The 57,671-nt window shown below is 44.1% G+C and carries 56 protein-coding genes and 1 other RNA gene (1 of these 57 running past the window's edge); 12 read left to right on the forward strand and 45 right to left on the reverse strand.

Annotated elements, in window-relative coordinates; genetic code table 11:
• Positions 1-152 precede the first annotated feature (152 nt).
• The 9 genes from ACVBIU_RS11080 to ACVBIU_RS11120 form a co-directional block, all read right to left on the reverse strand.
• On the reverse strand, positions 153-3,620 hold the full coding sequence (locus ACVBIU_RS11080) for a putative Ig domain-containing protein (RefSeq protein ID WP_447163833.1): 3,468 nt from the start codon (positions 3,618-3,620) through the stop codon (positions 153-155).
• A gap of 1,011 nt (positions 3,621-4,631) precedes the next feature.
• Complete coding sequence (gene der / locus ACVBIU_RS11085; protein ID WP_447161192.1) at positions 4,632-6,104, reverse strand: ribosome biogenesis GTPase Der; 1,473 nt, start codon at positions 6,102-6,104, stop codon at positions 4,632-4,634.
• Between the two features lie 85 nt (positions 6,105-6,189).
• The gene (bamB, locus tag ACVBIU_RS11090; protein WP_447161191.1) at positions 6,190-7,377 is read right to left on the reverse strand and encodes an outer membrane protein assembly factor BamB; all 1,188 of its coding nucleotides are present in this window, start codon (positions 7,375-7,377) and stop codon (positions 6,190-6,192) included.
• Positions 7,378-7,388: 11 nt separating this feature from the next.
• Positions 7,389-8,009, reverse strand: coding sequence for a YfgM family protein (locus ACVBIU_RS11095; protein WP_447161190.1), 621 nt, complete (start codon positions 8,007-8,009; stop codon positions 7,389-7,391).
• 14 nt (positions 8,010-8,023) lie between these two features.
• On the reverse strand, positions 8,024-9,298 hold the full coding sequence (gene hisS / locus ACVBIU_RS11100; protein WP_447161189.1) for a histidine--tRNA ligase: 1,275 nt from the start codon (positions 9,296-9,298) through the stop codon (positions 8,024-8,026).
• Positions 9,299-9,435: 137 nt separating this feature from the next.
• On the reverse strand, positions 9,436-10,551 hold the full coding sequence (gene ispG, locus ACVBIU_RS11105) for a flavodoxin-dependent (E)-4-hydroxy-3-methylbut-2-enyl-diphosphate synthase (RefSeq protein ID WP_447163832.1): 1,116 nt from the start codon (positions 10,549-10,551) through the stop codon (positions 9,436-9,438).
• Positions 10,552-10,573: 22 nt separating this feature from the next.
• Entirely contained in the window at positions 10,574-11,575 is a 1,002-nt protein-coding gene (locus tag ACVBIU_RS11110; RefSeq protein ID WP_447161187.1) for a RodZ domain-containing protein, read from the reverse strand.
• Positions 11,575-12,363, reverse strand: a complete 789-nt coding sequence (gene pilW / locus ACVBIU_RS11115; protein ID WP_447163831.1) for a type IV pilus biogenesis/stability protein PilW — start codon at positions 12,361-12,363, stop codon at positions 11,575-11,577. Before pilW ends, ACVBIU_RS11110 begins: the two co-directional genes overlap by 1 nt.
• 32 nt (positions 12,364-12,395) lie before the next feature.
• The gene (locus ACVBIU_RS11120; protein WP_447161185.1) at positions 12,396-13,517 is read right to left on the reverse strand and encodes a bifunctional tRNA (adenosine(37)-C2)-methyltransferase TrmG/ribosomal RNA large subunit methyltransferase RlmN; all 1,122 of its coding nucleotides are present in this window, start codon (positions 13,515-13,517) and stop codon (positions 12,396-12,398) included.
• A 159-nt stretch (positions 13,518-13,676) separates the two neighbouring features.
• Between ACVBIU_RS11120 and ACVBIU_RS11125 the strand changes: the two genes are divergently transcribed.
• Both ACVBIU_RS11125 and ACVBIU_RS11130 read left to right on the forward strand, forming a co-directional pair.
• Positions 13,677-14,750 carry a CNNM domain-containing protein gene (locus tag ACVBIU_RS11125; protein WP_447163830.1) on the forward strand — a complete coding sequence of 358 codons (1,074 nt, stop codon included), beginning with the start codon at positions 13,677-13,679 and terminating at the stop codon, positions 14,748-14,750.
• A gap of 199 nt (positions 14,751-14,949) precedes the next feature.
• Positions 14,950-16,737, forward strand: coding sequence for a bifunctional metallophosphatase/5'-nucleotidase (locus ACVBIU_RS11130; protein ID WP_447163829.1), 1,788 nt, complete (start codon positions 14,950-14,952; stop codon positions 16,735-16,737).
• A 99-nt stretch (positions 16,738-16,836) separates the two neighbouring features.
• On the opposite strand, the gene ACVBIU_RS11135 is transcribed toward ACVBIU_RS11130, so the two are convergent.
• The 3 genes from ACVBIU_RS11135 to ACVBIU_RS11145 all read right to left on the reverse strand — a co-directional run bounded on the left by ACVBIU_RS11135 (position 16,837) and on the right by ACVBIU_RS11145 (position 18,214).
• Positions 16,837-17,337 (reverse strand): GNAT family N-acetyltransferase, encoded by a 501-nt coding sequence (locus tag ACVBIU_RS11135; protein ID WP_447161182.1) that lies wholly within the window; start codon positions 17,335-17,337, stop codon positions 16,837-16,839.
• Positions 17,338-17,502: 165 nt separating this feature from the next.
• Complete coding sequence (locus ACVBIU_RS11140) at positions 17,503-17,805, reverse strand: NrfJ (protein WP_447161181.1); 303 nt, start codon at positions 17,803-17,805, stop codon at positions 17,503-17,505.
• 175 nt (positions 17,806-17,980) lie between these two features.
• Positions 17,981-18,214: a DUF3820 family protein gene (locus ACVBIU_RS11145; RefSeq protein WP_447161180.1), complete on the reverse strand. Its 234-nt coding sequence runs from the start codon at positions 18,212-18,214 to the stop codon at positions 17,981-17,983.
• A 592-nt stretch (positions 18,215-18,806) separates the two neighbouring features.
• On the opposite strand from ACVBIU_RS11145, the gene ACVBIU_RS11150 reads away from it, so the two are divergent.
• The 4 genes from ACVBIU_RS11150 to ACVBIU_RS11165 all read left to right on the forward strand — a co-directional run bounded on the left by ACVBIU_RS11150 (position 18,807) and on the right by ACVBIU_RS11165 (position 21,531).
• Positions 18,807-19,550, forward strand: a complete 744-nt coding sequence (locus ACVBIU_RS11150) for an AAA family ATPase (protein ID WP_447161179.1) — start codon at positions 18,807-18,809, stop codon at positions 19,548-19,550.
• Entirely contained in the window at positions 19,510-19,953 is a 444-nt protein-coding gene (locus tag ACVBIU_RS11155) for a CopG family transcriptional regulator (RefSeq protein ID WP_447163828.1), read from the forward strand. Before ACVBIU_RS11150 ends, ACVBIU_RS11155 begins: the two co-directional genes overlap by 41 nt.
• Before the next feature lie 215 nt (positions 19,954-20,168).
• Positions 20,169-20,993 (forward strand): M90 family metallopeptidase, encoded by an 825-nt coding sequence (locus tag ACVBIU_RS11160; protein WP_447161177.1) that lies wholly within the window; start codon positions 20,169-20,171, stop codon positions 20,991-20,993.
• A gap of 52 nt (positions 20,994-21,045) precedes the next feature.
• Positions 21,046-21,531: a nuclear transport factor 2 family protein gene (locus ACVBIU_RS11165; protein ID WP_447161176.1), complete on the forward strand. Its 486-nt coding sequence runs from the start codon at positions 21,046-21,048 to the stop codon at positions 21,529-21,531.
• A gap of 181 nt (positions 21,532-21,712) precedes the next feature.
• Here the strand turns inward: ACVBIU_RS11165 and ACVBIU_RS11170 are convergent, their stop codons facing one another.
• The 5 genes from ACVBIU_RS11170 to ACVBIU_RS11190 all read right to left on the reverse strand — a co-directional run bounded on the left by ACVBIU_RS11170 (position 21,713) and on the right by ACVBIU_RS11190 (position 29,712).
• Positions 21,713-23,188: an HDOD domain-containing protein gene (locus ACVBIU_RS11170; RefSeq protein ID WP_447163827.1), complete on the reverse strand. Its 1,476-nt coding sequence runs from the start codon at positions 23,186-23,188 to the stop codon at positions 21,713-21,715.
• Positions 23,189-23,573: 385 nt separating this feature from the next.
• A complete protein-coding gene (gene aceB, locus ACVBIU_RS11175) occupies positions 23,574-25,214 on the reverse strand; it encodes a malate synthase A (RefSeq protein ID WP_447163826.1) in 1,641 nt (546 codons plus the stop codon).
• Between the two features lie 1,402 nt (positions 25,215-26,616).
• A complete protein-coding gene (locus tag ACVBIU_RS11180; RefSeq protein WP_447163825.1) occupies positions 26,617-28,407 on the reverse strand; it encodes a tetratricopeptide repeat-containing diguanylate cyclase in 1,791 nt (596 codons plus the stop codon).
• 7 nt (positions 28,408-28,414) lie between these two features.
• Positions 28,415-28,627: a hypothetical protein gene (locus ACVBIU_RS11185; RefSeq protein ID WP_447161173.1), complete on the reverse strand. Its 213-nt coding sequence runs from the start codon at positions 28,625-28,627 to the stop codon at positions 28,415-28,417.
• 278 nt (positions 28,628-28,905) lie between these two features.
• A complete protein-coding gene (locus ACVBIU_RS11190; protein WP_447161172.1) occupies positions 28,906-29,712 on the reverse strand; it encodes an SAM-dependent methyltransferase in 807 nt (268 codons plus the stop codon).
• Between the two features lie 466 nt (positions 29,713-30,178).
• Here ACVBIU_RS11190 and ACVBIU_RS11195 point away from each other — a divergent pair, with 466 nt between their 5' ends.
• On the forward strand, positions 30,179-30,673 hold the full coding sequence (locus ACVBIU_RS11195) for an outer membrane protein assembly factor BamE (RefSeq protein WP_447161171.1): 495 nt from the start codon (positions 30,179-30,181) through the stop codon (positions 30,671-30,673).
• 102 nt (positions 30,674-30,775) lie between these two features.
• Here ACVBIU_RS11195 and ACVBIU_RS11200 read toward each other — a convergent pair whose 3' ends face one another.
• Both ACVBIU_RS11200 and ACVBIU_RS11205 read right to left on the reverse strand, forming a co-directional pair.
• On the reverse strand, positions 30,776-31,108 hold the full coding sequence (locus tag ACVBIU_RS11200) for an RnfH family protein (RefSeq protein ID WP_447161170.1): 333 nt from the start codon (positions 31,106-31,108) through the stop codon (positions 30,776-30,778).
• Complete coding sequence (locus ACVBIU_RS11205; protein ID WP_447163824.1) at positions 31,105-31,536, reverse strand: SRPBCC family protein; 432 nt, start codon at positions 31,534-31,536, stop codon at positions 31,105-31,107. Before ACVBIU_RS11205 ends, ACVBIU_RS11200 begins: the two co-directional genes overlap by 4 nt.
• Before the next feature lie 193 nt (positions 31,537-31,729).
• Between ACVBIU_RS11205 and smpB the strand changes: the two genes are divergently transcribed.
• Complete coding sequence (gene smpB, locus ACVBIU_RS11210) at positions 31,730-32,224, forward strand: SsrA-binding protein SmpB (protein ID WP_012154535.1); 495 nt, start codon at positions 31,730-31,732, stop codon at positions 32,222-32,224.
• 110 nt (positions 32,225-32,334) lie between these two features.
• Positions 32,335-32,690: a transfer-messenger RNA gene (ssrA, locus tag ACVBIU_RS11215) on the forward strand.
• Positions 32,691-33,485: 795 nt separating this feature from the next.
• On the opposite strand, the gene ACVBIU_RS11220 is transcribed toward ssrA, so the two are convergent.
• The 23 genes from ACVBIU_RS11220 to ACVBIU_RS11330 all read right to left on the reverse strand — a co-directional run bounded on the left by ACVBIU_RS11220 (position 33,486) and on the right by ACVBIU_RS11330 (position 51,284).
• On the reverse strand, positions 33,486-34,226 hold the full coding sequence (locus tag ACVBIU_RS11220) for a hypothetical protein (RefSeq protein WP_447163823.1): 741 nt from the start codon (positions 34,224-34,226) through the stop codon (positions 33,486-33,488).
• A gap of 12 nt (positions 34,227-34,238) precedes the next feature.
• On the reverse strand, positions 34,239-34,928 hold the full coding sequence (locus tag ACVBIU_RS11225; RefSeq protein WP_447163822.1) for a hypothetical protein: 690 nt from the start codon (positions 34,926-34,928) through the stop codon (positions 34,239-34,241).
• Positions 34,928-35,425: a baseplate complex protein gene (locus ACVBIU_RS11230; RefSeq protein ID WP_447163821.1), complete on the reverse strand. Its 498-nt coding sequence runs from the start codon at positions 35,423-35,425 to the stop codon at positions 34,928-34,930. Before ACVBIU_RS11230 ends, ACVBIU_RS11225 begins: the two co-directional genes overlap by 1 nt.
• A 130-nt stretch (positions 35,426-35,555) precedes the next feature.
• A complete protein-coding gene (locus ACVBIU_RS11235; RefSeq protein ID WP_447163820.1) occupies positions 35,556-38,423 on the reverse strand; it encodes a phage tail-collar fiber domain-containing protein in 2,868 nt (955 codons plus the stop codon).
• Between the two features lie 9 nt (positions 38,424-38,432).
• On the reverse strand, positions 38,433-39,095 hold the full coding sequence (locus tag ACVBIU_RS11240; RefSeq protein WP_447163819.1) for a hypothetical protein: 663 nt from the start codon (positions 39,093-39,095) through the stop codon (positions 38,433-38,435).
• Positions 39,096-40,292: a baseplate J/gp47 family protein gene (locus ACVBIU_RS11245; RefSeq protein ID WP_447163818.1), complete on the reverse strand. Its 1,197-nt coding sequence runs from the start codon at positions 40,290-40,292 to the stop codon at positions 39,096-39,098.
• Positions 40,285-40,638 (reverse strand): DUF2590 family protein, encoded by a 354-nt coding sequence (locus tag ACVBIU_RS11250; protein ID WP_447163817.1) that lies wholly within the window; start codon positions 40,636-40,638, stop codon positions 40,285-40,287. The genes ACVBIU_RS11245 and ACVBIU_RS11250 overlap by 8 nt, the downstream gene beginning before the upstream one ends.
• Positions 40,635-42,389, reverse strand: a complete 1,755-nt coding sequence (locus ACVBIU_RS11255) for a phage tail tape measure protein (protein WP_447163816.1) — start codon at positions 42,387-42,389, stop codon at positions 40,635-40,637. The genes ACVBIU_RS11250 and ACVBIU_RS11255 overlap by 4 nt, the downstream gene beginning before the upstream one ends.
• Before the next feature lie 44 nt (positions 42,390-42,433).
• Positions 42,434-42,571, reverse strand: coding sequence for a DUF6890 family protein (locus ACVBIU_RS11260; protein WP_447163815.1), 138 nt, complete (start codon positions 42,569-42,571; stop codon positions 42,434-42,436).
• Between the two features lie 50 nt (positions 42,572-42,621).
• Entirely contained in the window at positions 42,622-42,885 is a 264-nt protein-coding gene (locus ACVBIU_RS11265) for a putative phage tail assembly chaperone (protein ID WP_447163814.1), read from the reverse strand.
• Positions 42,882-43,148 (reverse strand): hypothetical protein, encoded by a 267-nt coding sequence (locus ACVBIU_RS11270; RefSeq protein ID WP_447163813.1) that lies wholly within the window; start codon positions 43,146-43,148, stop codon positions 42,882-42,884. The genes ACVBIU_RS11265 and ACVBIU_RS11270 overlap by 4 nt, the downstream gene beginning before the upstream one ends.
• Complete coding sequence (locus ACVBIU_RS11275; protein WP_447163812.1) at positions 43,148-43,720, reverse strand: hypothetical protein; 573 nt, start codon at positions 43,718-43,720, stop codon at positions 43,148-43,150. The genes ACVBIU_RS11270 and ACVBIU_RS11275 overlap by 1 nt, the downstream gene beginning before the upstream one ends.
• 10 nt (positions 43,721-43,730) lie before the next feature.
• Positions 43,731-44,279, reverse strand: coding sequence for a glycoside hydrolase family 108 protein (locus ACVBIU_RS11280; RefSeq protein ID WP_447163811.1), 549 nt, complete (start codon positions 44,277-44,279; stop codon positions 43,731-43,733).
• Entirely contained in the window at positions 44,276-44,482 is a 207-nt protein-coding gene (locus tag ACVBIU_RS11285; RefSeq protein WP_447163810.1) for a TraR/DksA C4-type zinc finger protein, read from the reverse strand. The genes ACVBIU_RS11280 and ACVBIU_RS11285 overlap by 4 nt, the downstream gene beginning before the upstream one ends.
• A gap of 13 nt (positions 44,483-44,495) precedes the next feature.
• Positions 44,496-44,945 (reverse strand): phage protein, encoded by a 450-nt coding sequence (locus ACVBIU_RS11290; protein ID WP_447163809.1) that lies wholly within the window; start codon positions 44,943-44,945, stop codon positions 44,496-44,498.
• Between the two features lie 22 nt (positions 44,946-44,967).
• Positions 44,968-46,086, reverse strand: coding sequence for a DUF2586 domain-containing protein (locus tag ACVBIU_RS11295; protein WP_447163808.1), 1,119 nt, complete (start codon positions 46,084-46,086; stop codon positions 44,968-44,970).
• Positions 46,087-46,118: 32 nt separating this feature from the next.
• The gene (locus ACVBIU_RS11300; RefSeq protein WP_447163807.1) at positions 46,119-46,766 is read right to left on the reverse strand and encodes a phage virion morphogenesis protein; all 648 of its coding nucleotides are present in this window, start codon (positions 46,764-46,766) and stop codon (positions 46,119-46,121) included.
• Entirely contained in the window at positions 46,763-47,263 is a 501-nt protein-coding gene (locus ACVBIU_RS11305; protein WP_447163806.1) for a phage tail protein, read from the reverse strand. The genes ACVBIU_RS11300 and ACVBIU_RS11305 overlap by 4 nt, the downstream gene beginning before the upstream one ends.
• A complete protein-coding gene (locus tag ACVBIU_RS11310) occupies positions 47,260-47,751 on the reverse strand; it encodes a head completion/stabilization protein (protein WP_447163805.1) in 492 nt (163 codons plus the stop codon). Before ACVBIU_RS11310 ends, ACVBIU_RS11305 begins: the two co-directional genes overlap by 4 nt.
• 110 nt (positions 47,752-47,861) lie before the next feature.
• Positions 47,862-48,551: a phage terminase small subunit gene (gene gpM / locus ACVBIU_RS11315; RefSeq protein ID WP_447163804.1), complete on the reverse strand. Its 690-nt coding sequence runs from the start codon at positions 48,549-48,551 to the stop codon at positions 47,862-47,864.
• 38 nt (positions 48,552-48,589) lie between these two features.
• On the reverse strand, positions 48,590-49,213 hold the full coding sequence (locus ACVBIU_RS11320) for a hypothetical protein (protein ID WP_447163803.1): 624 nt from the start codon (positions 49,211-49,213) through the stop codon (positions 48,590-48,592).
• 90 nt (positions 49,214-49,303) lie between these two features.
• Positions 49,304-50,338: a phage major capsid protein, P2 family gene (locus ACVBIU_RS11325; RefSeq protein WP_447163802.1), complete on the reverse strand. Its 1,035-nt coding sequence runs from the start codon at positions 50,336-50,338 to the stop codon at positions 49,304-49,306.
• Positions 50,339-50,387: 49 nt separating this feature from the next.
• Positions 50,388-51,284 (reverse strand): GPO family capsid scaffolding protein, encoded by an 897-nt coding sequence (locus ACVBIU_RS11330; RefSeq protein ID WP_447163801.1) that lies wholly within the window; start codon positions 51,282-51,284, stop codon positions 50,388-50,390.
• Between the two features lie 188 nt (positions 51,285-51,472).
• Between ACVBIU_RS11330 and ACVBIU_RS11335 the strand changes: the two genes are divergently transcribed.
• Positions 51,473-53,308 (forward strand): terminase large subunit domain-containing protein, encoded by a 1,836-nt coding sequence (locus ACVBIU_RS11335; RefSeq protein WP_447163800.1) that lies wholly within the window; start codon positions 51,473-51,475, stop codon positions 53,306-53,308.
• Positions 53,309-53,380: 72 nt separating this feature from the next.
• Positions 53,381-54,409 (forward strand): phage portal protein, encoded by a 1,029-nt coding sequence (locus ACVBIU_RS11340; RefSeq protein WP_447163799.1) that lies wholly within the window; start codon positions 53,381-53,383, stop codon positions 54,407-54,409.
• Between the two features lie 138 nt (positions 54,410-54,547).
• On the opposite strand, the gene ACVBIU_RS11345 is transcribed toward ACVBIU_RS11340, so the two are convergent.
• Entirely contained in the window at positions 54,548-56,491 is a 1,944-nt protein-coding gene (locus tag ACVBIU_RS11345) for an acyltransferase family protein (RefSeq protein WP_447163798.1), read from the reverse strand.
• Between the two features lie 212 nt (positions 56,492-56,703).
• Here ACVBIU_RS11345 and ACVBIU_RS11350 point away from each other — a divergent pair, with 212 nt between their 5' ends.
• Positions 56,704-56,955: an ogr/Delta-like zinc finger family protein gene (locus ACVBIU_RS11350; RefSeq protein WP_447161160.1), complete on the forward strand. Its 252-nt coding sequence runs from the start codon at positions 56,704-56,706 to the stop codon at positions 56,953-56,955.
• Here ACVBIU_RS11350 and ACVBIU_RS11355 read toward each other — a convergent pair.
• Positions 56,879-57,091, reverse strand: a complete 213-nt coding sequence (locus ACVBIU_RS11355) for a hypothetical protein (protein WP_447163835.1) — start codon at positions 57,089-57,091, stop codon at positions 56,879-56,881. The two genes, ACVBIU_RS11350 and ACVBIU_RS11355, sit on opposite strands and share 77 nt — an antisense overlap.
• Positions 57,092-57,401: 310 nt before the next feature.
• Positions 57,402-57,671, reverse strand: the 3' end of a protein-coding gene (locus ACVBIU_RS11360; protein ID WP_447163797.1) for a replication endonuclease. 2,034 nt of this gene lie beyond the right edge of the window; 270 of the gene's 2,304 nt are visible here — the last part of the coding sequence; its start codon lies off the right edge, out of view — the gene reads right to left on this strand; it ends in the stop codon at positions 57,402-57,404.

Below are 57,671 nucleotides of genomic sequence, written 5' to 3' on the forward strand. Positions count from 1 at the left end.
GTTTAAAAACACTCGGATTTTGCCATCTTATAAAGATCGGTCAACCGATCAATAAACTGCTAAATGATCGGCATTAAACCCTAGGGTTCCTTTTTAAATGTCACTTGAACTATTTTGTTAATCGACAAACAATTGCCATTTAAGCTCTGAGTCTACAGTTTGTAACCTTTACGTCTAATGAACAACGAGATAACCGCTACCAGTATAAATAAGGGGCCAAAACTACCACCACTTGATTGATTAGTATCTGTATCTGTATCTGTGTCCGTATCAGTGCTTGTGACGGTGATAGTAAAAGCAGTTAAACTTGCACTTGCGTCAGAACTATCTTTAACACTGATGACGATACCTGAGGTCGTACCAATGTCGCTTTGTGTTGGTGTCCCCGTTAATGCCCCTGTTGAAGTATTAAATGATGCCCAAGTTGGCTTATTGATAATACTAAATGTTTTAGTATCTCCAATATCAGCATCAGTTACTGTTGGTATAAAGCTATACAAGGCACCTTCAGCCACTGAAGTTGCTGGAACCCCTGAAATGAGCGGTGCAAAATTAACATTTACAACCGTCACTACAACGTAATCGTTAACGCTTGCACCATCCTGGTCAATTGCTGTCACGATAACTGTTGTGCTTCCTACATCTTCTTGGGTTGGTGTCCCCTTATAGTTATTACCTTCGAGCTTCATCCATGAGGGAATATTTGTGAGGATATAGCTTAAATCATCGCCATCAGGATCTGTAAAAGCCCCGTCTGGAGATGGAAAACTATACAGCTCACCTTCTCTTGCCAATTGGTCTGCTATAGGGCTATCGAGAACTGGCGCATCATTAGTATTCAATACGGTAAGGTCAAAACTCACAAGGCTATCTGTTGCACCTGCCCCATCAGCTACCGAGATCACAATGCCTGAGGTCGTACCAATGTCGCTTTGTGTTGGTGTCCCCGTTAATGCCCCTGTTGAAGTATTAAATGATGCCCAAGTTGGCTTGTTGGTAATACTAAAGGTTTTTGTATCTCCAATATCTGCATCTGTTACTGTTGGTGTAAAGCTATACAAGTCACCTTCAACAACAGACGGTTCAGAGCCCCCTGAAATGATTGGTGCAAAATTAACATTTACAACCGTCACTACAACGTAATCGTTAACGCTTGCACCATCTTGGTCAGTTGCTGTCACGATAACCGTTGTACTTCCTACATCTCCTTGGGTAGGTGTACCCGTGTAATTATTACCTTCAAGCGTAATCCATGACGGTAAGTTTGTGATGATATAGCTTAAATCATCGCCATCTGGATCAGTGAAAACACCAAGTGGGGAGGGAAAACTGTACAAGGTCCCTTCACTTGCAAATTGGTCTGCTACAGGATTAACCAAGGTGGGTGCATCATTAATATTCGTTACGGTAATATTAAAACTGGCAAGGCTATCTGTTGCACCTACGGTGTCAGTAACCGTAATCACAATACCTGAGGTTGTACCAACATCACTTTGTGTCGGCGTACCCGTTAATGCACCTGTTGAAGTATTAAACCATGCCCAAGTTGGTTTATTACTAATACTATAAGTCAGGTCATCACCATCAGCATCAGATCCAACGGGTATGAAATTGTAATCAGTATCTTGATCAACAGTTGTGCTTGGGCTACCTGATATAGTGGGAACGTTGTTACCATTGGAAACATGGATATCATGGGTGTAAAGACTGGGTTCATTTACACCATCATTTATTACGATTTTAGCTTGTACTGTATATTCACCGCCCCCATTGACTGGGGTGTAAACAACACCTTTAAGCAGGCTTTGTGCTTGCCCTAAGTCTATCGGACCTATGTTATTAACAGATAAGCTTCCTTTGTCACTAGCATTTAAAGAAAGCGTAATGGTAACGATGTCATCATCACCCTGGGTTAAAATGAGTTCGTTAAAGGGCGTGGCTGTTTCTACAGAGGCCAATTCGGTACTGACTTTAATTTTTTTGGTGCCTTCTACAGTACCATCACTGAACCAGAGTTCATTATTGACACTAAAGTAGATGTTCTCGGCAGATGCCGATAAATTATCAACAGTTGTGCTACCACCGATTGTTATGTCATGTAACATAAAAGTGCCGTCGGTGGTGCCATCACTCACCCAAAGTTCACGCCCGTGTACGCCATCATCAGCGTAAAAATAAATTTTTTCACCAAACTGAGAAATAAAGGTTACAGCAGGGTCGCCGTTGACATTAATATCTTTTAATAAGCTTGTGCCGTCCTGAGTGCCGTCACTAATCCAAAAGGTGTTACCACTGCCAAAATCGCCCTTAAAATAAAGGGAGTTTTTGATGATGCCTAAATTACTAAATATCGCACTGCCGTTACCAGTGTTATTAGCAATAACTTGCTTGGTGCCCCCTTCGCTGCCATCAGTAGCCCAAATGCCGCTTAGCCCATTTGAACTTGGATTAAAATAAACTTTATTGTCTAATGGCTGGGTAATACTGGAAAAAGATAAGTTATCGCTGCCAGTTGCGATGTCTTTTATTATTCTTGTGCCGCCTATTGTGCCATCTGTTATCCACAATTCGTTACCGTAGGTAGATTCGTTAGCTAGAAATATTAAGTTACCCCCTAAATTCACAGTTTGTTCAAGGTAGGTGCTGACTGAAGCAATCTTAATTGTTCCGGCTTTAGAACCATCGGATACCCATAAAGAGCGAGCATTTGAAGCGTCATACGCAGCGAATACGAATTTGTTGTTGAGAGCAGTTAATCCAGTTACGTGAGATGAGCCCCCAGGGTAAGTATTAATCAGCTCATAGGTACCTGATGTGGTATTGTCTGTTACCCAGAGTTCACGAGTCCCTCCCTCTGGTGTTCTTGCATTAAAAAATATACCCGCTTCCAATGCATAGTAATCATACAAGGCATCAATATCAGCTTTGAGTAATTGAGTGCCAGCAGCCGTGCCATCGCTCATCCAAAGCCCTTGCTGTCCCCCTGTATTGCCTTCAAAATAGAGGTTACCTTCGACAGCGATACTGAAACGATCACTGGTAAATATTGTATTTGTTTGGCTTATGTCTGAACCATCCATCAACAGTTGGGTACCATTTGGCGTGCCGTCGGATCCCCATAAGCTTTGGCCTGTTCTAGGCTCACCAACGGTAAAATAGAAGTGTTCATCCTGAACGCGGAAATTACTAATCACTGAACTTCCATTGTAGGTGATGTCTTTTAGTATTGTGGTCCCCTCTATAGTGCCATCCGTGGACCAGAGTTCATTGCCAGCTAATCCATTATTAGCCACGAAATAGGTATTAGATTTAAACTTAATAAACTGACTGTTAACTTTTGGTATAGGGGCATAGATGTTAACGGCTGAGTTCGCTTCAATCCAATCTCCACGGACCATGTGTTCACACTCAAATCGATCCCTTATATACTCCTCTTCTACATTATCAACCATGCACACAAACCAAGTGCCGTTTTCGGCAGCGCAAGATTGTTTATCTGGAGTAAAAAGGGGTTGTTGATGTTCGTCTTCACAACCAGCGGCAATGGATGATGAAGGTAGAAGTATTAGTGTACTAGCCAGTAGAATACGTAGCTTACGTGGTAAGTTAAAAATGGGCATTGAACTCTCTTAATTAGTTTTTGATTTGTTTTTGATTTGATTGCATTTAAAAAGTTTTAATTCGTAAAAACAGCAGCAATATGAGCATTAGTGAATAGGATGATTTAACTATTATTCCACGCGCTTATTGTTAAGCAAATGCGGTTGAGGATATCTAATTTCGGCAGATGTTACATAGCAGCTCACGACATGTAAACACCTTCGGCTCAAGTAGCAATACGCTGAATCTGAAACAAAAAAACAACAAAGTAAATATAGGGGGAGAGTCAAGGTATAAGTGATAAAATTTATAATATTGAGCATCACAATTATGCTTAATATTATTAATCTATGAAGCTTTATACTGAAACGCAAATATTGATATTTTCAGATTATTCTGTAGAGTTTATTCATTAGTGCTCAAAAATAAGTCACCTTTTAGTTTACTCCCCCCTCAAATATATTTACGTAACAGTCAAATTAAATGTAGTTATACTTAAACCTATCAATAATGAAAAATCAGGCTGCTATACCTTTCTGCTATGTAGGCATTCACTACGAGAAATTTACTTTGATAATTTCTGTCGTTTAGTTCAAGAAAAATAACTGCCTTCGAAAAGAAATTGAATCGATGACGGAGCAATGCCTTACGGAAGCATCATAAGTCATACTTACAAAGTTTTTACTATCAGTTTGACCTATACACTGTTGCCCCCCTAAAGCGCAAAGTACCAAACCAGAGACAGTAAACCTCTCTATTAAGTGTATTCTTTAAAGATGCTAAACCTATGTTTAGGAGTCTAGACTTTATAATATTGACAACGCTAATACACATGCGATGTTTTCTCATATCTACCCATGCTTTCCCTATTACTTCGCTAAAAGCCGGAGTCCAATGAACATGAGTAATCTTGGGGCGAAGCCTCATAATGATAACCACCTACTGGAGTAAATGGTTTAGTGCTGAAAACAAAAAAGGAACCCTAGGGTTCCTTTTAAAAGTCTTTCGACTATTTCAAACAAGAAAAAGCGTTAATCTTTATTCTTATCGCGAATATGACCCACCATACGCTTACGGCGACGCTCTTGGCTCACGGTTAGCTTCTTGGTGTTCATGCCCTCAAATGGGTTGCCACCTTCCTGGAAACGTAACTGGATTGGCGTACCAACCACTTTTAATGAACGACGGAAGTAGTTCATCATGTAACGCTTGTAAGAGTCTGGAAGCTTCTTAACCTGGTTACCGTGTACAACCACGATTGGTGGGTTGTAACCACCGGCGTGAGCGTATTTGAGCTTAACGCGGCGACCATTCACCAATGGTGGCTGGTGATCGTCTTGTGACATCTGCATGATGCGAGTCAGCATTGACGTACTGACGCGGCGCGTAGCACTGTCATAAGCTTCTTCGATTGATTCAAACAAGTGACCCACACCTGTACCGTGAAGTGCAGAGATAAAGTGAATACGAGCAAAATCGATAAAACCTAAACGGCGATCAAGTTCTTTCTTCACGTGGTCTTTAACATTCTGATCGATTCCGTCCCACTTGTTGACGGCAATCACTAATGCACGACCTGCGTTTAGAATGAAACCTAATAGACCTAAGTCTTGCTCAGCAATACCTTCACGGGCGTCAATAACCAATAACACGACGTTACTGTCTTCAACCGCTTTTAGGGTTTTAATAACTGAGAATTTCTCAACCGTTTCATGTACTTTTGCACGGCGGCGAACACCTGCAGTGTCAATCAATACGTATTCACGACCTTGACGCTCCATAGGAATGTAAATACTGTCACGCGTGGTGCCAGGCTCGTCATAAACAACAACGCGCTCTTCACCCAAGATACGGTTTGTTAGCGTTGATTTACCCACGTTAGGCTTACCGATAATCGCAAGCTTGATTGGCAGGTCTTGCAGACGTTTCTGCTCTGCTTCAGCTTCTTCTTCGGTGTACTCACGCTCTTCTTCGTCATCATCACCGTCTTCTTGCTTAACGATACCCATCGCTTCAGCATAGGGTGCTAACGAGTACTCAATCATGTTGGTTACGCCACGGCCCTGAGCCGCTGCCATCTGGTAAACTTCACCCAGACCCAATGACCAAAACTCAGCACAAGCAGAATCAGCATCGATACCATCTACTTTGTTGGCAACAACAAAGGTGGTTTTTTCACGGCTACGTAAATGTTGAGCAATCGCTAGATCGGCAGCAGTTAAGCCAGCGCGCGCATCGGTCAAAAACAACACCACATCTGCTTCTTCAATCGCAGCAAGAGATTGCTCGGCCATGCGAGTTTCAATCCCTTCTTCAGTGCCATCAATACCGCCAGTATCGACCACGATGAACTCATAACCTGCAAGATGTGCTCGGCCGTATTTACGATCCCGAGTTAGCCCAGGAAAGTCAGCGACAAGCGCATCTCTGGTACGGGTAAGTCGGTTAAAAAGGGTCGACTTACCAACGTTTGGTCGCCCTACAAGGGCCACAACAGGAATCATTTTATTGCCTCTATTACTCTATTTCTAATAACTAAAAAGCCCCCAGATACACATCCAGGGGCCTTATCATCTCTAACGACTTGGCTTACGGAAGTGTTACTCGAACCACTTTTCCACCACGAGTCTGCACATATAGGTTGTCATTAACCACCAATGGCTGACTGTATAAACCAGAGCTATCAACTTCTACACGTCCAACAATTTGACCGTCAGACCTGTTTAAAAAATGAAGATAACCTTCAAAATCACCGACTACCACATAATCTTTAAACACGACTGGCGCGGTTAAACTACGGTTAGCAAGTTCTGCATTATTCCATAACTCTAGACCATTTCGTCTATCAACAGAATAAATACGGCTGTGATCGTCGACCACAAATAGGCTTGCGCCCGAGTAAGCGAGTTCATGGAAGCTTGAATAGCTACGTGACCAAACCACGCGACCCGTTCGCATTTCCATTGAAACCAAGTTGCCATTATAACTAACCGCATAAAGGTTTTCGCCCACTAATAACGGTTTCATATCTATATCGGCCATACGCGAGAATTCATTGCCTCCCGCTGGCGTATAGATAGCTTGTTCCCAAGCCGCTTGACCATTATTTTTAATGACGACGGCAATTTTACCGTCGGCGGTGCCAACAAAGAATCCACCTGCGTCATATGAAGCAGAGCCTGTACCACGTAGGGTCAAGGTCGGTAGTTGATTCTCATACACCCACTTTTGCGTACCATCATCCACGTCAAACGCTTCTAATGTGCCTGCGCCAGTGTTAACCACAACAACATCTTCGCCAACTGTCGGCGCTGATAATAGTTCGCCACCGGCGATTACATGCCAAACGGCCTCACCAGTCGCTTCATCAAATGCCGCTAGCAGGCCACTTTCTCCGCCCACAAATATCTTGTTACGTGCTGCTGTTACACCACCGGCTAGACGTGCGCCTTTGTTTTTAGCCAAGGCATTATCTCTGAACGCAGAGCTAAAGTCATTTTGCCAAATACGCTCACCGGTAACTTCGTCAAATGCTTCGACTTTACCGTAACGGTCTGCAACAAACAGTTTGTCATAACGGGCCGCCGGACGTAGACGTGAATAATAATCGCCTACCCCTGCACCCACATTCGCACTCCAGCTAACTTCTGGAAACACGCTAGCTTCAATCTCGCTAAGTGGTGAGATCGGCTCTTCTTCTACATCACTAGATGAACAGGCAGACAACATACCTATGCTCATGCCACATGCGAGCAGTGTTTTGCACCAAGACTTCATGGGCAGATTCCTTATGCCTTGTTCAGATTATCAAGCTTCATTTGTAATGTTGGACTTGTCATTGTGCCACCATTCTCTACCGCAGTTTGATAGGCAATCTTTGCCTTTTCTGTATCACCTTGGCGTACTAAGAAATCACCTTTTAGCTCATCTCTTTGAGCCTTTGATGCTGGATCGGTAATTTGATCAAGCGTAGCAATTGCTGTCGCGTATTGACCTTGTTCAGCTTGTACACGCGCTAAACGCAGGGTTGCAATAAGCACAATGCTGTTATCAACATTGGTTGCAATCACAGTCTTTAGCGTCGTTTCTGCTTTTTCTAAATCACCAGCTTCAACGGCAGACTTGGCCACCAATAGCTCAAGCAGAGATTGATAACCTTTTTGACCGTGCGCTTTAGCAAAGTTTTCTGCAGCGACTAACATAGCAGCATCTTCGCTATTTTGAATACTTAACGCTTGGAATGACTCAGACGCTGCTTCAGCTTGAGCCAATTGGTAGTCAGAATAATAGTTCCAACCGAATAGTCCACCTAAACCGACAACGGCGCCTACAACTACTGATGTGCCGTAATCTTTCCAGAACTGTTTGATAGCATCTACTTGTTGCTCTTCTGTGCTATAGATTTCCACTTAGTCTTCCCCTTTTAAATCAGTTCTGCAATATAAGTCGCCAATGCATCACGGGCAACCAATTCTTGTGCTTTATCTTCGCGAAGGTGCTTCACTGCAACTTGGTTATTGGCAAGCTCATCTTCACCAATCACTAGCGCTACTGTTGCACCGCTCTTATCGGCTCGCTTCATTTGCTTCTTAAAGTTACCGCCACCACAGTGGCTCATCACTTTAGCATTTGGCAAGCCAGCTCTTAGCTCTTGAGCGATCTTAATCGCTTCAACGCGGCAGTTGTCACCCATTGCTGTCACGTAAACGTCGACGCTTGGACCAATGTCCTTGTCTAGTTCAAGTGTCTCTAGCAGTAAGACGATGCGCTCTAGGCCCATTGCAAAACCAACGGCTGGTGTTGGTTTACCGCCAAGCTGACCCACAAGCCCGTCGTAACGTCCACCGGCTAATACTGTGCCTTGTGAACCTAAGCTTGATGTGACCCACTCAAAAACTGTGCGATTATAATAATCTAAACCGCGCACTAGGCGAGGATTGATTGTGTATTGGATGCCGACAGCCTCTAAGAGTTCACATAAATGTGAAAAATGTGAACGAGTGTCTTCACCAAAGTAATCCATTAACACTGGTGCATCGGCTAAAAGCGCCTGTACATCAGCATTTTTAGAGTCAAGTACACGTAATGGGTTGCTGTACATGCGGCGCTGGCTATCTTCATCCAACACCTCTTTGTGTTGCTCTAAGAAAGCAATCAAAGCATCACGGTAAGCGGCGCGCTCTTCAACATCACCTAAAGTGTTTAGCTCTAAGGTCACATGTTCGGTAATACCGAGTTTTTCCCATAGCTTGGCAGATAGCATCAATACTTCAGCATCAATGTCTGCCGTTGGGATCCCGTATACTTCTACACCAAACTGGTGGAATTGACGGTAACGTCCTTTTTGTGGGCGTTCGTGGCGGAACATTGGGCCCATGTACCAAAGACGCTGCTCTTGGTTGTATAGCAAACCGTGCTCATTACCTGCGCGAACGGTTGAGGCTGTGCCTTCTGGACGCAGCGTTAAGCTGTCACCGTTTCTATCTTCAAAGGTATACATCTCTTTTTCAACGATATCAGTCACTTCACCGATAGAGCGCTTAAAGAGATCTGTACTTTCAACGATAGGAGTACGAATTTCGCTGTAACCGTATGAACCCACTGTTTCACGTAATACGGTTTCAAGTTTTTGCCATAAAGGACTTTGAGTAGGCAGAATGTCATTCATTCCGCGAATCGCTTGGATCTGTTTTGCCACTATTCGACTCGTCAAATTTGCTATATAAAATTAAAAAACGCCTCGCATTATAGGCGTTTCGAGACTAAACGTACAACAGGTGCATTCACCCATAAAAAATCACAAGCCATGATAGCGGGCTTGTGATTAATCTGTACTTACTTATTTAAATCTTGTGCTGGGATACGACCTGCAATTATTGCCGCTTTGGCGCGGATTTTTGCTTCTAGCGAATCAACAATATTATTGTTGTCAAAACGCTCTTTTTGGCGCACACCATCATCAAAATAACCACTCATGCGGTTACCACCAGTTAGACCAATATCTGACACTAGCGCTTCACCCGGTCCATTGACCACACAGCCAATAATCGATACATCCATTGGCGTGACGATGTCTTCAAGTCGTTGCTCAAGCTCATTAACCGTTGAAATCACATCAAACTCTTGGCGAGAGCATGACGGACAAGCAATAAAGTTAATCCCGCGTGAGCGAATACGCAGTGACTTTAGAATATCGAAACCGACTTTGATTTCTTCTACCGGATCGGCTGCCAGTGAAATACGTAGCGTGTCACCGATACCGTCAGCAAGCAACATACCAAGACCAACCGCAGACTTGACTGAACCCGCACGAGCGCCACCCGCTTCGGTGATACCAAGGTGCAGTGGCTGAATGATTTGTTTAGCCAACAAACGGTAAGACTCAACCGCTAAAAATACGTCTGAGGCTTTTACACTGACCTTAAACTGATCGAAGTTTAAACGGTCTAGAATATCCACATGGCGCATTGCTGATTCGAGCAGGGCTTCTGGTGTTGGCTCTTTATACTTATCCATTAGATCTTTCTCTAATGAACCACCATTGACACCAATTCGAATCGGAATATTTTTATCACGTGCGCATTCAACGACACTGCGAATACGCTCTTCGTTACCGATATTGCCAGGATTGATCCGCAGGCAATCTACACCGTACTCTGCCACTTTAAGCGCGATACGGTAGTCAAAATGGATATCGGCAACCAGAGGAACTGTGGTTTGCTGTTTGATCAGCTTAAACGCTTCAGCTGCGTCCATTGTTGGTACGGAAACGCGAACAATGTCAGCACCGACATTCTCTAACGCTCGAATTTGTGCAACGGTCGCAGCAACATCAGTTGTGCGCGTATTGGTCATTGACTGCACCGCAATAGGCGCGCCATCACCAATAGGAACGTTACCAACATAGATGCGGCTTGATTTGCGTCTGATAATAGGAGATTCGTTATACATCGTCTGTGTGCTCTGTGATCTGTTATTGTCCAGCGTGTGGCAATGTCATTCTCGCCACCTTACCGCCAGGATACTGCTCCAAACTAATCGCTTTGCCATTAAGTTGGATATTGACTACTTGCGGAGCGCCTAACGTTACCGAAAATGGCTCAGCCCCTTTAAGAATAAGTTCGCTGCCCGATTTTTTAAGATCGCTAACCAAAACGTTACCATTGGCATCGGCGACTTTTATCCAGCAGTCACCGGTTAACGTTAGCGTAAGTGTCGAACTTAAGGCGTTATTCTCACTTTCTGTTGACGCTTGAGCGATTGGCTCTGCCAGAGCCGACTCCGTTTCCTGCGTAGCAGATAGTGGAGCGGTTTGTATCTGAGTGTTTGGTATCGATGCTGCTTCTGGCTGGGCACTAGAGTCCGCTGTAGACGCATTTTGTTCAGCGCTTACCGATGAATCTGCGTCCGAGAGTGCTATTTGCTCAATTCCAGTGTCGCTGTCATCGACTAACACGACATCAATAGGGCTAACAAGGTCGACTTCAGCTGAAGCGGCAACCTCTTCAGCAGTTGGCTGAGAATAATCTACTGCAGCATCCATAGAGGACTTTTGAAACCACCACAGTACCATCAGCCCAAGTAACACAAATACAATAATATAGGTAAGTGCCATCAAGCGGCCATCACGAGCCTGGCGTGTCGTCTTGCGAGAAAAGCTCTGCATAGACGGCTTTTCATCACTTTCAAGCTGCTTATCTAAGCATTGCTGTACGATAAAGGGATCGGCTTGCACGGCACGAGCGTAGTTTTTAACATAACCACGGACGTAGGTTGCTGCACCCACCTCTTGTAAATTATCAGCCTCAATCTGTTTCACGATAATAGGCCGCAAATGCAATTGTGATGCGATAGCCTCTATCGACAGCCCCTTATTTTCTCGGGCTGTTTTTAGCAAAACGCCCAGTGTGAGCGTCGGCTCATCCACTAGGCTTTCATTGTCTACATTGGGCTCTTGATTCTGTTCATTTTTCATTAATGCATACTAGCCCGATATTCTTTGGCCTGAATAGACTGCGGAAACTTTGCCAGTAATAAAATACCGAACCGTCTTACCGCACCTTCGTCATTCAAACCTTGTTCAATTTCAATCCCTAGCGCCAGACTGGTTGCAGACTCTGCCGCTACCCTATGGTAACGAGACAACTGCTCTCGAGCCTCAATTAACTGACCCTCTCCTAAATCGATCTCTGTGAGCTCGATAAGGGAAGTGCGCCGTCTAGGATCATACTTAAGTGCCATGGCAAAATATTTTTTCGCTTGGCTAATTTGACCCGCCTTGCGGCTGCAAATACCTAAATTTTCATAGGTCGATGCAGAGCGAGTATACAGAGGTTGGGCAACCGCTTCTAAGAACATTTTCTCTGACTCAGCATATTTACCCTGCTGACACAAAAATGCACCGAAGTTATTGAAAGCGTCGCCTGTTGCATCACTCGTGCGAATCGCTAGCCTGTATGCTTGCTCTGTTTTTTCGAGTTCGCCTACTGACTGATAGTAATAGGCGAAGGCAATATGAACTTCTTCTAAGTCAGGTGCAAAAGCCAACGCACGATCGAGGTTGGCTTTGGCTTGCTCACTATTGCCTTTTTGTAGATAGGTTAAGCCAAGTTGTATACGCTGACGAGCAGCGGAAACCTTATCGACTTTTCGTTCAGAGACAGGGATATCAGTCCCTGCATAGGTATCTTGGGTAATACACCCCGTTGTCATCATAGATGACAATATTAATACCAGTGGTAACACCACCTTACTCTGATTCATTGTTACGCCCATCTACCAGTAGATACAAAGAGTTAGTTCATTGTGACTGAAATCTGGCTCTCTTGCATGCGTTTTTTTGCTAAACGCTTTGTTCTATCACGAATATCACCTGCTAGCTGACCGCATGCGGCATCGATATCATCACCACGGGTCTTGCGCACAATTACTGTCAGCCCGTACTCCATCAACACTTTAGAGAATCTGTCGATGCGAGAGTTAGATGAACGACCATAGGGTGAACCTGGATATGGGTTAAACGGAATTAAGTTAACCTTACAAGGCGTGTCCTTCATCAACTTAGCTAATTCATGCGCTTGATCTGTGCTGTCATTGATATGATCTAGCATCACATACTCAACGGTCACGCGGCCGCGGTTAGCATTTGATTTAGCAATATAACGGCGAATTCCCGCTAAGAACTCTTCCAGTGGATATTTTTTGTTTACAGGAACTAACACATCACGAAGCTCATCATTCGGTGCGTGGATACTCACTGCCAATGCGACGTCTAACGCATCACCCAGTTTATCCAGTGCAGGAACAACCCCTGACGTTGATAACGTTACACGGCGCTTAGATAGGCTGAAACCAAAATCATCAAGCATGATATCCATTGCTGGGATCACGTTCTTAAGATTAAGTAATGGCTCACCCATTCCCATCATTACGACGTTAGTAATAGGACGTTCACCGGTATCTTTAACAAAACCGATAAAGTCGGCCACACGCCAAATTTGGCCAACGATTTCTGACACGGTCAGGTTACGGTTAAAGCCTTGCTGCGCGGTTGAGCAGAAAGTACATTCAAGTGCACAACCAACTTGTGACGATACGCACAAAGTTGCACGATCATCTTCAGGGATATAAACCGTTTCAACTTCTTGGCCATCACCAACATTAATTGCAAACTTAATCGTACCGTCTGCTGATTTTTGATAGCTTGAAATCTCTGGTGCCACAATCTCACACTTGGCGGCAAGCTTTGCTCGCAACACCTTGTTAATGTTTGTCATTTCTTCGAAGTCACTGACGCCAAAATGATAAATCCATTTCATCAATTGATCAGCACGGAATGGCTTTTCACCCATTTCGGTAAATAGCGCTCTTAATGCTTTACGATCAAGATCCAATAAATTGATCTTCTTTTCACTCATTTTGTCTAACCTCAAAAAACCTAAAACCTGCTTGCGGGCGGCGAATTATACAGATCTTAACAAATATTAGCCAGCAGGCTATCACCAAAGTTAAAAACCTATGCTAGAATCCGCCCAGACTACTTTTGGTCTGCCATTTGGAGGTGTAATTTCACCTTTATGATAACCCTTATCATTATAATATTTGTCGCGATTACCGTCTCTTTTCTTTGTAGTGTGTTTGAAGCTGTATTGCTTTCTGTCACGCCGAGTTACATAGCCACACTAACTAAAACCAACCCTGGTGCAGCTAGTCGGTTACGTAAACAAAAAGAGAACGTTGAATCTCCTCTTGTTTCCATCCTTACGCTAAACACTATCGCACACACCGTTGGTGCTGCTGTTGCTGGTGCGCAAGCTGCTAAGGTATTTGGCGATGAGATGCTTGGCGTATTTTCTGGTGTTCTTACCTTCTTAATTCTCTTCTTCTCAGAGATCATCCCTAAAACCTTAGGTGCAAACTACTGGCGCTCATTAGCTCCTACTGTATCTATAGCATTAGTTTGGATGGAGCGTAGTACTTTGCCTCTAATCTGGATGTCTAATCAGGTAACTAAGCTGATGGGCAAAGGCGACGAAGGTCAATATATTCGTCAAGAGATGAGTGCAATGGCTGAAATTGGTCGTGCATCAGGAGAACTTGATGAGCAAGAGTCTAAAATTTTGACTCAAATGCTATCGGTTAAAGAGATGCCAGTAACCGCTATCATGACGCCAAGAACGGTAATGTTTAGACTACCGACCGACTTGAGCCAAGATGAGTTTGCCAAGCGATTTATGGCAAAGCCTTTTACTCGAATTCCTGTGTATGAACATGAGCCTGATAATATTATCGGCTATGTTAATCGAAACGACATCTTGCTGGCTGAGCGCTCAACTCCAAAAGAGTCTATCGCTGTGCTTAAGAAGAACTTATTAGTGATCCCCGAGACGGCTAAAATTCTGCCTCTTTTTGAGCTAATGATTAAGCGCAATACCAAGATTGCAATGGTTGTTGATGAATACGGTTCTAACGAAGGTATTGTAACCTTAGAAGATATCGTTGAATCGCTACTTGGGCTTGAGATTGTTGATTCGAATGACCCTGTGGCAGACATGCAGCAATTTGCTCGTAAATTGTGGAGCCGCCGCATGAAAGATAAGGGTATCGTTTTATCCGATGATGGCGATTTCGAACAAGAACAAAAAAAATAGCTAAACTTAGCTAATTGAATGATAAAAAGGGAGTTTAGCTCCCTTTTTTAATGTCTCAATTTCGGCAGGGGATCATAAGCGTCCTCACCCAACTCCAATATCAACTTCTGACTTCTTCGCTTGCTACGCGGCGAAAGAATCTCCTTGTCATTATTTATACTCATCATGCTATAATCCTCGTTTGGTCCAGAGGAATAAGATGACAACGTCCCTATCTATATCAGTAGCTACAGCGACTACACCAAAGCTGTACCAATTAAAGCTTGCTCACATCAATGATACACACTCTCATTTCGATGCAAACCGTATTCAATTTACGATTTATGAGCAACAAAAAGAGCTGACGCTTTATAGCCATACTGGTGGCTACGCCCGTATCGCCCATCAGCTCAAGCAAGCCAAGTTAGCCGCTAAAGACAATCAACAGAGCTTTCTATTTTTACACGGTGGCGACAGCTTTCAAGGCACACTTTATTTCAATGAGTTTAAGGGTAAAGCTAACTCAGATTTATTGAATATGCTGCAACCTGACGCCATGGTGCTTGGCAATCATGAAATCGATGCGGGTAATGAACCCGTACTCGACTTTCTCAATGATATCGACTTCCCGCTATTGGCTGGCAATATGGACCTTAGCCAAGAGTGTCAGCAAAAAACTGCGTGTCTTGCAAACCACCCAAACCTACTCGACTTAGATCCGCTCACTCAAGCGGCTAAAGTGCTACTAAAGCCATTGCAAGATAAGCAAGTCGCAATTATTGGTATCACCTTAGATCAGATGACCGAAATTGCGCGTCCCGATGATGATACCCACTTTGTAAGCGCTATCGAAACGACTCGTCGCAGCGTGGCTCAACTAAAAGCCAGTGGTATTGACCACATTATCGTTTTAAGCCATTTAGGGCTCGACCAAGATAGAGTGTTAGCCGCAGAGGTCGACGGCATTAGCATTATTGTTGGTGGCCACTCACATACGCTGCAAGGCGACTTTACTGCTGTTGGCTTATCTAATATGCCTTATGGCGAACGCGTCAATGATACCGCGATAGTGCATGCAGGTAAGTATGCTGAAACCATTGGCATTGCCGACATAACCTTCGATGCCAATGGTAAAGTTGTCAGTCTACTTGGCGGTAATTACTTCATGCTAGATCGGCAGTTTATTCTGCAAGCATCTACAGATGTCAGCCCACAAGATTACTTGAACGTACGACAAACATTAGCATCACACCCTCTGATATTATGGGACGATGAATGTAGCCAGGTTCAAGCTCGAATTTTGAAAAAGTATCGTCCTAGCCTTGATGCATTGAGTAATAAAATTCTGGGTTTTGTTCCTAGAAACTTAATCCATACTCGCTTACCCAGTAAGGCCCTGCCACATGGCAGTGAAATCGCGCCTTGGGTCAGTCGTAGCATGTATCAAGAAACCCGAGAGCTGAATATTAATGTCGACTTTGCACTGCACAATGCTGGCGGAGTCCGTCAATCGCTTGATAAGGGGGATGTGAGTCTAGCCGAAGTCGTTGGCCGGATCCTTCCATTTGATATCCCGCTGGTCACTTACGAGATCAAAGGCCGATACGTATTTGAAATGCTAGAGTCCGCGATTAATGCTGCAACCAATAACAGTGTGATAGGCACTGGTGCAGGCAGTTTTCCTTACACCTATGGCCTAAAATACTTTTATGATGGCAGACAGCGATTAGGGCAACGCATTATTAAGCTTGAAGTGTTGAAAATGAAAGATGCCCAGCCATTATGGCTACCTCTTGATCCTGAATCTTATTACACTGGCGTTTCATCTTCCTATACTGCATCGGGTAAAGAGGGCTACCATCCAATATTAAAAGCTAATTGGCAAAAGGATATCGAAGGGTTAAGTCTACCAGAGGCGTTTATTCGCTTTATTAGTAAAGCGCAGTGTTTAAATGAAGCGCTTGAACCTCAGGTTCACTACACGAGCCATAATCTCGTACCGGTGTAACCGACCATTACTAGACTGCGGTATGAATTGAGTGGGCAAGGGCTGAACTTTCGGCTTTGCCCAACAAAAACGGATTAATTAGAAAGTTAACTTCATAGCCTAAGTCAATTTTTTAAGCATGTAATAACCCATAATGACCACGCCACGTTTTTCTTGATAGCTGCGGTGTCTCACTTTAAAACCCATTGACTCAAATAGCGGCCTCGACAGTTTAGAAGCATCAACCGATAACTCATCAAACTCACGTTGACTTGCCCATTGCGCTAACTCTGTATATAGCTGCCTCGCGATACCGCGCCCTTGATAGTCTGGATGCACATAAAGGCTATCGATGTAACCACGGCTGTTAAAGTGAGTTTCTAGGTTGATAAAACCACAACACAGAGCATGCCCCGACGCTTGGTTTTGCTCATCAACCATTAGCCAGGTCTTAGATCGCGACAGGCGCTTGTGCCAGTGATAACTCGAACGCGGCGCAAACGACCAAGCCATCCTTTCTTGTGCGGTGTAAACAGCATCGCTTATCTGATTGATAACGGTATGCACCAGCATAGACACATCGGCAGCATAGTCTTTTTGATAAGGGATAAGTTTTAGCATTAGGTCTTTTCTGAGAGTTTCGCGAGTAATTCGTGAGGGCTATTGTGCGGTAGTTTGACACAAAATAAAATGGCGTAGACTCAGTCTACGCCATTGGAATTTAAAACGGCAAAATAATCTATCTCAATCCGAGCCTTATTAGCTCAAAGGATAAAAGAGTAATCATTATTTTTTATCGATACGGCCAACAAACAACAGCTCATCGAAAGTACGGTTTAGCGTTTTACTGCTAAAATCGTTCATCCACATTTGCTCTTGAACAACAACTGTGTCGCCCTTTTTAACTTCAATCTGTGGACCTGCTGCCCAAAAAGTTTTGTCAGCTTCTTTAATCTGTACGTAGGTATAACCGCCGCCATTCATGGTGTCCACGACAGTTCCCTCATGCATAACACCTTGTGCCCATGCGCTTGAGATACCGAGTGCTAACGTTGCTGCCGCAGCCAATTTAACGAGTTTAGCTATCATCGGAAATTTCCTTTAAATAAGTTATCAATTCATCATTATTAAAGCATGCAATAGGTTATAAATCTCTAATTAGTCACAACTATAGAGATTGAATACTCAACTATTAGATCCAACTCTCATTACAAAGTATTTTATCCCTACCACGGAACTTTTTTAATTACAGTATATTTATCACTCAACGAGAACCCTTGCGTTTAGCTTCATCTAATATGGGTTGCAGCATACCTTCAAGCCCATTTAGTTTTACTTCATACATTAGCGCGAGTTGCTGGCCTAACTTCCCTTCAGGAAAGCCCTTAGAGTGAAACCACACTAAGTAAGGCTCTGGCAGTTCGAGTAAGCGTCTGCCAGCATATTTACCAAAAGGCATCTTTTGAGTAATGGCTTCAAGCAGAAGTTTTTCATCCATCACCGTTCTCCTCAACTCAAAGTATTATTAAATCAAAGTATTATTAAATCAAAACTTGTTATAACGCCACATTCTATCAAAATTTATGGCAAATACAGCCCTAATAAAGACGACAACTGGAACCCTGGGTAAATTTACCACAAAACAGATCGACACTTTGTTATACCTTTTCGCGATACAAAGGGTTACCTATATAACCAACCGGAATAACAAAACCGTTTAATGAGCCGTTTACACTGAAAAATAGCTCGATACTTATGCACCAAAACTGACTAGATATCACCCCGAACGAGCTAAGCAACTAATTAAATTAACAAATAACCACTTACGGCAACACTTTTAACGCTGCGCCAAAAAACCAACAAAACCAACAATAACGTCAAAAAAACACCGGCGGCCAATTTCTATAAAAAACGTCAAAAATCATGCTGTTGACGAAGCAAATAGATCAACCTAGATTAAGCTTACGGTGACAGAAAGATGAGATGGATTACAGTCATTAACAAATCCGCCTCACCAGTACGCAAACTGTTACTGACCTTCATTCTCAAAATAATAACAACACATTAACCGCGTACAAGAGGAAAACAATATGATCATACTCGTCGGTGGCGAAAAAGGTGGTAGTGGTAAAAGTTGCCTAGCCCAGAATGTCGCTGTATTTCTAACAGCAGAATGCCAAGCCTCAGTAATTATGGTTGATTGCGACCCTCAGCGTACGACATCAGATTGGATCCATGCTCGCAATAACAACCCCGACTTACCCAGCATCAACTGTGTGCAGCTTTACGGAAAAATTCGTAATGATCTTCTTAGCTTAGAGCAACATTATGATTATGTAATAGTCGATTGTGGTGGTCAGGACAATTTAGCATTGCGTGCAACAATGTCGGTTGCTTCGCACGTACTGATGCCCCTTCGCCCTAAACGCCGAGATCTGAAAACGGTCAGCCACATGGATGATATTGTCGCAACGTGTATGATGATAAACCCCAAGATGCGCGCCACATTTGTTATCACTCAATGCCCAAGCTTGCCTAACCAAGCCAATCGAATCTTTGAAGCTAAAGAAGTATGTAAGACATATGACATTAATGTGTTAGATGCGATTACCTATAGCCGAAATATCTATGACGACAGCGAAGAGTCAGGTCTATCCGTGCTCGAAATTGAACCTAAAGGCAAAGCCGCAGGTGAAATTAGAGGTATTGCCTGTGAAATGCTGCAAGTCAATAATGCAACAGAAATTCGCAACCGCCTTGCTGAAAAACACATGATCAAGATGAGAGGTAATTATGGGTCTGGCAGATCTCAAGAAAAACTCTACGCCGTCTAGTTCAACCCATAGGCAGATCCAAACGAGGCAGCTAGCACTCGATGATCTAATTGATGACTTTATTAACGATGCGAGTCGTTACGCTTCTGGCCAAGAAGTACTTGCCACCAACTCAAGTAAAGTCATAGAGTTAGAACGAAAGAAGCCACGATTTCAGCCTGAGTTCAGAAGCAATTTAGTCACTAGTCAGCAAGCCGAAGCCGTTTTAACTGTAAAGAAGGGAAATAGCCCCGTAAGAAAGGCAACCTTCACTTTAACTGAGTCAGCCATTGCTCACTTAGCGACGCTGGCCGATGATTGCGATGTAGCAAAGTCAAAGTTAATTCGCTTCTTAATTGAACATCATTTTAACTTAAGCCCAGAGCAAAGAAAGCAAAAGGAAAAAAGCATTATCGTTGAATAATGCCAATCAGTATAACTCCCTTCCCTTAGCTGGCAGTAGACCGACAATTCTGAAGTATTGCGCTGCCAGCATTTTTCAATCCAAAAAATTCTTACTTTCAATCTCAAGTCTAAAATCATCGAATAAAACGAATCAGTAACACTGCTTGGTTGAATCTTACTCGTTATGGCCATATATCATCAGTAAGTAAACAAACCTCAATAGAAAGGAATTCTATGTTAGCGATTTTTCTTATCTTACTTATCAGTGGTAGTGCAATTGTATGGATTGCTAGTGCGCCATGGCGCGCTCGTCAAAGACGCAAGCGGATTAACCAACAGCCCTTTCCCCATGAGTGGCGTGAGATCTTAAAACGGCGTACTCCGTTCTTCAGAGTCTTACCCACGGATCTGCAACTACAACTTAAAAAACACATTCAGGTCTTTATCGCTGAAAAGCATTTTGTCGGATGCGACGGTCTGAAAATCAACGATGACATTCGCGTCACTGTGGCCGCACAAGCTTGCTTACTATTACTCAATAGAAAAACTGACTTTTATCCGAGGTTAAAAGAGATCCTGATTTATCCTTCGGCGTTTATTGTCGAAAACCAGCAACAACACGGTGCAGGAGTCGTTTCTGCCCAGAAACGCGTCTTAGCGGGTGAATCATGGCAACATGGTCGAGTGGTATTATCTTGGCAAACAACTAAGCACGACGCTGCGGTGCCTGATGATGGCAGTAATGTGGTGTTCCATGAGTTTGCCCATCAGTTAGATCAAGAAGATGGCCGCGCAAATGGCGCTCCTGTGTTAAAAAATATTGCAGACTACGCTTCTTGGTCTAAAGTGCTAATGCAAGAGTATCAAACCTTAGTCGATGCCTCTGTACACGGTGAACTTTCATTATTTAGCTACTATGGCGCAACGAATCCTGCAGAGTTTTTTGCCGTTGTAACGGAAGTGTTTTTCGAACAACCCCATGAGTTTATCAATCAGCATCCTGCACTGTATCAAGAGTTGAGTTCCTTTTATCAACTTGATCCCGTCAATTGGAATTAAAACCGTTATAGAGTGAAGGTCAGTAACACTCTACATAATCACAAGGATAGATATGTTCAATCTCAGTGCCTCGAAAACAATAGGTATTTTATTGTTACTCTCAAGTTCCATTTCAAGCAATGCACTCGCCATTGACACAGCACAAAGCGATAAGCAACAAGCAACCATGGTTTTAGATGCCTTAAACCAATACTCTGCGACCGCCGATTGGGATAATTACTTTGCCCTTTATGATGATAAAGGCATTTTTATCGGTACAGATGTCAATGAACATTGGGATAAGGCCGAGTTTGAACAATATGCCAGGCCAACAAAAGGCTGGCGTTACGATTTAACCAGTAGAAAGATGACCCAGCACGGTGATGTCATCTGGTTTGACGAAATATTATCTAACCCCTCTTACGGCGTGAGTCGTGGAACCGGAACCTTAATCAAGACAACCAAAGGTTGGAAAATAGCTCAGTATCACTTAAGTTTCCCTATCCCTAACGCCATAGCAAAATCGATTACTCAACAGATAAAGACCGCAAAAAAATAGCAACAGATGACAAACCGAACACCAGCTAAAACAGAAAAAGCGCTGCAAAGCAGCGCTTTTATCAACTTGAAACCCTAATCCATAATTTGGTTTGTAAATATTTCATATCAATGACTTAAAAACACGCGCTCCCTGTAAGAGCTCCCATATGAGTTATTTCATCTCTATTACTTAATCCCCGTTATTTAATCGAGGCAGAGAAACAGACATTCGCCATATCAACCAAATGGCTAAAACTTGTAAAATCATCTTGGGATAAACGCCGACCGGAACTGTCTCTGTCTGCATAGACCAGACCTATCGCTGTATGGTCCATTATAAGAGGAGCGAGCATAAATCCCGTTGCTGCCGTTATCGCTGAAATGTCACCATCCATAAATAAACGCCATTTAGGCAATCTTGGATTATCAATATACAGTGCCTTCTTTAAAGAAATACAATCTTGAAATACGCTTTTTGTACTGTTCAAAGCAATCGTAAATGAGGCTTTCATTTGTTCACTGCCTTCACCATAAACCATTATAGGCACTAAATTTTTTCGGTTAGGTGTTAACAACAACACACAGCAGCGATCAACACCCACTCCGGTTAAGATCCCTTTTAATGCGATGGAAAGTACTTGATTGAAATCTTGTTTATTTAACGCGCACTGAGTCAATTCACGCAAACACTGCAACTGTCTGTTTGCATCAGCCGCATAAATAACAACTGTTGGCTCAGTATGTTCTAATTCTCCAGATAAGTAAGTTGGATCAGGTAAGTGCTCAACCAAAATCCGCGCGCCATAAGCATCAGCCATGCTTTTGGTCGCCTTATGACAGCGTATGATCCGCCCTTTAAGCTCATCAAGCTCTAGACCTAACATATCAGCAGTTTGCTTTAATCGATTCGACAGCTCAGCCATCGATGGCTGACTCTGACACAATATTTCGCTTAGCTTATTAGCAAGAAAAATACTGCGGATTTCTGGAGTTCGCTCATCGGGCTGACTCAGTGATTTTATCAGTAAACGACCTAAGCCCCAGCTCCGTGCAAGCCCTAAAGATAATTGCTCAAAAGTAGCGCCGAGCACTTCACGCGTGGCTTTATTCATCTCTTGCATAGAATCACAATGGTTAAGCTTATTATCAAGCACTAAGGTTTCTGCGCAGCCCGTACTCCAAAAAGCACTTTCTCCTAAGTGATAAAGCAAAGAGGCAATAAAAACCTCCTCTTGCAGCTCTTCATCATAGTCTTTGAGTAACATTTTGGTTAACATTGCAGCTTGAAATGCTTGTGCCATTAGCTTCAGCATTCTGTTGTAAACGCCCTCAGTAAGCCCTTCAGCCTCTAACAAACTACTGAGTAATTTAGCAGTAATACAGATGTTCTTTATCGTATCAAAACCCAGTACCACAGCGGCACGACTAACAGTGGTAACCTGGCTAATCCCTTTACTGTAGGTCACGCTATTTGCTACTCGCAAAATTCTGGAGGTCAATGCATTATCATGCATAACACTTTTACCCAGAATCGACAAAGAAGACACATCGTCTTTTGCTAGTTTTTCGAGAGTTTTCACCGTAGAGCAAAGCGCAGGCATCTCTTGGTCACTAATACGATTAGTCCAATATTCAACGCCATTAAATCGACTATTTTCTCTATGAGTTGCTTTCAAGTTACTCTCATCTTATGACGACTAGCCATCAACCATGCAAGTGATGCATTGTTCTGATTTCGCCCCTGAAACTCTACATTATCCACTGCGACTATGCGCAATACCTAATGCACAATCACTACGCTTAACACAACAGCTATAAAGCTATTGCTACATTCTATACGTTAATCACTAACAATAAACCTTTACAGTTCATTAACCAACAACACTATTACAAAACGATACTGATTTTAAATAAAAAAAACGACTCCGAAGAGTCGCCAATCACAAGCAGAACACCAGCGAAAAGTGTGGTGTTAATAATTTAAAAACCCGCACTGCACGTAGGAATACAGTGCGGGGGACACAAGCTACAAAATGTAGCCAAACCTTTAGCGCATAAAATTTAAGCCGTCAGTAATTGGTAACCCGGTTCGGTAAGAAAATCGACAAGTTCATCTGAAGTCGTGATGGTTTCGAGCAATACAGCGGCTTGAGTATAACTTCCCTGAGTAAAGCGCTCTGGGCCAACCTCTTCTTTGACATGAGCTAACTCCTCTACCAACATTGTTTGGAATAAACCTTTGGTAACAATAACGCCAGAGCTAAGCGGCTGCTGATGCTTTATCCATTGCCAAATGGAGGTACGAGAAACCTCTGCCGTGGCAGCGTCCTCCATTAACCCATAGATAGGAACGCAGCCATTACCGTTAATCCAGGATTCTATGTATTGTAGTGCGATACGGATGTTAAGACGCATACCCGCTTCAGTCCGCTCCCCCGTTGCAGGCATAAGTAATTCACGGGCATGGATTGGCGCATCGACATCGCGTGTAATATGGAGCTGATTGACGTGATCTTCGCCTATATATTCATTAAAAATAGCCATTGCAGTATCTGCAAGTCCTGGATGTGCAACCCAAGTACCGTCATGACCATTACGTGCCTCAAGTTGCTTATCTTGCTTCACTTTTGCTAATACTTGTTGATTTAATTCAGTATCCTTGGCAGGAATATAGGCCGCCATACCGCCCATAGCTAACGCTCCACGTTTATGGCAGGTCTTTATCAACAAACGCGAATAAGCACTTAGGAATGGCTTGTCCATGGTGACCGACTGTCTATCTGGTAGTATACGATCACTATGATTATTTAAGGTTTTAATGTAGCTAAAGATATAATCCCAACGACCACAATTTAATGCGACGATATTTGAACGAAGTTCATATAGGATCTCATCCATTTCAAATACTGCAGGCAAGGTTTCAATTAAACAGGTGCACTTAATCGTGCCTGGCTGAAGGCAAAAGCGCTCTTCAACAAATGTAAACACGTTAGCCCACCACCTAGCCTCCAGATGACTTTCAAGTTTAGGAATATAAAAGTAAGGCCCACTGCCCTTACTTAATAAAGCACGATAGTTATTGTAAAAATAGATACAAAAATCGAACAGCGCAGCAGGAATGGCGCTCCCCGCAAACTGCACGTGCTTTTCTTGCATATGTAAACCGCGTACTCGACAAATAAGCACGGCGGGATCTTCATTTAATGAGTAATGTTTACCCGTCTCAGCTGCGGTATAACTAATATCCCCGTTAACCGCATCACGCAGGTTTATTTGTCCTTGCACCACTTTTTCCCAGCTTGGAGCAAGTGAGTCTTCAAAGTCAGCCATGAATACTTTAGCGTTTGCATTAAGTGCATTAATGACCAATTTTCTTTCAACAGGGCCGGTAATCTCAACCCGCCGATCTTGTAAGTCGGCAGGAATGCCTCTGATCTGCCAATGTCCTTGACGGATCGCTCGAGTCTGCTCTAAAAAATCTGGCAGCTCGCCTAGATCGATATGCTTTTGCTTGTGCTTTCTGCGAGCAAGCAGTTCAGGGACCTCTGGTGCAAATTGCTTACATAAGGCTTTAAGTAAACACAGCGAGCCCTCTGTTAACACTGTTTCTTGCCCTGCGACAGTTCTACCGTTAATCAACAACTCCTGAGTCGACGATGTCGTTTCTGATTTCGTTTGTGCTGCTGTAAGTTGCTCTGTCATCTTTCATCTCCTAAAACTGTACTCATATTTCTGTAGCAACATCTAAAAGCATTTTTAATCGCATTTTGCTTCCCGCCTCGCAGCTTCTGCTAAAGCCTGTCAGTCCAGAGCATTCAGTTCGAGGCTGTCACTCCATGGCAGTCAGTTCAGAGCAGTCAGTCCAGTCCGGCCCTGTCAGTCAAACTAAGCAGCATGCAATGCTTTAAATGCTTACGCATATGTTGATTTACCACAAAACCTACTGACTAAGCGTACAAGTTGCAAGCTGACACCCGGTCACACAAGTCCTTTACTCAAGCCTACAGCCCATAATTAAAAGACTCAAAGACGCACACCGCAAACCGATTAAATACTTTCAAAGCAATTAGTTATGAATATTTTAAAATCAATTCCATGATAAACTGAACAAGTTGTAAGACAAATTGACCAAGGCAACAAACTAAAAGTAAATCCGTTACAAAGTTTCACTGCGTAACACTATTTTTACACTCAAACATCAATACCTGCAGACTGCAGATTTAAGCTGGCGTTTACTCTCACACAGCGATACACAAATGCAAACCTTTTTAAAACAATGACATATAAGCAGATAACCACCACCACAATTTAAACAACCGTTTAAATCTAACGTTAACGTTTACGGAAGCTGACTGGGCTGCAGCTAACGCAAATTATGACTCGATAAATATTGACTAACATTGAGAAAAACATTGGTTTAAATGCAAAAAAGTTCATTACGTGGCAAAAAACTAAGTTAATTCGTGACGTTAAGCCACGAACTAAGCACTAAATCAAAGCACTAAATCAAAGCACTAAATCAAAGCACTAAATCAAAGCACTAAATCAAAGCACTAAATCAAAACACTAAATCAAAGTACTTGGACTAAGTACTCATGGGGGATTAATTACTCATGGAGCTATGTTGTCGTTATATGGTTAATTTAAATAAGCACGATAAGATTAAATTCTCGACGTTGAGCTAAACGCGACGCAGCAGTTGCCGAGACAGGGACAGAGACAGAGAAAACAAGCTGAAATAGAAACCCAATAGCTAAGCTCAATAACTAAGCTCAATGCGAGTAACTAAGCCAGTAACTAAGCTCAATACTGAAGCGATACACTTAAGTTATGTTGTTCTTAGATTAATCGTTGTGAGTTGAAGTGAAACCAAAGAAATAAAGCATGTTACACCCTTGCTGCCTAACATAAGCTAACGTAAGCTAAGAGTTAATTAACGGTAGAGTAGAGCTAAATGTAGAGTTAAAGCTAGAGCAGAGCTAACTCGAGACTGTTACTAACTCTGGAGTAAAGTTAAACCTAGAGGAAGAGTCTTTGACTCTCCCCCTCCGTAAAAAGAAGCAACTTAGTTTATACCAGCCTATAAGCCAATCATAAATTCAGATTAGCTAAATACAAGAGGGTTATTAGCTTCATCCGTCAGCGCCTCACTTTCAAGTTCAGCAGTATATAATGTCACCCTATTACGACCAGAGTGCTTAGATGCATAAAGGGCTATATCTGCACGTTTTAATAGAGGATCTAAGCTGAGATCTTCAACAGTATTACCCGCAACACCAAAACTGGCGCTAATGTTAAATGCATGCCCAGAGTATTTAGTATCAATCGCGGCAATAGCCTCTTTACAGCGCTCTGCTATCCCCAATGCGACAGTTTCATTTGAGTAAGGTAAAAAAAGTGCAAACTCTTCTCCGCCCATGCGAGTAAAAATATCACTGTCACGGATAAGGGGTTTTACCGCAGACACCACATGTTTTAAGGTCCAGTCTCCTGTCCCGTGGCCGTAACTATCGTTAATATTTTTAAACAGATCTAAGTCAAATACCACTACGGAAAACTCTGTCTGGCGCACACTGACCTGCACGAACTCATTCTCAGCGAAGTCTTGACCCGCTCCGCGATTATAAACACCAGTCAGCCTGTCGGTTAATGCCAGTTTACGATAACGCATTTTCTGTCTGTGGCTATAAATAACGAATAGCGACAAGAAGAAAATACTGCCAATCAACATAGTTACAATCATTAAATTATTGGTTCGATCTGACTGATCTAACTCTTTCTGAGTTTGCAGCAATTCACGCTCTTGATTAAGTAACGCTATCTCACGCGCCAGCTCTCGGTGTTTAAACTTCGCCATCTGATAAGCATTAGCCTTGGCTTTAGTGTCATCGAGCATTAAATTGGTATAGTGTTGATGGGATTCGAGATAGTCATAAGCAAGCTTATATTGCTTTGACGCAACGTAGCGTTGCGATAATACTCTTGCGGCAATCGCTTTATATTCAATATGGCTAGGGTCATCACTTAGACTCATCACCTTATTAGCAAACTCTTCCGCCTGGGAGGCATCACCTAAGCTCAAATAGGTTTGACTAAGTAACGCATTTACATGATTGATTTCAGTTTGAAAATTAAACTCTTGATAACCTTTTAATACTGGCTCTAGCAGATATTTAGCCCTGTTATAATCCTCGCTCTGGAGAGCGACTAAAGCTAAGCCCTTTTGTGACATCAAGCCAATAAGTGGGAACTTTTTTTCTTCACAATAAATTTGACTACTGAGAAATCCCTGTTGCGCTTCGCCTGACCTATTTTCTTTTAAATCAACAACAGCGAGCATCAGCAATGAAAAACAATGTTGACGGACATCATTGATTTTAGCACTTAGTTCAGCAGATTTAGCTGCGAACTCTCTCATATCTTGGTAGGCGTTTAATACCAAGGCTAAGTTAGCCAAGCGAACATAGCTGCTGAGCTTAATTTCAATATCATCATATTTATCAATACGTTGTAAACTGTCCTCCATCAACGTTAATGCTTCAGAATACTGCTTTAAAGCGATGTAATTAGCTGATAATGATTGATGAATTTTACTTTGCAATGCATCTCGAGGGGCTAGCTTCTCAGCATTTTTTAAACTAACTACAGATGCATTATAATTTCCCTGATACGTTAGAAAGACAGCTTGATAGATGTAAACATTAATTTTTTGCTCTCTCGATAAATTGTTCCACTCTCCTATTAATTGAGCAATAAGCTTTTCGGACTTCTGCGATGGAGCACTTATGTTCTTCTCTAACTCCTCAAGAACTTGCTCATAGTCTAAACCCTCTCCATAACTCATATTAGGAAAAAACAGAATTAGTACAGAAAATAAGACTATGAATAATCTCATTTTACAATTACTTTTTATCTACATAAACAAGCAAAAATGATTGAATACCTTTACTGCCAGATAATCCCTTAAGCTTATTTTCATCACCTGAGATCACAGCCTGAATTTCATCATCAGCTAGGCCATTGGCCTTCATCACACCTTGAGGATCTTGCTTATACTCCTCCAGTAACTTAGCGTCTGAACCTAGCTTCTCGAAAAAATTGTTAAACTTAGACATGATTATTCCCTTAAATTAAATGAATATTATTGGTTTATTTTTTTGTTTAGTTACTTTCTTCGCACTTTTTACTTCAGTGACTTTTTTACTTAAGTGACTGTTTACTTCAGTGCTTATTTACCTAGCTACTTAGCTATTTAGCAGCCGAGTTATTTCAGGTTGATACCTAACGGCTCGTTTTACAGCTGCTAGCTTGTAATTGCTGTTTACGACATTAAGCATCTTAAGATGCTTAATCGTCTCAGTCTCAAAACTGCAAGCTCATCACCACAGGGGCATTAACCTAAGTCTTCGGCGGTGATCCCAAGCTTGGCCAATACCTCATGATTAAACTCTAGCTCTCTCGAGGGTGGAATAAGCAAGGTCGTGATAGATGAAAGACGCGCAAACGGCAGTTCTTTCAAGGCTATCTTGTCGATTCTAGGAGTCTGAGTGGGTAAGTTAGGGGCCTCATATAGCACGATTTCATGCTCTAGAGGGTACCACTCGTTAAGTTGCTCTACTAACACCTGTAACCTGTCTGATGAAGTATGAAACTCAGTTAAGGTATGCTCGCCAGCGATGCCAATTTGCCATAGCAGTAAGTGCGTTGTCGGATCTGGCGTATGCTTGTAAAACATAAATTGGCTGGCTTCGAAACTTTGATGACCCGAGGCGCCAGGATCAATACCCACATCGGCCCATAAACAGGCCTCGGCCGAAATACCCGGCTCCATTTGCGCTGGATAACCCTCTTCTCTTGCCTGAGTAATCGCAAAATGCGATACACAAGCGAAAACGCCCGGATGACCATATAGCGCACAAACAACTCTTTTGCCTAAGCGCACCTGCTCTAAAATGGCTGCCACCATCTGTTCATAAGTATCTCGGCGGTTTTTAACTTCACCTTCTTGAGCGTAATAAGGCTGAAGACTGCGCACGTCTTGGTTGAGAGACTCAAGCCAATGCTGTGCAAATCCGTCTGGCACCAGAGAAAACACCACATCAGCATGCTCTATGTAGCTTTTACTCAGTACGCTAATTTGTCCGGCCAAGTTCAAACCCGTGCCGACACAAACCAAAGTTCCTTTTTCTTTTGCTGTCATTTACTCAATTGCCTGTTATTACGATTATTATTGTTGTTTTGCTGCAAAAAACTAAGCTGCGCAAATAGATTACAAAACCACGTTAATTTAGCATAACAATTGCGTAACTTAAACACAAAATAGGTCAATACATTTAATCGACAATAAAATGGTTTTACCTTTCTAGTTAAACCATTTTTCAACCGCGATATAAAGTGAATAATTTGATAGTATCCAATTGAATTTCATACTGTAAGAGTCATCCTGGCATTACAATAGCAATAGCGTCATTTTTAACAAATTAGTGCGATAGATGAACTATTTGCCGTTTGTCGACTCAATATACCCACAATGCTGAGATTAATGTTAAATCCTTTAATTAAAGTAAAGAATTCCGCCCCAAGCACGCCTTGCAGTAATACTCCTTGTCATAAGGGTGACTGCTTGGGTATTATGACCGACAGATTTTGATGAAGTAGCGCATTCAATGACAATTAAAAAGAAAAGTCTTACCCTTTTGGGCGCTGCTGCGCTCTCGTTATCACTTAGTGCTTGTAGTGTTTTTGACTGGTTGATCTATAAACCTGATATCCCTCAGGGTAACTATATGGAAAAGCAGCAAGTTGAAAAGTTACGAATCGATATGACTAAAGAGCAGGTTGAATACGTGCTTGGTCGTCCCGTTTTACGAGACAGTTTCTCAGATGATACTTGGTATTATGTCTACCACTATAAGAGTGGCCGTGACGCCAGCATTATCCATAAAGAACTCATCCTTAACTTTAATGGCGATAAGCTAACTGAAGTGAAAGGTGATTATGAGCTTAGCCCTGACTTTGGTGTCCCACTTGAAGAAAGTAAGTTACCAGAGATCAACACCCCAGAAGGTGATCCTTTGATCCCAGAGCAGCGCCCTCAAGCTAAACCTCTGATCGAAGAGGAACAAACACAACCTGAGACACTCTCAGAAAAGTTTGAATAATTAGTCCTGGCATCAATACAAAAATGGCGACTCCCGTTTGGGCGTCGCCATTTTTGTATCCGTCATTAATAGCCGTTATTCATTAAAGCAATTTCAGGGGCATTAAAGCTTACTACCCGTAATCTTATTAATTCGGCCATCTTCTTTCGCTTTTTCTGCACGTTTACGACGCACATCCTTAGGATCGGCAATTAATGGCCGGTAAATCTCAACGCGTTGACCGGGTTGTAGCACTTCATCATGCTTAACTAAGCGGCTAAAAATCCCCAATTTTACCGTTTCAAGATCAATATCAGGAAAGTAACGCTGCATATCACTTAACTTGACCGCATCGATACAGGTCGTTCCGGCTGGAACCTGAACCTTAATCAGCTTTTGCTGCTTGGGTAGCGCATAAATAACTTCAACCAAAAATGATGTTTGTTCAGTACTCATTTGTATATCACCTTCGCGCGGCTCGTAAATGCAGCTACCATGGATCCCATCAACTCTTTAAAAACCTTGCCAAAGGCCATATCGACAATTGGGCTAGAGAATTCAAACTGCAACTCGAAATTTACCTTGCAGGCATCTTCAGTAAGCTCAGTAAACGTCCACTCACCAACGAGTTCTTTAAAAGGACCGTTTTCTAATTGTAATTGAATACTTTTACCAGCAACAACTTGATTGCGAGTAGTGAAGGTTTTACTGATCCCCGCTTTTGCCACATCAACCGACGCCAGCATCGTTTTGCCGTCAAACTCTATCACCTTACCACCGACACATCCGGGCAAGAACTCTTTATATGACTCAACATCATTGACTAAGTCATACATCTGCATCGCGCTGAAGCGAACTAATACACTGCGTGAAATTTGCGGCATTGAAGATTGCTACTCAGTAATTAAAAACCAAAGGTCGATTTTAACATGAACACAAAAAAACGCATCTTTGATACTCAAGAGTGATATTAAGCGACTAAAAAGCAAACAAACTCACCGCTGATAACAACAAAACATCGAATAAATCCACTTGCCCAATTCCATATTTGCTAAGCCTGAGTATAATGTGTCTCCTATGGCTAAGAAAAACGCAAAAAATTCAAAGAACAGTTCAGCTTCAATCGCACGTAATAAACGCGCAACCTTCGACTATAAGTTTGAAGAGAAGCTAGAAGCAGGCCTATCCCTCATGGGATGGGAAGTTAAGTCTATTCGTATGGGCAAGGTCAACTTGTCCGAAAGCTACGTCTTTTTAAGAGAAGGCGAGGCTTACCTTTTTGGTTGCACCATCGCACCACTTAATACCGCCTCTTCTCATGTAGTGTGTGATCCTTTGCGCTCACGTAAGCTACTACTTAAACGTAAAGAGCTTGATAAGCTGCAAGGGCTAGTTGACCGTAAAGGTTACTCAATTGTTCCAATCTCTATGTATTGGCAGAAAGGCGCTTGGGTTAAAATTGAGATTGGCCTAGGTAAAGGTAAGAAAGAACACGACAAGCGCGACGATACTAAAGATCGCGAATGGCAAATTGAAAAGGCTCGTACCATAAAGAAGGCGGTACAGCAGTAATTTCAACAACGTACCTAATGAATAACGTACGTATAACGAACAATCGGTTGTAAATGCGATTTTTATGCTTGGTAAAACAAGCTAGGTCGCGTTACAATCACATTGTACTTGGGGGCGATTCTGGATTCGACAAGATTCTCGAAACCCTGGGAGCATGCCGAGGGGCGGTTGGCCTCGTAAAAAGCCGCACCGTTATAGTTGCAAACGACTCTAACTACTCTCTAGCAGCTTAGGCTAGCTAGCCATCTTGCTCACGTTTATCAAATGGGCAGAGTAATAAGATGGTCACCTTTACATTTGATAGCGAGGGAACCACGTTCAGGGGTGAACCGCGAAACAGTACTGAACTCGCCAATTACAATCCTGTCTTTCGGAGTGTACTTGGTTAACCAAAAGAGAGACTAAGCATGTAGCGCCTTGGATGTAGGCTTTTTGGACGCGGGTTCGAGCCCCGCCGCCTCCACCAATACTTAAGAAAGGTCAACCTTAACCGGTTGGCCTTTTTTTCTGCCTGTTTTCAGCCACTTGCGGTATGTTTACTTGATGATTGGTGACGTCTTTTACTCAATTAACTGTTTATCAATAATGGCGACAAATAGCCAAGTGGCGACAAAGTGGCGACAGCCAAATTAAAGTGGCGACATTGGCGGCACTGATTTACCCGCTTTTTTCATTTCAGTTTTATTTTTATCTAACTTAATGTTTTTATTGTGTTTGATCACCTTTCTATTTTTTAGCCTTTCTCATTAAAACCCCACGGAATCCAGCGAAAACCCAGCATTCATGCGGCTTTCACGATTTCTTAGCCTCTCAAAGCGCCTGTATGGAACTGTAAAACAGTGAAATAAACCGCGATCATTTCAGATCTTCGATCCATTAAAAGCCCTAGGAATGGCGCAGGCTGCGCCTATGAACTGCAATAATCTAAAACTGAAATTAAAAAATTATACAAAGCGCGCAGGAGGGGAGGAAGAGTGCGGATTTCGTGGCGCGGATTCTCTGCGGCGTTGGTTTCCGTGGGTGAAACTGGGTGCTTGTATCTGGGCACGGGTTCGAGCCCCACGACAGGAACCGAACCCGTATCGATGGTTTTGCGGTCATTGAACAACATCGAGCATAGATAGAATTGCCTTTGCTGCAGGCAATAGAAAGCCCAGCGCTATGGCTGGGCTTATTGGTTCAGTCGATGACGTTATGCGTTAAGTTAGCTGCGCTATCCGTTAAGTTGTTAACCTTATCCGTGATGTAATGCGTTAAGCCATTACTTGGTGATTGGGTCTAGTCTTCCCTTTTGGTTATTGGCCTGCGTTGCTTGGGCGCTAAACTCACTGGCTTTGTCTGGTACTGGGCTACTGCCATGCTTATGGCTTGCACATGTTGTTGCTAGTACTTTTACCGTTGCCATTAATTCTGATAGTAACTTCAGTACGTTTTCATTATCGCTACCTAACCATGTCTTTGGGCTGCGGTGGTCTTGTTCTTCACGGGCAATCACTTTACGTGTTTGGCACTGCAGATCGGCAACTTTGCCGATTATGTCAGTTAGTGACTCGTCGGTCTTGTTCTCGAAGTTGCCCTTGTCATCAATATGCTGATACACCCCGTCACGCACTTGGTTACGGGTTTCACCTGCTTTGATGGCTGGCAAGTCCCAGCCTAGTGGTAATACGGTTCTGATAAATGGTTTGTCCGGTCTGCCGTATGCAAAGCCGATTTCAACAATTGAGCCGATAGCCGGAGGCTCTAACCGCCCAGCTTTGTCGCCTGCTCCTGGTAATGGTAATGGCACGGCTTGCAGTGGTTTGGATTTGGTGGCGCTGCCGTTTTCATCTAGCAGCTGCACGTCAACGGCATAGCGTGGATAGAATGCATCACTACCGCGTTCTCCATCTTCTTTTGGTAATTCAGGCAGTGCGACCACTTTTGCCCAGCGTGGCAAATGCAGGCCTGATGTTAACTCAGGGAATAACCGCCGCACGATACGTTTAATTACTGTTTCCACTTTATCAGCTCCTTACCAACTGATGATCATTTCAGTTTGCTTGAACTCGACTGATTTAATACGCTCATTGTTAGCGGTGACATTTGGGCGCACCATTGGCGCCGCTGGCATGGTTGCCGTTCTGCCTGCTTGATGGTTGGTCATTAAGGCATTGGGGATCACAACCGGCTTATTGTGCCAGTATGAATCTTGATAACTGCCAATGTAGATTTGACCATTGCCTTGTTGTTGCCAGATAAAGTCTGGGATTTGATAAGCGCGGCCAATGTTATCTAAGATTTCATAGCCCGAACCATCGCAATAAAAACACGGTATCGATGCGTTAGTGTAGGTTTTATCTGGTACTACAAAACTTAAGCCTGTTTGCGCGCTGACTTCATCAAGCACTTGGCGCATGGTTGGGTGACGCAACATTACGCTTAAGTTAAACGCTAGTGATGCGGCCAATTCACGACAAAACAAGGTATACCAGCCATTAACGGCTGGCATAACTCTTTCAACGTAACCGATAAACACCCGATCAACCATTTCGCCCCAGCCTAAATCAAGCGCCACTTTATCCAAGCGATTCACTTTGGTATTGACGGTGATTTGGCAAGTACCTGGGGAGTCACTTTTTAACACTAGCCAATGGTCTTTTAGTTCCACAGGATTGGTGTTAACCGTGGCACGGGCAATAAAGCGAGCGTTCGGCTTATTCATTAGGTTCTCAACTCACCAAAATTTTCAGTTAGCAGTTTATCTAGTGAAGCGTATTGCACACCGGACTGTTCAACTTCACCACCTTGTTGGTTGGCGGTTGCTTGTGGCAAGCGTTGCTCCTTTTTCTCTGGCACTGAGCGATATTCACTTAAGGTAAAGTTAACGCGCCATTGCCTTGTGGTTTGCTGCTCAACTGCATCAATTTTGCTGGCAAAGCGCACTTGCTTAATGCCAAGCGCACTCGCGGTGTGATTGCTTATGCGGTAGATCATTCTTGCACCTGCCTCGGTCGCCTCGGCCATATTGAACAAGTCTGATAAGTGCGCAGCTTCAGTAAAAGGAATGAAGCCGGCCACACTTAGCATTTTGGCCTTAGCGCCCGTTTCGGCGCTGTCGGTGCTTGAGCTCTGGCCGCTAGCGTCTTCACTGGCGAGTTCTTGACTCGCCGTGATCTGCATAGCTTTGAGTTTAAGTGCTGTAGAGTTTAGGGTTAGCATATATTCCTATTTATTTAAATCTGACCAATCAACTATATTTTCCCGCAACATTCCGAAGATCTTTGCGACTGCTATCAGAAGGAGCGAGACGTTGATAAATACCATTCGCTTATGTTCCAATCTCTGAGCTTTAGAGGCTTTGGTTAAGTATTATGTTGTGCTCTGATATTCTATCCATTCCAAGTGTGAAAGGTGTGTAATTTGCTCCATCTTTAAACACATTTGCTATTGACCTGAACGGTCTTTGAGCAGGTCTAAATGTTAAGTTCCCATCTGCACATTGATTATTTATAAGTTTTATATCCCAATTTGGATTAGAAAAACTTGATGGTGATTCGATTGTATCTGGTCCTGCCCAGTCAACTTCAGCGTCTTCCATCGACCAGAGATTGCCGACAACTGTCCCTGTATCTCTAAATGAGAACAGTTGACCAGCCGAGTTAGCTCCAGACCATTTACCTCCCCTAATCTTAAAATCTAACGCTCGAACCCTAGTATTTGTCCTGAATCCGAGGTCAACAGCCAAAACGTCTAAAAAATGCAGTTTAGTTATGTTGTCTGTAAATATGATATTAGTTGTAGAGCACTCTACATTCCCACGATTGAACGTTATTCTCCCCCCCCCTAAATCAGAAGAAGATCGAATCTTGGTGCTAGAGTTCTCGATATTGATCTCATCATCATCTAAATCAGGCTCAAAAAGAAAAACCGTATCTGCAGACTTTATAGCTGAATCTCTTATTACTGCAGGTTTGGTTATGGTAAATGTTTTCCCTAATCTTCTAGACCAGTTATTTAGCTGTAACCTCCCGTCCACAACTTCTGTGTCGTAAAGCTTCAGATTTTCAACGATTAAATCAACATTATTCAATACTGCATAATTTGTCTCGCAGTCGTAAAGATGTAGATTCTCCACATTTGCTCTTGCTCTAATATCACTGCCTATATGATTTCTAACAGTGATATTTTTAGCACTTTCACCGAATGTTGGTCCAGAACCAGCAAACCCCAAAAAACCTCTAGTTCGAATGTAGTCTAGGTTGTGCTCATAAGCTCCATGTGTAACAAATTCACCGCTTAAGGTATTTTCACCGCCGCAGTCTTCCGTCTTACAAAATGCAGCTGTAGTAAAATCTGATATGTGTCTTGTTGACTTTCCTGTCAATTTTTCTGAATCGCACCTAACTGCATTGTTCCACTGAACAAAATACCCCTTCCCGCCAGATGTTTTAGACGGTGTATCTAGATAACCTTTTCTAACTGAGCAGTCAGAAGTGTAATGCCCGAAAACCACCGGATTGCGGGTGCTCTTAGCGTTGATGTTTAAAACATGGCAATTAGATGCAAATTGCAAAACGACCCCTGAAATATCCTCATCGTCAGATCCGTTCGTTTGGTCCTCGATATTAAAGTTTTTTATCTCAACGTTTTTGCGAGCTAAAACCTCTGTATATCTAAATGTTGGATTAATTAATGTGTACCCGAGAAAATAATCCGCCCGAATCCTGTTATTGTCTACTTGATCCAAGCTAGGCTTTATCAGGTATCCAATGTGCGCGTTTGGCAAAGAACCGGCTGATATTTTGACGAACTCTGTGTCAGGAACTTTTGATCCGACTGAAATAGGGAATCTGTCTGTCCCCTTTTTCCAATCACCAGTAGATACACTATCTAGTTCACTCCCAAGAGTTCCACGAACCTCAAAAATACCTCTGTCTCTTCCCATGTTATTAATGGGGGGCGCTATACCTTTCCATCGAATTAATGCGCCGTTGCCGTCTATTGTACTGTTGTCTTTTACGTCGATTGGTTTTGTGATCAAATATATGTCGTCTTTGCCACCAATTATGTTAACAGGTTTAGAACATAATTCTATAAATGCGTCTGAATCATCAGTGATGCCGCCACCTGTAATCCCGTTAGCTCTAAGGTTTACAGGATTTTCCTGTCTGAGCTTGAATGATATTTGCGGGTTACCAACTGACTGAACATTATTAAATGGGTTTGAATTCTCCGGCAACGCAAAGACTATATCCCAAACACTCTTACCTCCGCCGCCAAAATTCCTTTCATTAATTTCTACGGATGTTCCAACTTCGCTTTCGTGGATTCTAGCTGATACTAATTCACTTAATGTTTTAAATAACTTTCTGCCCGAAATCTTTTTTTTGCGAAAGTCCTCAACATCATCAGCCGCATTAACTACCGCAAGCTTAAACACGTAATGCTTTACACCTTGCACATCAATGTAATCGTCCATTTCGCCATTAGTGACGGTAAAGGCAACTTGTGGCGTCCAAACACTATTAGCGGTACCGCTAAACCACGCATCTACGTACACAAACTGTGGGTATGATTGCAGGGTTAAAATGTGCTCTTGTTTAAGTTCGATGCGTAGGCCAGATACATAACCCACACCTGGCAATACGCTAAAGCTATTGGCCGTTGCGCGTGGTACCACTTTAAAGCCGTCTTCAATAAACCAATCTTTGCCGTTCATGTCAGCGGCAAGCTGTTGCGTTAGCTTATCCATGCCGCCTAAACGGGCGGTAAAATCTAGCTGCCACGTTTCTGGCGCTACGTTAATACCAGTGAGATCGGCAATACCTGAATACTCAATACCAAAATTACGGTTTAGAGTATTACCAGCCACGCCCGGCTCGGTGATGGTTTTTACCGTTGCTGGAATATGGTTAATTGCCACCAAGGTTTGGTTAACTGACGAATACAAACCTACCCAGTTAAATTCAAACGGGCCAGTAAGGCTATCAAGCACGGTGGAGTAGACCACCACGTTATCGTTAATGCGGCCAACCTGCTGCACAATTTGCTCATGCACCTTATGTTCGGTAGGTATGCCCTCTTCGCGGTTAATTGGCGCCGTTGGGTCTTGGTTTGGTACGTTGGCAAAAATAAAGGTGTCAATATCTAGCTGCTCATTAGCTTGTGCTTTAGCTGCAAAGAGTTTTTCACCTGCGATTGTAATAACTGAAGCCATGTTGTTTCCTTATCTCTTACTAATGAGCTGTTTTTGAACGGTCGATTTATTTGCAACCGTAAAGTGTGATTCGTTATCCATTAGCGCTAATCCAAGCGCTGGGCGCATGTCATCGCTTAGGCTGGCAATTCCGGTTAAGCTGTCTAAAGCAAAGTCTGACGGTGGCGCAACAAGTGGCATGCTTGCAATGGTGTCAAACTGGTAACGTCTGGTTGTACGGCCATACTGACGACAAATATTGTCAATTAACCCCGCCCTTTCGGCTAAGTCGCTATCTAGTAGCTGCAAACTCACCACATCCCAATCGGTTTCACTCACTCGTTCGTCAATGGTGATCCATGGTGTGCCGAGCTTTTCAAACATGTAATACCAGCCCTCTTTACTCCCTGCGCCTTTGGCAAATTTAAGGGCGAACTTTACTCGCGTTCTATAAAGCTGCTCGGTTTCACCTGGTATTTGTTCAATATCTCGTTCCCACGCTAACAAATGCACTAAGGCTAATTCGGCGGTCATGGGGTCGAGTTGCTTAGACGGGAACGCTAGCAAGTCGGCAAAGCGTTGCCAAAACAACACTGCACCTTGGCGTAGTTTGTCTATCTCGCTAGCTGGCCGCGCTAACCAGTACGGCATTTTGGTTAGGCTGTGCCAATTGATTTTGTCTAGTCGCATCATTTATGCATTACCGTTATCAATGGTTAACTCGCCAATACGCGGCACATCGTTACCGCTGGTAATATCCATTTGGTGCCAGTTCAATGACTCAAGCCCTGCAAACTCTTTATGTAATTCTTGGCCTAAGCGGCTAAAGCTAAAGCGGCTAGCGGGTTCGGTTCGCGTGGCGTTGTAGTTGCTGTTTTCGCGAAATGCGCAGCGTATGTAATCTTCAATACCTGCAAGCAATGCGCTAACTTCATCGGCTAGCAACGCGGGTTCCGGGTACACGGTTACACCAATATTTGTGATCACCGCAGGCATGGCCATAACCTGCAGATCATCGCCATGGCCATGAAAGCCCTTTTGCATCACGTACTCGTTTAAGTCATCAATCAGTGCGCTTGATGGCTCACCCGTATCAAGCAAAATAAAGGCGTTCGCGGTACCTGGACCACGCGGCGCATCATGTTCAAAAAACAAGTTGTCTGCGTTAAGGCCTGCGCGTTCGGTTAGCATGGCGCGATAAACCGCATCGATATGCCAAGGCGCAGCTGCTGTAAATGCGTTACGGGTACGTAGCTTTAAATCTTCATTGCTTTCAGCATCGGCGCCCAGTACATCAATCCAATCTGCTTCATTGGTAACACTGCCAATGCCGGTGACTGACTCTGGCAAAATATGGTAATAACCTGCGCCAAGGTTATAAGCCGCACCTGCGTGTTCTGCTATAACGGGTACCAACACACTGGCGGCATTCTCGGCTAAGATCACATCGTCAATGGTTAACACGCGATACACCACGCCATTAATGGCATCGGTTTGTATTACGGTACCAGCGCTAATCAATAGGCTTGGGCCACTGCTGGCCGCTCGTAGAAACTTAATTTTGCCCTTGGTAAATTCGGTCTGCTTACGGGTTAAATCATGCTCCCACGCTTTGGCCTCAATAAAGGCGTCATCGGTGGCGGTTTGTAAAAACAAGTTAGGTAAGATTTTTTCAACCAATACCTTGTTTACAATCCACGTGGCAGGCTTTGCCACTATGGCGGTGATCAAGCGCCAAAATGGTGAGAACGGCGCATCGTTAGCAACAATACAACCCGCCTCTTCAACGTCTTGCTTAAATAACGCTTTCCAGCCGTCTTCCGTGGTTGGAATGCCTGCATCTTCAACTATTTTTTTAAAGTTAATGTCAGACACTATTTTTTCAGACATAGCTCTCTCCGTCTGTGCCAGTAGTAATCGCCGTACTTAACGGACCAAAATTAATCGTGTCGGCAAACACCCACCATTGACCTGCTTTTACTTGTTCCACTTTTACCGTGCCCGGCATAATGCGTAAGTCATCTTCAACCAATAACGTAATGCGGGTTTGGGTGTCAGCTGTTACGCCTGTGCCTCTGTCGCTCACTAATAAATTGGCAAGACCAGATTCAATAATCGCGTGCACAATGTCTTGGGCTATAACCGCGCGATCAGTTAAATAAGTTGGGTTTAATCCGGCATCTAACACCAGATCACCATGTTGAATATGCAAATCACGAAACAGGCAGTCACTCATCCGTGCATCTCCACATAATTCATAAAGTTGTCGTCGCCCTTAGCTGGGTACACGTTAACCGTGCCCACACTGGTTGATTTACTCTGGTTAGCCGTTGATAGGTTTTGAGTAATACCGCCGCGTTCTACACGGGCTTGCACTGGCGCTATTGCCGCCACACTTGGCATGCTTGAACTCGACATTGATGCATCTATATCAACACCTGGTATTAAATTCAGCTTGTCGATAATCCACGCCATGGTGTCGCTAAATACACTTTTAACGCCTGCCCACACATTGGCAAAAATACCGCTAATGGCTTTAACCCAGCCCCAATCAGACATAGTGGCTTTTAAGTCGTCCCAGTAATAAACCAAGGCGCCCACTGCCGCGATGGCGAGGGCGACACCCGCAACGATTAAGCCAATAGGGTTAGCATACATGGCAATATTCACTGCCAGCATTACCCCGCGCAGCGTGGCCAAGCCCGAAGTGAGCGCAGCATTAATGCCAGCCCAAGCCATCGTGCTTACACCATAAGCGGTCATTGCCATTTTTGCGGCGCCCATCATCACAGTAAAGGCACCACCTGCAATCACTAATCCCGTAAAGGCGATAGCGGTATAGCCAATATATTTAGTTAAATTAGGGAATGTTTCGGTAAACCAGATCACGTCGCTGCCCATATCGGCAATCCAGCCAACAAAGCTATTAAATGCAGGCAGTACGGCGCTGCCTAGCGCTGCGCGGATAACGTACCAACTCTGGCTTAAGCGTTCGCTTTGGTCGGTCATGGCTGCGGCCATCTCTTCGGCCTTGCCCATGCCTTTAACTTTGCCAAGCGTATTGATTGAGTCGCCAAGGCCGTTAATGTCGGCCATTAATAACTTAACAGTGGCAACCGCTTCTTGTGAGCCAAAGGCTTTGGCCAATGCATCGCCCTCGGCCACATCTAAGGTGTCGCCATACTTCCCTTTAATTTGGTTGAGAATATCGACCATCGGCAACATGGCGCCTTGGGAGTCGGTAAAGCTTAGGTTTAGCGCATCTTGGGCTTTACCTACACCCGCTAAAAACGCTTTATATTTAGTACCCGCTTCACTACCCGACATAGTTGATTGTAAGCTACCTAAAATCGCCATCTGCTCATGCATGGCAATGCCTGCACTTGTCGCTTCTGCGCCTATGCTGGTAAAGGCGCTCGACATCTCCGAACCTGTGGTTTTAAATGCCTGTACTGCGGTGGCGGTCATGCCTGTAACTTGGGCAACCCACTCACTTTTGCCCATGTCATTGGCTTGATTTTTGAAGATACCAAACATGGTACCCATGTAATTGGTAATGGTGGCGGCATCGGCTTTGGTGGCCGTTGCCAACACGTTACTTGATAAGGTAAACGCAGATAAATCGGCGTCACTTAGCCCTGCAATAGCTGACTGAATATCGTAGCTAGAGCTGACAAACTCAGTGGCAGATTTACCGTATTTAAGTGCGTATTCGTAAGAGGTATCGCTTAACTGTTTAAGCGCAGAGTCACGCACCCCAAGCGATTTCACTTCACCTAGCACGCGGTCCATTTCAATGGCTGGCATAAGAGCACTTTGCAACGCCATACCTGCCGCCGCCATGCCACCCACGCCAGTTGCCATTTGCATGGTACCTGCTTGATAGTTATCAGCTAGACCATTAAATTGCTGGCTAATCTTGGCGATCGGCTTAGTGATTTGGTCTATCAGTCCAACGGTGAACATTAACGGCTTAGGTAAGCTCATACTGCCTCTTTTAAAGAACCGCTGATGGCTCTTTCTCTCTATTCCTACTTACCACCGAACGCCTTACAAACGGCGTTGGTGACGATGGCTTCTAAATCTTCGCGCTTTCTACCATTTAGCCAAAGCGCGCTTGCAATACTGATTTCGCTGTCATCTTCATGCGGCAGCAAGTGCCGCCGCATAATGAGCATTTGCTCAAACTGGTTGTTGCTTATGGCATCAACCAGCGCATCTATTTTTTTACGGCAATCTCAATTGATGGCGCGAACTGCTGGGTGAGTAAACCTGCGATTTGCATCGATGCACCTGGTGAATTTTCTAAAATGCTGCGCAGCTGCTCTTTGTGGTCGCTATCTACTGCGCGCATCACTAGGTTGTGGGCTGGCGCCACTTTGTTATCTGGCATGATGTCGTTCAGATAAGCGTTATAGTCGTCAGTGGTCATGGTAAAGCTAATGTCACTGGCTGCGATGGTTAATACGATTGCCTTTTTCATACTGAATCCTTGTTTTTTCTGTTGTTAAAAAAGTCTTTTAAGTTACTAAATCCGGCTTCCATCTGGCGCTCAATGCGGTCACCGAGGGCTTTAACATCGTCCTTGGTTGCATAGGTTTCTGCCACATGGGTTTTGTGTTCGCTCAATTCTTTGGCGGTGTTCTTTTGGCTGTTAACTAAACTAGCTATCAGCGGCACGAATATGGCGACCACGATACTAATTACCGTTAGCGCAAGGCGTAACCAATCAATTGTTTCTGTCATTAGCTGCCTCGCTTTGCAAAGAGTGAAACTATCTGGCCAATCCCCGACTCAGGCGGCGTATTGGATACGGCTTGGTACTTCTGCTGTTTTTCTTTGGTGCGCATACCAAAGTACGAACGCAGCAAGGCAGTAGGGGTGCCCAATATGGCAACCACTAATACCCAGTTATTACCAATGGCCGACACGATGGCCGCATCACCGTTAAACATGGCCACGGCAAGAAAGGAGATCAGCACGATGACCGAGAACGCCACGATTTTTGCCATCATCATGGCAATAGCTGGTCGTGTTGATTGCCCCGTTTTATCGACATCGCCCAAGGCTTGGATCACCTTGGTGTGCTCTTGCGCGGCAACAATTTCAACATCAAACTCTTTGGTTAACACTTCGGCTTGCACGCTGGCAGGCAATTGGGCAACGGCTTGCTGAATATCACTGCCCGTGGCTTTATCACCAAGCTGTTTGTCATCCGGTAAAAACGCATTAACCGCAGTTAAGATGGCATTACCACCGGGGATCACATCAGCCAAAATGGAAGTGCCGACTTTGCCTAATACGCTGAGTAAATTCATGCGCTGCCCCTTATAAATGCACGACACGTTGCAGCCAGCCAAATTGGTACTTCTCTTGGCTTTCATCTTTCACTGCAATGTTGATACAAAAACTAATTCGCATACCGCGCACCGCTTCAATCAGTACCTTTAAACCGTTTTGCTTACGATGCTCTACATACTTATTAAGCGCATATAGCGAACGACTACCGACAATGCCATCGGCCACTAAGTCTGGATAAAGTGTTTGGCGGTTATTCAACACGTTAAGCACTTGCTGCAAACATTTGCCAGCGCGGTTCACACCTGAGTTAACCCCAAAGTCAAACAGCTGCTCTGTGAGTGTTTCGCTAATGCGGCAAATGTCATCAAGTTTTAATGGTGTCCAGTAGCGGTCTTGATAAATCTTGAACGCTAACTCATAAGGCAAGTCACGCATTGCGCCTTGATAACCATTTTCACGCGCAACACTTAACGTGATGCCATACATGGTTTCACCACCGCGATCAGCTGGGTCGTTAACGTACCCGCCCTCGCGTTCGATCAACTCTTCAATCAATCTGTTCTTTAAGTTGCTCATCGCTTTTGCTCACTTAACGTTTGGCAGTCAATACACAGCTGCACGCCTTTTACTGCTTGGCGGCGTGGCTCGGGAATATCCTCGCCACACTCAATACAATGACTAGCACTTACCGTTGCCACGAGCTGCGAGCTTGCGCGGCCTGCTAAATATTGGTTTAGGGCTCGCGCTTGCACTCTTACTGACTCGTCGCCTTCATCCATGCTAATTCACTGCCTATTGGTTAATGTTTTCGATTTCATCGGGGCGTAAATACGGAATACCATCGATGTGCACAAAGTCGGGATCCGTTACATCAAACGGGATTTTAAACAGCGATGCTTGACCGCCTTTTTTATCGAGATCCAAGATGTCGCTAAGCTTGATACGGCACCCAAAGGCTTCAACTTTCACTTCGTCTTTAGACGTTTTGCCATAAAACATAATGTCGAACGGCTTCATTCCGCGCCACGAACCCGCACTTTTAGCAGCGTTCGAGATCAACTTAAAGTTGCTCGCATTGACCGATAGTTCACCACTGGCCGACACGTCACCATCAACATAACCATCGGGCACACCGCTGGTTTGGCTTACGCCGCTGTTGTCAGTAATCGCAAGGCTTGCCGTGTCAACTTGGATCATGGTGTCGCCTAAGTTGACGTTAAAATTCATTCCAGATAAACGCATGTCTTTCTCCTACTGCGAGGTTTTAAAGGTTACTTAGATCAAGCATGATGTTGACGGTAATTTCTTTCGGGCTGTTATATGGGCGCACAACCATGTAGATCACCACGCTCTTATTCGTTGGCCACTCGATAGTAATGTCGCCATCTTTTGGCGGCTGAATATCACCTGGGAACGCAGTGCCTAAAATGGTGTAGCTCTTACTCATGTTGCGCAGTGGCTTCATAAAGTAAGACTTGTTCATTTCAATGCTGTTAGGCGTAGAGTTAAGTACTCGGTCACCCACACGGCGAATAGCTAAAATACGCACTTCGCGGCTGGCTTTGTGCACTACACGAAGTTGCTCAATGTATTGATAGTCGCCGCCTGCTGCGTCAAGGGTTGATCCATCGCCCCAATAAATGCCCTCATAATCTGGGTACCACTGCGGCACACTTAAGCGCGCGTTGGCTAAGGTTTCTAGCGTGGCAAGTGCAAGTGGTGCATCGCTGCTATCCACTGGTGACTCACTCCCAAGCGTACCTAAGCCCATTACGCTACCCGTTGCCACACGCATTGGGCTGTCGGCAATACTCACGGCGGCATTACATAAGCGGCCAGCAAGTACACCCGCGTTATTGCCATGCAGCTGCGGCACTGGAATAACTAAGTGATTGGCAAGGCCTGCGACTAACGCCACGCTTGCTGCTTCATATGCTGACCACGTTTGGGTTTCTGCATCGATACCCGCTAGCGCAACAATGCCCGATACAAAACGGCCTAGTTTGGCTTGCAAGCTATGTAAATAATCGTGTTTTGCGCTAATTTCCGCTGCGGTTTTGCTTGGGTCACAGAAAACTACGGTTTCAAAGCTTTGCACTTCATTAGCGCGGTCGATGGCGGCAAATACATCTTCACCATCTGCCAGTGGGTAAACGGCAGCGGTCCAGTTTTGGCCCGCGTTTAACTGCGCGGCGATCACTTGGTCGCGTAACCCGCTTTCGGCAAGAACGGCTTCAAGATCCGTTTGTGCACCAACACTAAACAGCTGGCTTTCTTCATCAACATGACCTGCGCGACCAACAAAGAGAAAATGGCGCTCGATGGCTTTTACGTCACCTTGTCCCAAATTCAAATTGTTAACTTGTACTTTACCTAATGACATGGGGTTATCCTCTTTGCCTGTGAACGGTTCATTTAATTAATCTTTTGCATAATGTTGGCTAGCTCACGCTGTACATTTTCGGTGCTATCGCCCAAGAACGGTCTTGACTCAACGGGGATATCCCAGCGCTTTTGTGATTGCTTATCGCGCAAGCTGCGTAGTATTAGCCCCGCTTGCCCTTGGTTGTAACGGTTAATGACTTCCGCAATCGTGGCGCGGCGATAACCTTTGCCCTTGCCTTTTTTAATCTTGAATCCAGCTCTAATCAGTGCCTTGGCTTGGCTTCGAGTTGCTGGCGCATCGTAATCAGCTTGGCCATGAATGCGGCGCATACGGCCAGCGCTCATCGACTCCGAACCGCCCTCTTGATGCAATGCTGCAATACGGCCTGTTAATGTGGCCTTATGCTTTAGCTCTAGGCGGTTAGCCCCTTTGACATAAGGCTCTAATGTGCGCCCCATACGTTTAAGCATCTTGGCTTTACGACCATCGGCGCGGCTTGCAAACTTGCTGCCATCAACCGTGGTTTGGCTGCGAATGCGCTTACGTGCTTTGGCACGCTCAAAGCGGCCAAGCGTTTTTAAAATGCGGGTACGTTTATTTGCAGGCAGAGCAAGCAAACTTAGTTGCTGCTTAATGCTCAGCGCTTGCTGATTATTTGGGGTGATAACAAGGCTCATGCATCCCCCTTTTGCTGTAGATCAACGCTTTCGGCAATATTGATAGGCACTAAGGACACCCGATAACGCCCGCCATTAAATTGCACCGGACCGTTATCATCAGGAATAAGCTCTATGTCATCCATCAACTGCAGCTCGATTAATATCGTGGCGTTGTCTCGGCTTATTACATCAATATCGATTTCTGGATCATCTAAGCCGTAAACATCGCGGGGCCATTCACTGTCAATGAGGTAAGCCGACACCATGGCAAGCAGGTTGTAAGAATTAATGCGGCGGTGTGGTAACTGTTCGAACGCGATAACGGCGTTGTACTTCCACTTGGCCACTTGGTAACCGTCAATGCCTTTATCTTCACCGCTTAAAATCAGGGTGCCGCGTTCTTGCCAGGCATCGATGTTGTTGGCCTTGATCACCGGCTGCAAACTGGCGAGTAAAAACTCGCACAATTGCTGCAGCTGGGTTTTAGTTTGGTATTGGCTATTCGACTGGCTCATAGCGAGTGCACTCCCGCACGGCCAAGGCCTAACAACAAACGCACGCTACGGTTAGATTGCCCAAGCAAGGCGTTCTGCTGGTCTTCATCTTGGGCTTTGTTGTTGCCCGCCTCTTTTTGGTCGACGGCAGAAAAATAGCCCAGCAAGTCTGCATGGGAGCGGGCATACACTGCCGCGCGGTAAATGCTGACCTGCTGCTCACTGAAATCAGGAACTAGACTGGCGTCTAGGGCAAAAGGCACATCCTTGTTTTCTGTGTAGCCAAGGGCTGCTGCACTTGATGAAGATGGCGCTAAAACGTAATTCAGTATTTGTTGTTGCACTTCGGCAACACTGCGATTGAGTGAGTCAGCAATGGCTTGCTCTTCAAAGGTTTCAGGTATACGGCGATGCTTGCGAAACTCGCCCGTAGACAACGCAGGCCAACCGCTATCTTTGTCGATATCGATGCTTGCTTGTGCTGCTGCTTCAAATCCAAAACTACTCATCTCATTCACTCTTAATTGGGTTCAGTGCGGTTAGCGTCGACGTGGTTATTAACAGTCACCCGTTAAACACTCGGCTAGCGCACTGGAGGGTTGGGAGTCGGTCCCTTGCGTTAGTTGGCTTGCTCTTGAGAGCCGTTCTCTTGCGAACCATAGGCCTCTAACGCACGTATTCTCATTTCAATCTTGTTACGTATGGTTTTTACCTGGGCATGCTTATGCAGGCTGGCGGCTTTTTCCAGTAGCGCATCTGCTTGCTGTAAGCGGTCAATGTCGCCCACTTGCGTTGGCTTAACATCACCGTTCGTTGTGCGCAGTAATGCCAAACCCGCGAATTTGTAATACTTGGCGGTAACCACTTCCGGTAATTTCCAACTATTCGCAACATGCTTAAACACCTGGCTAAAATACGGCTCAATGCTATGGCCGTTATCTGCTTGAATCTCACACCAGTCGAATACAGCATCGCTAATAAACCCTGCCCATTGGCGGCGAATAGTGCGCACCATAGGTTGGTTAAGCTCAATGGCTTTGAGGCCGAGTTCAATCCCTTGGCCGAGATCGTCAACGTCGAATAACCAAACCACGCAATAAGCAAAAATAGGATTGTCAGAAATAGCATTTTTGTCGTTCTCCTTGGCGCTTTGTAGCGTTGCTACTGTTTCAGCTTTTGTTAACAAGTACTCGGTGACAATGGGTAACCACTTAGGCAGTAACACGTCACGTTTATGGGCGACTTTATCGCTCCGCCTTACCAAGCCCTTAAGGCGCTTTAAGTCGTCTTCAAGTTCAATCAGTTGCAAGTGCAGGCTTGGCGCATATTGCGCGTCACCTGTCAGACCTACTTTTTCGAGCTGCTTTTGGCTTTGGCGTCTTTCTCGCCAGGCGAGGATGCTAGCTCCGCCGACGGCTTTTTTAGCTCACTAGCCGCCTCTTTAATGTCGTTAGCTGCATCACTAATAGTGTCTGCGTTGTAGGCCAGATCACTAGATGCTTCGCTTACGTCATTCGCAGCGGTTTCCACTTTTCCGGCGGCTTGGTTTACTGTTTCGGCAGCGAGTTCAGCATTGCTTGCAGCGTGGTTTACGCTATCAGCGGCTTGGTTTACTGTTTCGGCAGCATCGGCAACCGTGTCAGCGCTTTGCTGCAGTTCGGTATTAATATCGATAACTTTAATATCAGAGATTGCGCCATCTTCATCGGTCGTCACTTCTGCAGTAACCGACTTGTCATCACCCGCTGCAGGATCAACGTGAATTTGCATTTCTATAAAGCGGGCTTTTTGGGCAACTGCTTCACGGGCTTTTTCGATGGCTTGCTCTTCTTCACAACCAAGTAGTTTTGCCAGTAGCGCTAACGCTTCATTTACTGGTTTAGCTGTCACGGCTTTATGCTCGGCACAATCATGTGCTTGCTTGGCTTTTTCAGCGGCACAACGTTTTTGAAAATTGGCGATAGCACTCATGGCAATATCCTGTTTAGTCGTTCTAGTAATGAGTTGATAAAGGCTTGTTAGATTTTGATTAGGCACTCAATGAGTGCCTCACCGCAGGGCTTACGCTGCAGGTACAGCGCCAATATTCATGTTGTTTTCATCAATGGCGGCATAGCCCTTGAACTCTTCAACGGCATAGCCTTCCATGCGCCAGAACTTGTCTTCATGTTGCTTGCGGTCTTCAACATTTTCAGACTTACGCGAGCGAGTGCCCACTTGGGTGTAAAGGTGCAGGTTAGAAAGCAGAGTCACGACGATACGCTTACCTGGGAAGAACGGCGGCGTGTAAGCACGCAAACCACCGATGGATTTATCCATCTGCTGTGCGGCCACTTTCTCGCTTGGCTTATCGGCTTCGTTCATCATCTTGGTTTGTGCAGTGGCGGTTAAATCGCTACCCACCAATACGACAAGGCGCGGATCATTACGTAATGATGGATGAATAAGGGTGTTTTTCAGTTCGGTGACAATCGCGTCAAGCGTCTTGTATTCACCAACTTTTAAATCTGCCGTTACTGCATCTGGGTTGAAATAGATTGGGTCGGTAACAATTTGCTCTGGCGCGTTCTCTTTAACGATTTGGTGCCAGCCTTTGTTAACGTCTTCGCCCATTGGGTTGTTAACAGGATCAGAGTTTTCAGCAACCGAGGTGCCATTAAAACCAACGCGGAGTAAATCCAGTGCGAAACGGCGGGTAGCGTTTTGGCTCATTAGCTTTACAAACTCATTTTGCTTGCCTGCGTTTGCCCATACCGCCAGTGTTGCCCACTTAACCGATGCACATGAATCAGTTTCAGTTAGCTCATAATTGTGACCACCGACGCCGTTGACAGTGTTAAAACGACCATCTTTTTTACGGCCGGTAGCGATACCATAATCACCGACTTTAACCACTTGGCCTTTAATCTGGTCAACGTCCATCATTGAGATCAGTGATAGGAACTCAACCGAATCAAGCAAAGCCGCTTTTAGTTTGGTTTCCATTGGGCCAGTAACGCTGAATTGATGTTGCACATCATCAACGCCGTAGCTCTGCGCCATGTTGCTGGTATATGCCAGCAAACAGGCTTTTGCGACTGGTGTTAAAAAATTCATTTTGCTCTCTCTTGTTTAGTGATGAATGTCAGCTATCAATTGCAGCGAGTTATACAACCGAGAATGATTCGCCAAGGCCTGCAGGATCAGGCTCTTGGCCACCCGTTTCTTGGCTTAGCGTCTTAAACTGGGTTTCCATGCCATCAACTTTGGCGGTTAAACCGGTAATCGCTTCATTAAGCGAGCTGAATTGCTCAGGCGTAATACCGCCTTGCTGCTCTTCTGCTGCCGCTTGCTCTTCTTCGGTTTCAGGCTTTTTCGTACTGAAAGCTTCTGTTTTTGCTTCAAGGCTTTCTAATCGGGTGCCGATAGATGCGAATTGGCCCATCAAGGCTTCATGCTGTTCTTTGTTCATGGGTTCTTCCTCAGAAGTAGTGCTTACATGCTCAGTGCTGCTTGCCTGATGCGGCGTAAGGGATTTAAAAAACTTGCCTAGCGTGCTGAAAAACGCCTTTTGGTTTTCAGGGGTGTTCAGCTCTTCGCTGTCTACTGCTGGATAGCTAATGACTAGCTGCTCTGGTGCGCCGTATTGATGGGTTTCAAAACGCTCTTTAGCACCAAATTTAAGGCGGTCAGTACCAAGGCTTGCAGGCTCATCGGTAACGCCAAGGCCTGTTAGGTAGGCTTTGCCTGTTGCGGCAAAATTTGGATCAAGCTCTATCGAGGTATAGACCTTTTGGTCATTCTCGTTAGCCATAATAAATTGGGAGTTAGGGTTCAACTTACCAAACAGCACTAACTTGCCGTCATGCTCTTCGGTTTTCACTTCTATCACGTCACCCCACGCGCCATACCAACGGCGGTGATCAGGCCAAATGCGCGCACCATAAGTTTTAGGATCGTAGCTTTCTGCAATATCGACTAGCCATTGACGTTCAATTGGCACGTTACGAAACGTTGCGCCCTCAGTTGCGATGCGTACCCAGTCTGTTTTCAATTGGCTCATTACATAGTCCGGTTCGTGATTTGAAGGTGAAAGGTAAAGATATTGCAGGCAGCATAGCCAGATGAAACACCGCTGGCACTGGGTTTGGTTCTGATTAATTCGGATATAGGGCGATATCCGAAACAGGCCGAACATTAGTCCGTTATTGCCTTGTAACTTATGAATACACTGCAGGTCAGTTGGTTTATTTGTCACTATTAACGGAGTCGAATCACTCACGCATGGCCTACTCTCCTGAAATTCGCGAAGCGGTAAAGCGGCTCTATTTAAGGCGCTGGACACCGGACGAGATCCGTCTCGAACTCAACTTGCCTAATACGCGGGTGATTTACTTTTGGGCTGACAAATACAGTTGGCGCGATTTGCTGCGCGAGGAAGAAGTCGACGAGGCCATTGCCCGCCGCATAGTAATGCTGACCGATATTGCCGATAAATCTGGCGGGCAACTTAAAGAGCTCGACATGCTGATTGAAAAGCATGTGAAGCTGAAAAAGCAGCGTTTAATCAATGAGGGGCATTCGTTCGGTGCTAATAGTAAGAACAATGGCAATAGCAGCAAAGGCAATACTAATAACGGCAATGATCAGCAAAACGATGTAGCGCCAAGCAAGCGCAAAGGCCGTAAGCGTAAGAATGACGTTAGCCATTTAACCGAGGACGATTTTAAAGCCTGGTACGCCTCTTTATTTGAATATCAAAAGGTGATGCATGAAAACCTGCATCGGCGTATTCGTAACATTCTTAAGTCGCGCCAGATTGGTGCCACCTATTATTTTGCTGGTGAAGCATTCGAGCAAGCGGTGCTGTCGGGTGATCCGCAAATATTCCTATCGGCTTCACGTTCGCAGGCCGAAGTGTTCCGTACCTATATTGTGCAAATTGCGCAGCAGTTCTTTGAGATTGAATTAACCGGTAACCCGATTGTGCTGCATACAGCCCATGGCGATGCCGAGCTAAGGTTTCTGTCGACGAATAGCAAAACGGCTCAGAGTTACCACGGCCATGTGTATGTGGATGAATACTTTTGGATTGGTAAGTTTGACGTACTCAACAAACTAGCCTCAGCTATGGCCACCCATAAGAACTGGCGTAAAACCTACTTTTCTACCCCATCAACCAAAGCGCACCCCGCTTACAGCTTTTGGACAGGGGATCACTGGCGCCGCGGTATGAGTGATCGCGAAGAGGTGGAGTTTCCCACCTTTGATGCCATGCGCGACCGAGGCCGATTTTGCCCCGACAAGCAATGGCGCTATGTGGTCACCATTGAAGATGCCCTTGCTGGCGGTTGTGGACTGTTCGACATCGAGGAGTTGCGCGACGAATACAACGACGATGACTTTAAAAACCTGTTTATGTGCATTTTTGTTGATGATGCCGACAGCGTATTTAAGTTCAGCGACCTTGAAAAATGCATGGTCGAGTCGGCTCGCTGGCAAGATCACAAACCCAAAGAGCAACGGCCATTTGGCAATCGCGAGGTTTGGCTCGGTTATGACCCATCACGCACCCGCGACAACGCCACCTTAGTGGTGATTGCACCAGGTGAAAAGAAAGGCGAGAAATTCAGAGTACTTGAAAAGCACTATTGGCGTGGCTTGAACTTTTCCCATCACGTAAGTGAAATTCAAAAAGTGTATGCCCGTTATCGCGTCACTTACATTGGCGTTGATACCACAGGCATTGGCGCAGGCGTGTTCGACTCGATTAGCACGCTATTCCCACGCGAGGCCACGGCGATTCATTACAGCGTTTCAAGTAAAACCCGCTTAGTACTGAAAATGATTGATGTGGTTGAAAGTGGACGCATTGAGTGGGACGCCTCGCATAAAGACATTGCCATGAGCTGCTTATCAATACGCAAGACCACCACCGACACAGGCGGGGCTATCACCTTTAAAGCCAGCCGCGACAACGTAACAGGCCACGCCGATGTGTTCTTTGCCATCGCCCACGCCGTTATTAATGAACCACTCAACTTTGCACATAAGAGAACATCACAATGGCAGTTCCAAAACGGATGACCTTAGCCACGGTGTTAACACGGTTCAATGAACCCAACTAATTCAAATTAACGCACACAAGAGAACATCATCATGGGCGCTACAACACTAAACGCAGCTAACGACGATTCAATGACTGATACAACGACCGAAACGGCAACTAATGCGCCAGTGGTGTTCAGTTTGCCCGAGCAGGTGATGCCCAATATGTGGCTAACCGATTATGATTCACTGTATTACAACGACAATGAACAATATTGGGAGCCACCTGTTGATAGACATTTGCTGGCTAATTTAACTCGCCGCAATGCCCAACATGGCGGCATAGTGCAAAGCCGCGCCAACATGGCAACCAGTCGTTTTGTCTCTGGCCCCATGACGGCGCAACATGTTGAAGCATCATTTTTAAACTTGGTGCAGTTTGGTGATGTGGCTTTACTTAAAATCCGCAATGGTTTTAGGCAGGTGGTGCGCTTGTTCCCATTACCAAGTTATCGCACCCGTGTGGGGAGTGATGGCGGCGCGGTAGTGCTTGAGCGAAACAACCAAGTTAAGCGCTATAAAGCCAAAGACATTATTTGGGTACGTCAGTACGACCCTGTGCAGCAAGTCTATGGTTGCCCCGATTACCTTGGTGGCTTACAAGCTGCACTGCTCAATGAAGATGCCACACTATTTCGTCGCAAGTACTACATTAACGGCGCGCACATGGGCTTTATCATGTATGCCACCGACCCCAACTTAGATGCTGATGTTGAAAAAGACATTAAAGAGAAAATTCAAGATTCTAAAGGCGTGGGTAATTTCAAGTCGCTATTTGTCAATATTCCCAACGGTAAAGAGAAAGGCTTGCAGATTATCCCCGTGGGTAACTTTGAATCGAAAGATGAGTTTATGAACGTGAAGAGCGTCAGCTCTCAAGACGTACTCAACGCCCATCGCTTCCCACCTGGCTTAGCAGGAATTATCCCGTCTAATACTGCAGGCCTTGGCGACCCGTCAAAGTATGATGAGGTTTACTATAAAAATGAGACTAAGCCTCTGATCAGAAAGTTAGTCGATGCAGTGGCGCAAGATAGTGAACTTGGTGGGCGTTTGGGGTTCGTGTTTGATTTTGAGTAGTAAAATGAAAAAATAAAAATATCTCTTATTAAAAATAGCTTATTCTTCATTTTAAAGCTCCCCTAGTTTAGCCTATTATATCATGCATGCTATTTATTCAAAAAACAGCATGCATATCAAGCTTGGTTAATACACGCATTATAAAATAGAGTTATTAATCAAACCTTTTAACTTAGCACTCCCATATATAGAAAGGTGGTCATCATCAAAGTAATAAGATTTAACTTCATCACCTACAGAACATGTTTTATCAGAGCAAAATAACTCTGTTGGATCTACAACAACAATATTACTATACTTTCTTGCAACACTTATAATGATTTCATTTGTCATCCGCTGAAAATCTATATGCTTCTCTGTACTTACCGACAAATCATCCAGCAACTCTTGTTTTAATTTCCCAGCGGAAAATGATTGATAATAGGTTTTTTGTGGCATAGCCTCTTGCATTGGAACCTGCAGCATGACGATAACTTTAACTTTTGTTTTTGAATATTTTTCAAACGTAGTCTCTAAACCTTTTTTAAAAGCAGATATAGAGCTCTGCCTACTTTTCCCTTCACTTTCTTTGCTTTCTTCACTTACTAAGTATTGAATACGTCCGTCTGAATACTCACCCTCAGTATAAAAAGTCCACCTTGCTGCTAAAACAGCATAATCATAATTATTTTCAACAATATACTTAATGACTTTTTCATTTAAAAGTTTGCAACTTTTATTAATTGGATCAGAACGGCTTGGGTATACACCAATTAACGGTGGACATCCGCTATAACCTGCGTATGTAAGTTCAAAGCCTCGCTCTTTTGAAACTGTTTCGAGCGCAGGTAATGAGGAATATGAATGACTATCACCGAATGCAAATAACTTATATTCCCCTTCTGTTACTTTACAAAAATCGGTATTCTCACTGTGTGAAAAATCTTTATCAAAACAGTCATATGCTGCTCTTTCGAACGACTCTGACACACTGGCAGGCATAGGGTAAAGATATCGATTTGGCTCTAACTTATAAACAACAAGGCTGGTAAAAGAAAGCCCTATTACAAGATACAACGGCTTGCACTTTAAGTAACTGAAAGGTTGAACAAAATCACTCCTAAATTTGATTTTTTCAATATATTTATTACTCAAAAAACCAAAGAACACTGATAATCCAATACCAAGGTAAATGAACGCATCATTTAATGAAAAGTAATAAATAGCTACAACTAGTGGCCAATGCCATAAGTAGATTGAATAAGACCACGATCCAATTTTTTGGATAACGATATTGCTAGCTATAAAGCTATCACTTCGATTAGCTTGAATAATCAAGAACGAACCCAAAACAGGAAATAGCGCTAAATAGCCTGGCCAAGGGTTATCTTTTGATATAAAAAAATAAGAACCAACAATTAATACTATACCACACCATTCTAGAAGCTTTTTCCTTTCTTCTTTCAAAGTAATAGGGTATAGATAAGCAACACCTCCAATCATCATCTCCCATGCTCTAGTAGGCAATAGATAATAAGCTGGGTTAGGCCACATGTAGGTAGCGATTACACAAAATATAAATCCTAGCAATGTTCCAAATAAAATTGATACTTTCATAGCCTTTACAGACATGAATTTTCTCATAGCTACAAGCACTAAGGGATAAATTATATAAAATTGCCATTCAACCGATAATGACCAGGTATGAAGTAGCCATTTCCCGTGAGAAGACACATCGAAGTAGCCAGACTCCCTCCAGTATGTAATATTAGATAAAAAACTTATACTACTACCAGCATGCTTTGCTAGTGCTTTATAATCTAAAGGGTTTAAATAAAACCAACCTAAAACAAGTAAAACGGCACAAAGAACGGCAAGAGCGGGAATGATCCTGTTAGCTCGTGCAACATAAAACTTTAGTATAGAAAAGTTTTCTTGCTCTATTCCTCTAAATATTATTCCAGTCATTAAAAAACCTGAAATAACAAAAAATACATCTACACCAGCGAAACCACCTGGCATCCAAGAAGCATTAAAATGAAATAGCACCACAGCTATAACTGCGATAGCTCTTAGTCCATTAATTTCTTTTCTAAAAGTCAAAATTTACAACCCTATAAGGTAAGCTACTGTTTTGTAGGCAACGTTATACGCATAATAAAGCCTCAATTCAACTTCAAAGTGCCCCGCTACCTTGATTAAGAAACTTTAGTTAAAAGAGGAAGCATGTGTTGGTTAGCTAAAACCAAGACCACTGTTCAAAAGCACAGTACAATCGAGTAAACTAAGCTGATTAAAACGATTGGGAGATTGTGATGCGAGTACTTTGTCCAGGCTGTGGTTCTGTTGCGATTATCGGTAAAACAAATCGGCTGAGTTTGGCCCATGCCGATCTGTATTGTTCATGCTCTAACCCAGAGTGTGGCCACACCTTTGTAGCAAACCTAAGTTTTAGCCACACTTTGAGCCCAAGCGCTCAAGCAGCAAGTGCTATTGTGTCGGAACTTGCTCGAGCCCTCTCCCCAACTCAGCGTCAACAGCTGCAGCAGGAACTAAACCTTCTGTGATGTATTGCTGTTCATAAATAGCCAATACATCTGCTAGTATCGCATTACATACATCCTTTTTTGCCTCAGTATCTAAGTTAGGAAACAGGCCATTCAAAAGGTCTACTTTCTGGTACAGCATAGATTCATCAGTCATTTTTGTAATTCCATCATTGGCACACCAACTGCGGTGCCTAACCTATTATTCATACATATAAAATCGCGCAACCACCTGCTGCGCTATTTGAAAAAGCCACGGCTAACATACTTGTCTAAACGCGCAATTGTGTTTTCAATGAAAAACAGACTACTGGCTACCGACATAACTTGCAAACAATAAAACCATTAACTTACAATACGTTACTATCGCGATCGCGACCAGCAACACCAATATCATGGCCAACATAGATACATATAGCTTTACTCGATACAAATTAGGATTGGTACCACAAAGACAAAAGCGTCTATTAGAAATACTCAAACTCACTACTCTCTTCATCAAGCAGGCGTTCGAACTGCAACTGGCCATTGCTCACCCACCAAATTCGTCCCGAATCAGTAAATACTCTTAAACCTTTTGCAAGCTGCTCAAGCGAATAAGGATCGACTACACCATGAGAAGCAAGATAACGGCGCGACTCCTCTGAAAGTCCTGCTGTTTGCTGCGCCAAAACCGACTCTGTACAGTTATTCCCACAAGTCCGAGTATCGCCGCTGCCGCGACTCTTAGAGCAAGA

This window comes from Shewanella sp. 30m-14, from assembly GCF_052977125.1.

Coding starts and splice junctions, on each gene's coding strand:
- ACVBIU_RS11275 (WP_447163812.1), bottom strand. CDS start 43,720: ATGAATTTACTCAGCGTATTAGGCAAAGTCGGCACTTCCATTTTGGCT.
- bamB (WP_447161191.1), bottom strand. CDS start 7,377: ATGAAGTCTTGGTGCAAAACACTGCTCGCATGTGGCATGAGCATAGGT.
- ACVBIU_RS11190 (WP_447161172.1), bottom strand. CDS start 29,712: ATGACAGCAAAAGAAAAAGGAACTTTGGTTTGTGTCGGCACGGGTTTG.
- ACVBIU_RS11125 (WP_447163830.1), top strand. CDS start 13,677: ATGATAACCCTTATCATTATAATATTTGTCGCGATTACCGTCTCTTTT.
- ACVBIU_RS11155 (WP_447163828.1), top strand. CDS start 19,510: ATGGGTCTGGCAGATCTCAAGAAAAACTCTACGCCGTCTAGTTCAACC.
- ACVBIU_RS11285 (WP_447163810.1), bottom strand. CDS start 44,482: ATGGATGAAGGCGACGAGTCAGTAAGAGTGCAAGCGCGAGCCCTAAAC.
- ACVBIU_RS11165 (WP_447161176.1), top strand. CDS start 21,046: ATGTTCAATCTCAGTGCCTCGAAAACAATAGGTATTTTATTGTTACTC.
- ACVBIU_RS11340 (WP_447163799.1), top strand. CDS start 53,381: ATGGGCGCTACAACACTAAACGCAGCTAACGACGATTCAATGACTGAT.
- ACVBIU_RS11235 (WP_447163820.1), bottom strand. CDS start 38,423: ATGGCTTCAGTTATTACAATCGCAGGTGAAAAACTCTTTGCAGCTAAA.
- ACVBIU_RS11185 (WP_447161173.1), bottom strand. CDS start 28,627: ATGTCTAAGTTTAACAATTTTTTCGAGAAGCTAGGTTCAGACGCTAAG.
- ACVBIU_RS11195 (WP_447161171.1), top strand. CDS start 30,179: ATGACAATTAAAAAGAAAAGTCTTACCCTTTTGGGCGCTGCTGCGCTC.
- ACVBIU_RS11295 (WP_447163808.1), bottom strand. CDS start 46,086: ATGTCATTAGGTAAAGTACAAGTTAACAATTTGAATTTGGGACAAGGT.
- ispG (WP_447163832.1), bottom strand. CDS start 10,551: ATGTATAACGAATCTCCTATTATCAGACGCAAATCAAGCCGCATCTAT.
- ACVBIU_RS11250 (WP_447163817.1), bottom strand. CDS start 40,638: ATGAGTGACTGCCTGTTTCGTGATTTGCATATTCAACATGGTGATCTG.
- ACVBIU_RS11270 (WP_447163813.1), bottom strand. CDS start 43,148: ATGACAGAAACAATTGATTGGTTACGCCTTGCGCTAACGGTAATTAGT.
- ACVBIU_RS11120 (WP_447161185.1), bottom strand. CDS start 13,517: ATGAGTGAAAAGAAGATCAATTTATTGGATCTTGATCGTAAAGCATTA.
- ACVBIU_RS11355 (WP_447163835.1), bottom strand. CDS start 57,091: ATGACTGATGAATCTATGCTGTACCAGAAAGTAGACCTTTTGAATGGC.
- ACVBIU_RS11320 (WP_447163803.1), bottom strand. CDS start 49,213: ATGAGTGCTATCGCCAATTTTCAAAAACGTTGTGCCGCTGAAAAAGCC.
- ACVBIU_RS11255 (WP_447163816.1), bottom strand. CDS start 42,389: ATGAGCTTACCTAAGCCGTTAATGTTCACCGTTGGACTGATAGACCAA.
- ACVBIU_RS11230 (WP_447163821.1), bottom strand. CDS start 35,425: ATGCTAACCCTAAACTCTACAGCACTTAAACTCAAAGCTATGCAGATC.
- ACVBIU_RS11180 (WP_447163825.1), bottom strand. CDS start 28,407: ATGAGATTATTCATAGTCTTATTTTCTGTACTAATTCTGTTTTTTCCT.
- ACVBIU_RS11350 (WP_447161160.1), top strand. CDS start 56,704: ATGCGAGTACTTTGTCCAGGCTGTGGTTCTGTTGCGATTATCGGTAAA.
- ACVBIU_RS11290 (WP_447163809.1), bottom strand. CDS start 44,945: ATGCGTTTATCTGGAATGAATTTTAACGTCAACTTAGGCGACACCATG.
- ACVBIU_RS11300 (WP_447163807.1), bottom strand. CDS start 46,766: ATGAGCCTTGTTATCACCCCAAATAATCAGCAAGCGCTGAGCATTAAG.
- aceB (WP_447163826.1), bottom strand. CDS start 25,214: ATGACAGAGCAACTTACAGCAGCACAAACGAAATCAGAAACGACATCG.
- ACVBIU_RS11200 (WP_447161170.1), bottom strand. CDS start 31,108: ATGAGTACTGAACAAACATCATTTTTGGTTGAAGTTATTTATGCGCTA.
- ACVBIU_RS11310 (WP_447163805.1), bottom strand. CDS start 47,751: ATGAGTAGTTTTGGATTTGAAGCAGCAGCACAAGCAAGCATCGATATC.
- ACVBIU_RS11265 (WP_447163814.1), bottom strand. CDS start 42,885: ATGAAAAAGGCAATCGTATTAACCATCGCAGCCAGTGACATTAGCTTT.
- ACVBIU_RS11135 (WP_447161182.1), bottom strand. CDS start 17,337: ATGCTAAAACTTATCCCTTATCAAAAAGACTATGCTGCCGATGTGTCT.
- ACVBIU_RS11260 (WP_447163815.1), bottom strand. CDS start 42,571: ATGCGGCGGCACTTGCTGCCGCATGAAGATGACAGCGAAATCAGTATT.
- ACVBIU_RS11150 (WP_447161179.1), top strand. CDS start 18,807: ATGATCATACTCGTCGGTGGCGAAAAAGGTGGTAGTGGTAAAAGTTGC.
- ACVBIU_RS11325 (WP_447163802.1), bottom strand. CDS start 50,338: ATGAATTTTTTAACACCAGTCGCAAAAGCCTGTTTGCTGGCATATACC.
- ACVBIU_RS11205 (WP_447163824.1), bottom strand. CDS start 31,536: ATGCCGCAAATTTCACGCAGTGTATTAGTTCGCTTCAGCGCGATGCAG.
- ACVBIU_RS11240 (WP_447163819.1), bottom strand. CDS start 39,095: ATGATGCGACTAGACAAAATCAATTGGCACAGCCTAACCAAAATGCCG.
- ACVBIU_RS11110 (WP_447161187.1), bottom strand. CDS start 11,575: ATGAAAAATGAACAGAATCAAGAGCCCAATGTAGACAATGAAAGCCTA.
- ACVBIU_RS11225 (WP_447163822.1), bottom strand. CDS start 34,928: ATGAATAAGCCGAACGCTCGCTTTATTGCCCGTGCCACGGTTAACACC.
- pilW (WP_447163831.1), bottom strand. CDS start 12,363: ATGAATCAGAGTAAGGTGGTGTTACCACTGGTATTAATATTGTCATCT.
- ACVBIU_RS11140 (WP_447161181.1), bottom strand. CDS start 17,805: ATGATAGCTAAACTCGTTAAATTGGCTGCGGCAGCAACGTTAGCACTC.
- ACVBIU_RS11130 (WP_447163829.1), top strand. CDS start 14,950: ATGACAACGTCCCTATCTATATCAGTAGCTACAGCGACTACACCAAAG.
- ACVBIU_RS11305 (WP_447163806.1), bottom strand. CDS start 47,263: ATGAGCCAGTCGAATAGCCAATACCAAACTAAAACCCAGCTGCAGCAA.
- ACVBIU_RS11330 (WP_447163801.1), bottom strand. CDS start 51,284: ATGAGCCAATTGAAAACAGACTGGGTACGCATCGCAACTGAGGGCGCA.
- ACVBIU_RS11245 (WP_447163818.1), bottom strand. CDS start 40,292: ATGTCTGAAAAAATAGTGTCTGACATTAACTTTAAAAAAATAGTTGAA.
- ACVBIU_RS11145 (WP_447161180.1), bottom strand. CDS start 18,214: ATGGATGAAAAACTTCTGCTTGAAGCCATTACTCAAAAGATGCCTTTT.
- smpB (WP_012154535.1), top strand. CDS start 31,730: ATGGCTAAGAAAAACGCAAAAAATTCAAAGAACAGTTCAGCTTCAATC.
- ACVBIU_RS11080 (WP_447163833.1), bottom strand. CDS start 3,620: ATGCCCATTTTTAACTTACCACGTAAGCTACGTATTCTACTGGCTAGT.
- der (WP_447161192.1), bottom strand. CDS start 6,104: ATGATTCCTGTTGTGGCCCTTGTAGGGCGACCAAACGTTGGTAAGTCG.
- ACVBIU_RS11160 (WP_447161177.1), top strand. CDS start 20,169: ATGTTAGCGATTTTTCTTATCTTACTTATCAGTGGTAGTGCAATTGTA.
- ACVBIU_RS11280 (WP_447163811.1), bottom strand. CDS start 44,279: ATGAGCAACTTAAAGAACAGATTGATTGAAGAGTTGATCGAACGCGAG.